This window comes from Ensifer sp. VA4 (genome assembly GCF_055710065.1).
The window spans coordinates 1-45,300 of record NZ_JBVQPO010000026.1; the positions used below are offsets into that span (position 1 = coordinate 1).

Below are 45,300 nucleotides of genomic sequence, written 5' to 3' on the forward strand. Positions count from 1 at the left end.
GACGGAATTCGACACGTTGAGCGAGGCGGTGCGCACCGTACCATCCTCGATCGTCAGAATGGTAAGTCTGTCGCGCAGACCAGCCCCCGCAGGTGCGAGCCGGCCCATCGCGTAGGTTTGGGCAACGAACTCGCCATCCGAGATCACCGCGATCGTGCCGGCGGAAAGCTCTGGTAGGAAACCCGGTAGGTCTGTTGTCGCAGATACCCCGGTGGTGCTGCTTATCAACGCCGCAACACAGGCGGCTCCAAGGATAATTCGCATTTCTGATCCCTTCGGCTATTCATCGTGCTGTCGACGTGCTTGTCAGGGGCGATCATCGCTGCGATCTTCATAAGAATCCAATCGGAATATCACCACCTGTGATAAGGGTTTTGCATCAATAATGGACATTCGATCGCTCGCCTGCTTCGTCTCCATCGCCGAGACCCTAAGCTTCCGTCGCTCCGCCGAGCGGCTTAACATCACGCAGCCAGCCCTCAGCCAGCGCATCCGTGCGCTCGAAGCGGAGATCGCCGTTCGCCTTCTCGAACGTGATCGCCGGCATGTGGGCCTCACGCCGTCGGGCGCCGCCTTCCTGGAGCCGGCGCGCGCTGCCGTCGCGAACGCGAATCTCGCGAAGCTTCAGGCAAAGCGGGCGGCAGACGGTGAAGTCGGAGTCCTACGGCTCGGCTTCACAGTGATTGCATTCTACAGCGTGCTGCCCGAGGCGGTGCGCGCCTACAGGGCTCGCTACCCTCAGGTGGCCGTAGAGCTCACGGAAATGGTCTCACCGCTGCTCGAGAGAGCGCTGGAGGAAGGCAGCCTCGATTTGGGCGTGCTTCATCCGCCACTGGAGGCGAGAAATCTCGGCAAGTGTGCCTTGCCGGATCAGCAACTCGTCCTTGCATTGCCGCAGGCGCATCCCCTCGCTTCATGCGAGCGCATCTCGGCTAAGGATCTGGCGGGGCAGCCCTTCCTCCTCCCGCCGCGGTCTGTCGGGCCACGCATCTACGATCGTTTGATCGCCTATTTTCAGAAACAGGGGATCAACCCGAGGGTGGTCCAGGAGGTGACGCCAATGACAACGCTTACGGCCTTCGTGTCGGCCGGCGAAGGCCTGGGCTTCGTCACCGAAGGAATAGCCGCGGTTCCACGGCCCGGTGTTGTCTTCCGTCCCCTCTCGCCCGCGCCTCCCTCGCTCCCGATGGCCGTCGCCTGGCGCGGGAAAATGCTCCCCTCAGTCGGCCGCCGCTTCCTGGATGTTTTCGAGGACGTCCTGGGCGCATCGGCCGCGAAGCCGCTCGAGGCCTGATATCCGGCGATCGGCGTTTGCCGAACGGCGCACTGGCGACCGACGATGTCACCTTGGTCGCTACCAGGCCTCTGCCGATGGAGGAGGTGCCGACACATGGGGTTCGAGCACCTGGCTTGTGGCCATCGTGTGTGCCGGCCGTCGGCGAAATCTATAGACGGCCGCGGGCGGAACGTTCGCCCACGTGCCACCAATCTGGGTCGCTTTAAGCCCGAGCCGATCCAAGAGCGGCCTCGACACCGGGCATCTTGGGCCATAGGTGAACTGGTAGAACGCGCCGTTGGGCCGAAGGTGACCGAACGCTCCTTCCAAAATTCTGATGACCTCGCGTGCTGACATCGAAAGGAGCGGCAAGCCGCTAACGACCGCGCCGGCACCGCGCTGGCCGAACAGCTCGATATGGCGGAGCTGAGTCGCATTCATGCGGAGCGTATAAGCCTGGGGAAAGCGGAGTTGGAGAAGTTGGGCGAAATCGAAACTGGACTCGACGAGCGCAAGTTGATCCTCGGGAACACCGCGGGCGATAAGCGCGCGGGTAAATACGCCGGTCCCCGCGCCAAGCTCGATGACCGGCCCCGTCGCGGCTGAGATTTCCCTGGTCATCGCGTCCGCCAGGGCCATCCCTGAGGGTATGACCGCGGCGACGCGAAGCGGATCAGATAGCCAGGCGCGGAAGAACCTGACAAGATCGCTCAGGGGATCGGCGTCTGGCTTTTGGGCCTCACTGGTCACCGGCTGACATCCTCTCGATTGCTGCCCGTCCGGCGCGCCGCCGCCAGCGAGTCCAGATCACGAGTGCGACACCCTCTGAAACCAGCAGCAGCACCAACACACTCAGTGCCAGAGCAGAGGCATTGGCGGCATCAACCACGGTGGAGGTTGCAAAACCCAATCCGATGAACACGCTGTTCCAGAGTGCAACGCCGCAGGCGGAACCCGTCACAAAAACGGCTGTCTTCACACGCAGGAGCCCGGCCAGCCCGGGAGCAAGCAGCCTGACGGTCGGGACGAGTTGTGCGGCGAACGTAAACATTGTCCGGTTGTCGTGCAGAATCGCCGTCCAGCGCTCGATGCCTGCATTCGACACGCCGAAGAGACCGCCAGTCCGGCAGAGAAGCGCCCGTGATCGCGATTCTCCAAGTGCCTTCGCCAGCAGATAACAGACGACACAGCCCACAACGCCGCCGGTGATTGAGGTGGTAAGAGCAACAGGGAGCGACCAAGTGCCTTCCGCCGTGGCGATGCCCACGGCGACAAGAAGGCCGTACGAGGGCAGCACAGGTACGAAACGTTCAGCGAGGGCGATGCCGAATAGCCCCGCTACCCCGTACGTCGCGACCCAGGTCATGACGTCGCCGATCGGATCGATATCCATGGGTGTGCCCTCGCAGTCAGTTTGCCAACGTTTGCGTAGACGAGGGCTTTACCGGCAGATCGATCCTCGACACCGCCGAGCCAAACAGCGTTCCGATGAAAAGCTCCCCGTTCCAAAAGATCGCATTGGCTGGCGCGGCCGCTTCACCCGTTCCGCCGTGGAGTTCCTGCAGAACCTCGCCTGTCCGGTCGTCGATGACGGCGACAAATCCGTTCGGAGCATTGCGTGTGAAGAAGGAATTCGGCAGCCGCGACATGACGTGCCGCATGAACCAGCTTGGCAGGACGCTTTCATCGAGCACGGGGGTGCGGTGATAGGCGGCAAGCAGCATCCTGCCGTCGCCGAGCCCGGTCAGGCCGTCGGCCAAGCCTTGCAGATTGTCGATCAACGTTTCACGCTCGCCGGCACGAGGGGCGTCGAGCCAAATGCGCGACAGCCGGTACCGATTGGTCTCCGCCACGATGATCGACTGTCCGTCCCGGCTGATGGCGATGCCGTTGGGGAAATAGAGCCCCTCCGCGAGCACGGAAGCGGCCCCGCTGCGGGTATCGAAGCGGATTACTCTGCCGAATGGACGCCCCTCCAGAAGGTCGGGCACGCCGTAGGTGCCTTGAACGCCGATGGTGGAGACGTTGTAGCGGCTGCTCGCATCCGAAAAATAGATGATCCCGTCCGTATCGATGGCGAGGTCGTTGGCGAAGAGGATTGGCGTGCCATCGACCTCGGTCAGCAGGCTTGTGACCTCACCCCCGGGCGAAACCGCCTGCAGCCCGATGCCGTGATTGGCCACGTAGAGAACGTCATCGGCGCCGACCACCAATCCCAACGGGCGTCCGCCGACCTCGGCAAACCGCTCGAAGCGCGGCCTCTCGGCGTTGAGGTCTGCACGCCAGATCGTCCCATCGACGGTCCCGGCGAAGATGCGGCCCCGTCCGTCGATGGCGACGTCTTCCGGTCCGCACAGAGTCTCGCCACCGACCGGGCGCGCTTCGCGCAATGCGGTGTTGCGTGTGTTCTGCGACTGCGCGCCCGGTGTCCATGTTGCCGGTGTGAAATCCGACGACTGGACCATGATGGCGAACGCCAGGATGAGAAGAACGGCAGCCATCGCTGTTACTATGGCAGAGCGTCGAAGAATGACCTGTAGTTTCATGCCGAACGACCCGATTTGCACGACGATACAAACAAGGTATATCGTTCGGTTGTGCTCGATAATTCAGCCATTATTGCACAAGCTGATCACAGGAGCTTCACAATCACGGGTTGACGGACAACAGCCGGCGAGCGTGAGAAGGCAATGCGAAGGCCAGGTGATGCTGAGGCGAACGGAGACTGATGCAGTTGCGGCGTTCATAAGGGTGGCGGACCGCAGGAGTTTTCGCGCCGCCGCAGCCGATCTCGGCGTCTCACCCTCAGCCGTCAGCCAGATGATCAAGGCGCTTGAATCCAGTCTCGGTACCGCACTGCTATCCAGGACCACGCGGAGTGTCGGACTTACCGAGGCGGGGATGCTGTTTCTGGAGCAGGCGCGCCCGGCGCTCGAGAACCTCGAAGCCTGCTTCACGGCATTGAAGATCTACAGCGGTCGCCCATCAGGAACCCTGCGGCTCAATGCATCCCGGGGCGTCATTCCGTTCCTTCTCGATCCGATGCGCGAATTCTGTGAAGTCTTTCCGGACATCGAGGTTGAGCTCTTTGCCGAAGATGGGCTGTCGGACATCGTCGCCAACGGCTTCGACGCAGGTATCCGGCTCGGAGAACGACTACAGCCCGACATGGTGGCCGTGCGGCTGTCGCCGTCCTTCCCGTTCATTGTCGCCGGTTCGCCTGACTATTTCGCTGAGTTTCCGAAACCTGAACGACCGGAGGATCTTGCCTGCCATCGCTGCATCCGGTTCCGCCTCAGCAGTTCCGGAAAGATCGTCAACTGGACGTTTCGGGACGGAGAGCGGACCTACGAAGTCACAGTGAAAGGCCCGATGATCCTGAACGACACTCCGGTCATGGTGGCGGCCGCGCTCAAGGGACTTGGCCTGATCTACGTGCCGGAGCCGGTCGTTCACGAGCCTCTCGCCTCGGGGCGGCTGATTGGCGTCCTGAACGATCACGCGATGGAGTCACCCGGTCTCTTTCTCTACTATCCGAAGCGAAACTCGCTGCTGCCCAAGCTGCGAGCCTTGGTGGAGTTCGCTCGTGCCCGGGCGCAGGACCCCGAGCGCGAGGCCTTTATGTCGAGGATGCCCTAGGCGTCCACAAACTGCCGGTCACGGTTCGTGACGCGTAAGCGTTTCACTCACTTCAAGTAGCGTGCGCCGCATCCAGCCATGACCCGGGTCGCTGTCGTTCCGCCGGTGCCAGAGCATCGTCTCCTCATATCCGGAATAGTCGAACGGCACTGGGAAAGATCGTACCCCAGGCCAGCTGGCGAGATTAACCAGATTGGTCGACAAGGTGCAGATCATGTCGGTGCGCGCAATGATTGCTGGCACGGCCAGTGCATAGGGCAGACTCATCACGACGTTGCGCTTTAGGCCTCGATCGTCCAGCATGCGATCGACATAGCCCTTGAGGTCGCCGACATGGGTCACCAACAAGTGCGGATATTTCAGATAGAGATCCAGCGTCAGCTCATCGACAATCTCGGGGTGAGAAGCCGACACGAGCGAAACCCAGTCGACGTGAAAGAGGGAAACCCGCTTTATGCTGGTCGGAGCGTCCGGCAGTATCGTAATCGCGAGATCAACGGATCCCTTCTCGAGCTGGTCGATCACGTCCTGGCGATGAAGACTTCGGATAACGATAGACGTCCTTGGCGCAACCTGCCGTAGGGTAGCCATAAGGCGCGGAGCCAGGGTGGCCGCAACGTGATCCGTCGTCGCAATCCTGAATACGCGCTGCGAACGGTCAGGTGAAAACTGCCCAAGGCCACCCAACGCGTCCTCTATCTGGCGCAGCGCCGCGCGGATCGGATCGGCAAGGTCCAAAGCCTTTTCCGTTGGACGAACCCCATCTGCGCTGCGGACGAACAGATCGTCGGCAAAGAGTTGCCGCAGATGCGCCAGACGCTTGCTCATGGCGGGTTGGCTGAGGCCTATGCGCGCCGCCGCGGCGCTCACGCTACCCTCGCCGAGCAGGGCGTCGAAGGCGACGAGCAGGTTCAGATCGACTGCGGCGAGGTTCATTGTAGATTTTCCCAGCTTCAAGTCGCAACCCATGGCCTGGGCAGAGCAGATATTACCTTGGGAAATATCGGAATGTCCAATATCGATTGGACGATTAGCGGCGGCAATGAGAGGAAGGGAGGTCAAGAACAAACGGAGCTGGATTTCATGCGAACATGTTCACGCATCGCCGTACTGGCGATGGTACTGGTGCCGGTCCTTGCACTTGCGGAGACATCAGAGACTGGAGCCGAGACGATCGTCGTCCTCTCCGATACCGACATGGTCCCGACCGTCTATGAGACCGGTGAACTTGGGCCTCCAGATTCTCGCCACCGGGACACGCTGTCCATCATCAGATCACCATTGAGCGAGGCGTCGCTGGTGACGCAGCTGGAAATATCGAACTCTACCTACGGCCCACCGGGCGCTCTCGATCTTTCGCCAGATGGCCGCTTTGCGTTCGTGGCGGAGACCTTCGGCCAACGGCCCGCGGGCGCGACACGCCTCGATGAACTGCCGCAAGGCGACGCGATCCGCTCGGTGAGGCTTGACGGCGATAGCCCGACGGTCGTGGACAGCGTGCGAATCGGCACACAGCCACAGGCTATCGAGGTCAGTCCTTCCGGTGACCTGATCGTCGCGATCACGGTCGATGCTGACCGGGAACTTTCCTTCGTTTCAAACAATGACGGCCACTTCGGGCTGGTCACCAGCTTCGGCCTCGACCTCGAACCATCAACTGGCTTCATTCCTCTGAAGTCGACCTGGGTGCAGTGGCACCCGAGCGGTCGGTACATCGCGGTCAACCTCGTCGATCGCAACCAGGTTGCCTTCTACGAGGTCGTCCGCAATCAAGCCGGAGCGGTGTCCGATATCCGTCCCTGGGGCAACCGCGTGCAAACGAACAAGTTTCCCTTCGTCGGCCGGTTCTCGCCGGATGGTCGCTACTATGTCACCTCCGACCTGCAGTGGGGCACCGACACCGAGGGGTTCTACGGCGTGCGAGAGGGAATTCTGACGACCGTCCGGCTCGCCGATGTCGGCGCGTCCGGCGACAAAGCACGGCATACTGTGCCCCACATCATTGTCGGAGGATGGGGAGCCGAGACGATCGCCTTCAGCCCTGACGGCCGCTTCCTGGTCACGTGCAATCTGCGTGGAACCGGAAAGCCGGACGGATCGCGCGACTGGACCGAGCAGGCTTCACTCAGCCTCTACGAGCTGGAAAGCCAAACCGGCCGGCTGACACTTCATGGCGAATGGCCGGTCGCAGGGGTTCTTCCCCAAGGCCTGGCCTTCGATCGCGGCGGTCGCCACGTCTTCGTTGGCGTCAATCGGTATAGAAACCACAGCGCGTCGCCCGGCGGGGCGGTCGAAGTGTGGCGGATCATCTCCGAGGCCCGGCCGTCTCTCGCTGCGACGCAGGAACGCTTCAGGCTTCCGGCAGGTGTACATACGATAGTTGCGCAATGACCTTGACTGATCACTTTGCCACTTGTTGTCAGCTCTGTGCCGACCGAAAGCAGCGTGAGCTACGTCTGCGATCGTCCTTCCTGACTCGGTCTGGAAGAATCCGTGGCTGACGCGTGCGGTTTCTTCTTCGGCGCGGCGGCGCTGTTTCTTGGGATCAATGGCAGGCGCGCCATCACGGGCCGGCAAGTCGCCAAGCTGTCCCAAAAGGGCCGGTTGAAGATCTCGGTCGCAGTCTCGGTTCCTCTCATCGCCAAGGTCGAGGTCAGCTATCAGTGCGATTTTAATGCCAAAGCCGACAACGACAACGAGCCGAAGTGAGAAGCGCGCAAAAGGAACACGCACCATTCGTGATGAATGGTGTGTGTTCGGGCGTTTTCCAGCAGCGCCGGAAGCGGCCGTTCCTCAAGCAACGGAGCAGACGAAGGCAACCCGCGCCCGCCTTGTCCATGTCCGTGTCCATGTCCGGTTGTCCACGGCGCTGTGCTTCATCGAGCAAGGCTAGGTGCTTTTGTTCCAGTATCGTCATGCGGCGACGTCGCGGAAATCCCGAATTTGGTTCGAGTTATGCGCCTGACTTCTGCGACATCCATCGTCGTCAGAGCCGCAATCCCATGAGTGATCGTCTCTTCGATCACCGGGCAGAACCGTCGAGCCGCAGGGAAAGCTGCACGCCGCCGCGCTTCAGCCGCGGCAGAGGCGGCGTCATGTCGATGCGCCCAAAGGTGCGCTTGCGCCACTCGGCTTCGCGTTCCCGCTTCTTCCGGGCGGCTGCGACGGCAGCCATGGCGCGTTCGATCACTTCTTCGGTATGGGTCATGGTTTCTGTCCGGTTCATGGGAAACCTCCATTTGTTCACGTTATGTTCTTATTTTGACACTCCAATGTCAACTCCCTTCACGCAACCGGCCGAATCGCAATCGCCGGGGGTCGACGATTCACGCTCCCCTCAGCGGCCGGCAGACAATCAACCCTCCATCGCCAAGGCACCGACGACCAAAAGATATGCCTCTTCCAAGAGGTCGATTTCCCTTGTTTTTCAACGTCGGCGGGCTCGTCGCGGGACCTGCGTCATTAACCTTCGCATTGCCGAATTAACCATTTGTTAACCATTTCGTCGGTACACCGAAGCAACGGAAAATTTACCAAGATGAACGACGTGTTAACTGAATCCCGGCCGATCCGCCTCAAGGGGCGCTCCTTCCTTGCTCTAGCGCTAACCCCCGAGTTGCCTCTCGAGGACTGGCTCACCCGGCTCGACGATCTGGCATCCCGCTCCGCCGGGTTTTTCCTGCGGCGGCCGGTCGTGCTCGATGTCGAGGGACTCGACATCGATCGTTCACAGTTGCGCGAACTCGTCGATCAACTGGGCAAACGCAACGTCCGGATCATGGGCATCGAAGGCGCGCGCCAGTCGTTGCTCGGCGCCGATCTTCCGCCGGCGATGAATGACGGGCGTCCGGCAGCCGACTACGAAGCGAAGATGGCGGAGCAGGCCGAAAGGGCGGCCGAGGCCCCGGAGACGGCAACGCAGGCCGTCATCACGGCCGAGCCGCTTGCCGCCAAGGCAACGCCTTCGATCGTCGTCACCCAGCCGGTACGCTCCGGCCAATCGCTGTTCTTCCCCGAAGGCGACGTGACGATCGTCGGCTCGGTCGCCTCCGGCGCAGAGGTCGTGGCCGGCGGCTCGATCCACATCTACGGCGCGCTGCGCGGCCGGGCGATGGCCGGCACCACGGGCAATGCATCTGCGCGGATTTTCTGCCGCAAGCTCGAAGCGGAACTGATTGCGATCGACGGCTTTTACAAAACGGCCGACGAGATGGAGCCAAACCTGCGCGGCAAGGCTGTGCAGATCTGGCTCGACGGCGAAGCGCTCAAGGCGGGAACTCTCGGCTAGGGCGAGACGAGGACGAGTGCGGGCGGCCGCCGCCCGCATCCCGCTGATGATTTCGGTCGATCCGGCCCAAATCATAAGGACGCAGGCGAAGGCGAATTCTAGATACTTGGAGAGACGAATGGGCAAGGTAGTCGTGGTTACATCGGGCAAAGGCGGCGTCGGCAAGACGACGTCCAGCGCCGCATTGGGCGCCGCCCTCGCGCAGAATGGCGAGAAGGTTGTCGTCGTGGACTTTGACGTCGGTCTTCGCAATCTCGACCTGGTCATGGGCGCGGAACGGCGCGTCGTCTATGACCTGGTCAACGTGATCCAGGGCGAGGCCAAGCTGTCGCAGGCACTGATCCGCGACAAGCGCCTGGAGACGCTCTATCTGCTGCCGGCCTCCCAGACCCGCGACAAGGACAATCTGACGCCGGAAGGTGTTGAGAAGGTCATCGCCGCCCTTCAGAGCGCCTTCGACTGGGTTATCTGCGACAGCCCCGCCGGCATCGAGCGTGGCGCGACGCTGGCCATGCGCCATGCGGATATCGCCATCGTCGTAACCAACCCGGAAGTCTCGTCGGTGCGCGATTCCGATCGCATCATCGGCCTGCTCGATTCCAAGACGCTCAAGGCCGAGAACGGCGAGCGCATGGAAAAGCACCTGCTGCTCACCCGCTACGACCCCACTCGCGCCGAGCGCGGCGACATGCTGAAGGTCGACGACGTCCTGGAAATCCTGTCTATCCCGCTGATGGGCATCATCCCGGAAAGCGCTGACGTGCTGCGCGCCTCCAACGTCGGCTCGCCGGTCACGCTCGCAGACAACCGCTCAGCCCCGGCGCTGGCCTATTTCGACGCTGCACGCCGGCTCAAGGGCGAAGCCCTGCCGATCACCATTCCCGGTGAAAAGCGCAGCTTCCTCGGCAAAATCTTCGGAAGGAAGGCGGCATGAACCCGTTCCGTTTCTTCTCCCGCTCCCAGTCAGCTCCAGCCGCCCGCGAACGGCTGCAGGTGCTGCTGGCCCACGAGCGCGCATCTGCCGGCGATTCCGATCTCGTCACCAAGCTGCGTGACGAAATCCTCCAGGCGATCTCCAAGCACATGCAGATCGACGACGAAAAGGTCCGCGTGACGATGGAGCGCGGCGCCCAGGTCTCGACGCTCGCAGTCGATATCGAGATCCCCTTCGACGCCAAGAAGGCGGCCTGACGGCCGCCTGCTGCGTTTCGCCGAGGACGGTCGCCCGTTTGCGACCGTCCTCGGTTTCGACGATTTCCGTGACCGTCTCACCGTAGAGCACGCCCGCTCAGGCCGCCTGTTGCGGCAGAGGCCCGACATAGACGGAGCGCGGCCGGATGAGCCGGCCTTCGAGTGCCTGCTCGCGCGCATGGGCGACCCAGCCGACGGTGCGGCCGATCGCAAAAACGCCGGTAAAAGCCTCGCGCGGGAAATTCAGCGCATCGAGCAGAAGCGCGGTATAGAACTCCACATTGACGTCGAGCGGACGGTTGGGCTTGCGCACCTTCAAGATCGCGAGCGCCGACTGTTCGACCGCTTCGGCCAGTTGAATACGATCGCGGTTCGCCGGGTCGGCGGCGATCAGTTGCCTCAAAGCGCCTTTCAGCGCGTCGGCACGGGGGTCGCGGACACGATAGACACGATGGCCAAAGCCCATCAGCCGCTCGCCGCGGTCGAGCGCACGGGTGAGCCAGGTTTCCGCATTCTCCGGTGTTCCGATCGCATCAAGCATGTCCAGCACCGGACCCGGCGCACCGCCGTGAAGCGGCCCCTTGAGAGCGCTGATTGCAGCGAGCACCGAAGATGTGAGACCGGCTTTCGTGGACGCGACCACACGCGAGGCAAAGGTGGAGGCGTTGAGGCCGTGGTCCGAAATCGTCACCAGATAGGCATCGAGCGCCGCCACTTCCTGCCTCATCGGCACCTTGGCGCCGAGCATCGCCAGGATATCGGCGGCATGGGAAAGCGCCGGCCGCGGCGCAACCGGGCTTTCACCTCTCTTCAGGCGCAGCGCAGCGGTCAGGAAAACGGCCGGAGCGGCAAGCAGGCGCAGCGCCGTATCGAGATCATCACCATCCGGAAGCCTGGCGATCAGCGCGCGCATGATGTCGACTGGCGGCAGTTCCAGCAGCGCGTCGTCGATTGCGCCGACATGGGCAAACACCTCTTGACGCTTCTGCCCGAGGCCCCGGGCAAGCTCGGTTCGATCCGGAGCAGCCCCCACCAAGCCGTCGACCAGCAGGGCCACGACATCTTCATAGCTTGCGTAACCGACCAGGTGATCGAGCGATACGCCGCGGATGATCAATTCGCCGGCCTCACCGTCGACATGGGAAAGCTGCGTCTCGGCGGCGACGACGTCTTCAAGTCCGTTCTTCATCATCAGTTTCTCCTTTACGCGAAGGATGATCCGACCTAGACCTATTGACGTCAATCTTGATGCAATTGATCAATATGAAGACACTCTGGTTCACCGCCGAAGAGGCGCTCGCCCGGCTCGGCAGCAAGCGGCAGACGCTTTATGCCAATGTCAGTCGCGGGCGCATTCGCGCCAAGCCCGACCCGACTGATCCGCGCCGCAGCCTCTACCAGGCAGACGACGTGCACCGGTTGGCCGAACGCCATGCCGGGCGGCGGCAGGCGGCGGTCGTCGCCGCCGAAGCGATCCGCTGGGGCGAACCGGTTCTGCAGACAACAATCTCCAGCATCGCTGGCGGACGGTTATTCTATCGCGGCCGCGATGCGGTCGAACTCTCCGGCGACGCTACATTGGAGGAAATTGCCACGCTGCTTTGGCAATCATCCGAGACAGTGACCGTTCCCGCCGGTGGCCATGGTGGCAGCCAATCGCGCCTGGCCGCAACATTCGGACGCCTGGCTGCACGGATCGAGAGCGACCTGCCGGCACTCGGGAGACGGCCGGCGATACTGAAGGCCGAAGCCGCCGAGGTGCTTGCGACCGCCGCGGCTGGGCTGGCGCCGTCACGAGAACCAGTGCCGCTGCACCAGCGGCTGGCACTGGGCTGGGGGCGGCCGGAGGTGACGGAGCCGATCCGCAAATGCCTGGTGCTGACCGCGGAGCACGAGCTCAATGTTTCGGCCTTCGCGGCCCGGGTCACGGCCTCCTCGGGTGCTGCGCTTTCCGCCGCCACTCTATCGGGGCTTGCCACGCTGACCGGGCCGAGACATGGCGGCGCCTGGCTCAGCGTCACGCGCCTGGCCGAACAGGCGGCGGCGAGCGGCGTCCGCGAGGCGATCCGGGGAATGCTCTCCACGGAGGGCGTGGTCAGAGCCTTCGGCCATCGGCTCTATCCCGATGGCGATCCGCGCGCCAAGGCGATCATGGCGAGCTTCGAGGTGCCGGCGCTCTACAGCGCGTTAGCCGAAGCCGGTGAAGAACTGCTCGGAGAGCCCGCCAATCTCGACTTTTCGCTGGCGGCGCTGGCGGCGACATACGACCTTCCGCTAGACGCGCCCCTCGTTATTTTCGCGCTTGCGCGCACCGTCGGCTGGCTCGCCCACGCGATGGAACAAGTGGAGAGCGGTGAATTGATCCGCCCGCGCGCGCACTACGCCGGCCAGGATCGCTGAAAGCAAGCATACAAGTCCGGCATGGAGTAAGTCGCACGCCATTCGCATAAAGGAATTCGTAATACAGGCGCAGATCGACTTTCATTACATAAAGTTAATGGACACCAACCCCGGATAAACTTCGAGGTAATATTACACGATATTAACGTGACGACGCCCCACGACAGCATTACCTTCGAGCCGAGGCTGAATATTGCCGGCGGCCGCTTCGGCCGTGACGCGACAATAGGAGACGGCCTCGCAGGGAAGCTCCTCCCGCTTCCCGAGTTGAAGGAGAAGCAGATATGCGCTCGCCTCTCAAGACTACCGCCATTGCAACCCTTTCCCTCGTCGTTTTCGCCGGTGGAGCCTTTGCGGCCGATCACCACGACTTCGGTCGCGACAACGACAAGGGCGCCTATACCGGTGATTATTATCAGGGCATTTTCGGCCAGGACGACATGACGGCCCCGGCCATGCCGGCCCACCGCGTACCCGCTCACATGGCGTCGTCGCGGCTCGACCGCGTCCTGCACGAACTCAAGGTCGACAATCATCGGATCCATGCCGATCGCGAACAGGGCAAGCTGACCGCGGCAAATTACAGGAAGCTCGAGCGCGAAGACGGTACAGTTCGCGCCCAGGCGATCAGGACCGCCGCCGCCCATCACGGCATGCTGCCGACGCAATCCTATGCGCGGCTACAGAACGAAGTTCGGCACCTCGACCGCGACATTGCCCGAATGGCCTGATCGGCCGGCAGACCCGGCTCACCCGGCTTGCGGGTGAGCGCATGTACGGCGCCGGGTTCGCTCCTCGAGCCCGGTCCCTCAGCAATCAACACAAGTCTTGAACGAAGCCGATCGAAGCAATGAGCCGTGTTCAGGTCCATTATAGGCACCCGGTGGGGATCGCTCGGCTTTGGCAGCGAAAGGAACAAGATCATGTCAAACATTGTGAGAAGATATCGTGCTGCCGCCCTCCTCGGCGCAGCCGTCATCATCGCGCCCTTGTCCGTGGCAACCTTCGCGGGCCGTGACGTGGCTGCGGCCACCGCGCCCGGCTCCGCGGTTGCCGTACCGGTGACATCCGGTGGCTCCTTCGCCCCGATCGTTTCGGCGGACAAGCCGGCGGTCGTCACCATCACGACCGTGATCAGGGCCGACAACGACGAAACGTCACAACTCGGCGGAGACTTGCCCTTCGACGATCAGTTTCGCCAATTCTTCCGCGACCAGGGCATTCCGCTGCCGGACCAGGCGCCTGAGCGGCGCCCGACTCAACGGGCCGAAGCGCTCGGCTCTGGTTTTATCGTAACGTCCGATGGCTACATCGTCACCAACAACCACGTCATCGACAAGGCGTCGAGCATCACGGTGACCCTCGACGACGGCACGCAGGTGCCTGCCAAGCTTGTCGGCGCCGATCCAAAAAACGATCTCGCTGTGTTGAAGATCAAACCGACGAAACCGCTCGCCACCGTCGCCTGGGGCGATTCCGACGCCTTACGGGTCGGCGACCAGGTGCTGGCGATCGGCAATCCGTTCGGTATCGGCACGACCGTGACGGCCGGCATCGTTTCGGCGCGTGGCCGCGATCTCAACAGCGGCCCCTATGACGACTTCATCCAGATCGACGCGCCGATCAACCGCGGCAATTCCGGCGGACCGCTGGTCGACGCCGAAGGCCGCGTGGTCGGCATCAACACCGCCATCTATTCGCCTAACGGCGGCAGCGTCGGCGTCGGCTTTGCCATCCCCTCCGATCAGGCCCAGAAGGTCGTCGCCGAACTGATGAAGGACGGCTGGATCCAGCACGGCTTCATCGGCGTCGAAATTCAACCGGTGACCACTGACATCGCCGATGCGATCGGCCTCCACCGGGCAGAAGGCGCGCTGGTCGCCGGCGTCAACGGCGGAACGCCTGCCGCCAAGGCGGGCCTCAGGGCCGGTGACATCATCACCGCCTTCGGCGGCAGCCCTGTCAAGTCACCGCGCGATCTCTCGCGCATGGTTGCCGACCTCACGCCCGGCGCGTCGAAGAGCATGAGCGTCTGGCGTGCCGGCAAGACCAAGGATCTCTCGATCACCGTCGGCCGCAACGCTGGAGACCGGCAGTAACCGCCTGCAGATCTCTGGCACACGTCAACGCAAGCTCCGTCGCCTTGTTCGCTCGGCCGCACCCGCGGCCGGGCCTATCGCTGGAGATTGTGAACGGCTGACGACAAGCCAGATTACCCCCGACGAGACACCGTCATTTTCCCTTCTTGCCGCTACAAGCGCTTACAAAAGTCCCATCTGCGCGACACACGGCGAATACACGCCTCCATAGAAATAAGCATGTTTCCAGCGCCCCGACGCAACCAACGCTCTGACGGAGGAATTCATGAAAACCACCCGCATCTTCGCCGCCGCATTACTGATCGCCGGTAGCGTGACGACGATTCGCCTGGCACAGGCCCAGCAGATGCAGGGCATTCAGCGCACGGATCTGATCAAGAACGAGATCAGCGTGCCCGGACATGAAGCCGTGCAGGTCCGCGTCGACATCGAGCCGGGCACAACCTCGATCAAGCATTCGCATCCAGGCGAAGAAATCGCCTATGTGCTCGAAGGTTCGCTGGAATACCAGCTCGAGGGCCGGGCACCGGTGACGCTTCAGGCGGGCCAGGCGTTGTTCATTCCAGCTGGCGTTGCCCATGTGGCGAAGAACGTCGGCACCACCAAGGCGTCTGAACTCGCGACCTACATCGTCACCAAGGACGCGCCGCTTCTTGTTCCCGTCAAGTAGGCGATGCGTTGATCGGCGTGGCGCCGTGCGAATGCGCCTTCAGGCGTGAAGGAATTCGAGCAGCGCCGCGTTGAACATGGACGCGGACTCGATGTTGACGATATGGCGGCCCGGCAGCGACAGGTGCCGGCCCCGCTGCACGCGCGTGGCGATATCTTCGAGGTCCGCCGGGGGGCATACCGGATCCCCCTCGCCGGAAATCGCCAGCAAGGGATTGGCGATATTTGCGATTTCTTCCTGCAAATCCGCAGCCGCCAGCGCGGTGCAGCCGCCGATGTAACCTTCCGTCGAGGTGGCGTCGAAGCTCTCGATGATGCGATCGACGACATCACCATGGCTGGCTGCGTATGTCGGACTGAACCAGCGCTCGGCCGTGGCGGCGGTCAAGCCCTCAAGGCCGCTCGCCCTGACGGCGTCGATGCGCGCGGCCCAGCCCTCGGGCGTGCCGATGCGGGCCGCCGTCGCACAGAGTACGATCTTGTTCAGCCGCTTACCCGCGTGCGCGCCGAGCCATTGTCCTGTCATCCCGCCGATCGACAGGCCGCAGAAATGCGCCTTTTCGATCTCCAAGGCGTCCAGAAGGGCCAGCACGTCATGGCCGAGATCGGCGAGCCCATAGGGTGGCGGCGGCGCCGAGGAACGACCATGGCCCCGGCGATCGTAACGCAGCACACGGAAATGCGGTGAAAGCGCCTCGATCTGGGCGTCCCACATCGAAAGGTCGGTGCCGAGCGAGTTGCAGAAGAGCAGCCATGGGGCGCTGCTCTTCTGATCACCGTCGATGCGGTAATGAAGGCGATGGCTGGGTAACTCGAGATAGGCCATGAGACAGGAACTCCGATCGGGAAAGCCGCCAGCGATGGCGGCTCGATGTTGCTGGCGACACCACGGCTCGGGTGCCTTATGCGCGCTGCACACGTAGATAGCGACATAACGCACTCAAGGGGTGGCGGCCGGACCCTTCGTGATCCGGCTACCATTGCTGCCGGCTATGCGGTCGCCAGTTGGCCGACCTCGACGCGGCGGGCATTGCTGATCGCAAACACCAGCATGGCGAGCGCCGAGATCGCCGCCGGGACGGCAAAGATCAGGAAGTTCTGCTGCAGCGGAAACTCCTGCGCCAACAGTACGCCGCCGAGCGTCGGCCCAACGATCGCGCCGATACGACCGACACCGGACGCCCAGCCCAGCCCCGTCGAGCGTATCGAGAGATTGTAGAGTTGCGCCACGCTGGCATAGAGCAGGATCTGCGTGCCGATCGTGGTGGCGCCGGCGACGAACACCATCAGGAACAGGAACACCACCGGCGGGTTGAAGCCGATTAGCGCGATCGACAGCGCTGCCGCGACGAAGAAGCCGACCACCACCTTCGGCAGGCCGAAGCGGTCGCCGAGCCAGCCGCCGGCAATGGCTCCTATCATGCCGCCGAAATTGAGCGAGAACAGACTGAGCAAGCTCGCCTTCTCGGCATAGCCGGCTTCCTGCAGCACCTTCGGCAGCCAGGAGGAGAGCAGGTAGACGAGCAGCAGGCAGCAGAAGAACGCGATCCAGAGCATGAGGGTGCGCAGTGTCCGCTGGTGGCGAAAGAGTTCCAGAACCGATGCCGAAGCACCCTTCGTTTCCGAGAAGACCAGCCTGTCGGCGGCACCAAGACGCGCGTTCGGGTCGATCTTGGCATAGATGCGCTTCGCCTCCTCCTGCTTGCCCTGCCGGATGAGGAAGCCGAGTGATTCCGGCAGCTTCCAGAGAATGACAGGCAAGAGCAGCAGCGGCACCGCCGCGATGAAGAACATCGGCTTCCAGCCATAGGACGGGATGAGACCGATACCAAGGCCGGCTGCCACCATGCCGCCGACCGAATAGCCGGAGAACATCAGCGCCACCAGGGTGCCGCGAAGGCGCTTCGGCGCATATTCGTTCATCAGCGCCACCGCGTTGGGCATCAACCCGCCGCAGCCGAGACCGGCAAAAAAGCGGAAGATCTTGAATTGCTCCGGCGAATTGGCAAAGCCGGTCAGAAGCGTCGAGACCGTAAACAGCAGGAAGCTGATGGCGATCCCCTTCCTGCGGCCAATCCGGTCGGCAAGTGGGCCGAAGATCAGGGCGCCGAACATCATGCCGAAGAGCGCCCAGGCCTGCAGCGCGCCGGCCTGTGGCTTGCTTAAGTCCCATTCCGCAATCAGCGTCGGCAGCACGGTGCCGGCGACGAAGACGTCGTAACCGTCGACGATCAAGAGCAGCGCCGAGAGCGCCACCACCATCCACTGGAAGCCCCCGAGAGGGCTCCCGTCTATTGCCTCATTCACATCGATCGTGCGCATCGTCTCCTCCCCAGGTGTTTGCGCGTTTAAACAAGGAACCGTCAGCCGAGATCGCCGCCGGCGACCGGCAGCACATTGCCGGTGATGTAGGAGGCCTCGTCCGAGGCCAGGAACAGAATGGGCGCCGCTTGCTCCTCGATGCTGCCGTAGCGCTTCATGAAGCTCGACTGCTTTACCTGGGCAAAGACGTCCCCCATCCAGGACTTCTCGGCTTCGCTGTCACCCTCCGCATTGCGCGGGATGCGGCGCGGCGGCGCCTCTGTCCCACCCGGCGCTGTTGCGACGACCCGGATGTTGCGCTCCGCAAGCTCCATCGCCAGCGACTGGGTGATGGCATTGACGCCGCCCTTCGCCGCCGAATAGGGCACACGATGAATGCCGCGCGTGGCGTTTGAGGACACATTGACAATGGTGCCGCCGCCACGAGCGAAGAGATGCGGCAGCACGGCATGGCAGCAATAAAGCGTGGGCATCAGCGAGCGGCGAATCTCCGCGTCGATCTGCGCCGGCTCGAATTCCTCGAAGGGACGCATACGGATCGCACCGCCGACATTGTTGATCAGGATGTCGATGCCGCCGAACCTTTCGGCAGCAAAGCGCATCGCCGCTGCCGCCCCCTCATGGGTTTCGAGATCGGCTTCGAAGGCGGTCGCCCGCTCACTGTCCGCCTCCGCCGCCACCTCGGCGACGAAATCGGCGCGGTCGACGAACAGCACCTTGCCGCCTTCCGCCGCGGCCCGCAGCGCCACGGCACGGCCGATGCCCTGGGCGGCACCGGTCACCACGATTACTTTGCCGGCGAAACGGTCGGCAAAGAGGACCGTTTTCATGCTGCCTCCTTCGCCACGACATTCGGCGTGAACTTCTCGTAGTGGAAGCTGTTGGGCGTAATGCCACTCTCGTCGAAGTGCTTGCGCACCGCGTCGACCATCGGCGGCGGACCGCAGAGATAGACGTCGACATGACCACCGTTGAGCAGCTCTTCCGGCATATGCTGGGTGACCCACCCCTTGCGCGGATGGCTGGAGGCGGCGTCCGCGACGACGGTCGCGTAAGTGAAGTTGGGAAGAAGTTTGGCGTAGGCCTCGATCTCGTCGACCAGCACCAGGTCCAGATCGCGGGTGACGCCGTAGATGAGATGGACCTTCTGCTCGGCGTTTGTGCGGGCGAGTTGTTCAAGCATCGACAGGAACGGCGCAAGGCCGGTGCCGCCAGCCAGAAACAGGAGGGGGCGATGGACCTCGCGCAGATAGAAGCTGCCGAGCGGGCCGGTCAGGTTGAGTTTCGCGCCGACTTCGGCACGCTCCAGCCACGTGCTCATCACCCCGCCCGGGATCTTCTTGATCAGGAAGCAGATGCGCTGTTCACCGGGCGCCGACGAGAAGGAATAGGAACGGCTTTGGCCGCTGCCGGGCACGTCGATATTGACATACTGCCCGGGCAGAAAGGCCGGCGCCGCAGCACCTTCGATATCCAGTTCGAGCACGATCGCCGCATCATTGTGTGGCGTGACACGCGCGACTGTTGCCGCGAACTTCTGCTGTCCGGTCTTGCAGGCGGCCGACGTCGTCGGCACCGCGATTACGCAATCGCTCGACGGCTTCATCTGACAGGTGAGCACCAATCCGCTCTGAGCCTCGTCCGCCGTCAGCGCATCGTCGATAAAGTCGTCGCCGAGGTCATAAGCGCCGCTTTCGGCGCGGCACTTGCAGGTGCCGCATACACCGTCGGAACAGTCCATCGGCAGGTTGATCTTGTTGCGGAAGGCGGCGTCGAGCACCTTCTCATCGTCCCTGCATTCGACGAAGCGAGTGACGCCGTCCTCAAAATTCAAAGCGATCCTGTAGCTGGCCATGGTTGCTCCTCCCATTCCTGTCTTGTCAGGCGCCGACCGTCAGATGTGGTAGACGTCGATGACCTGGCGGATGTAGTCGTTCTTCAGCACGATTTTCTTCCGCGAAATCACGAGCTCACCGCCGCTCTTGCGCAGCGTGACGAACATGGTCCCGAAGAAATGGTCGGTGACCTTGTAGCGGTGGTTGAGCGTGTGGAAGTTGTAGCGGAAGTCCGCCTCCTCACCGCGATCAGCCACCCGTTCGACATTGGTGACGTTGTGACTGGTGCGCGGCTCCGGCGTGGATGCACCGGAACGTTCGGTCTTGATGCGGAAGACGCGATCTTCCAGGCCGTCGCGGCTCGGATAATAGATCAGCGAGATCTCTGACTGCGGATCCTCGGTCAGTTGATCGTCGTCGTCCCAGGCGGGCATCCAGTAGCTGACGTCGGGCGCATAGCAGGTCAGCCATTCGTCCCATTGGCGATCGTCGAGCAGGCGCGCTTCGCGGTAGAGAAAGGCGCAAGCGGCTTCAAAGGAGATGCTCATGCGACCGCTCCCTTCCTTTCAGAGGCAAGCGCTGCGCGCATCACCTTCACCCAATACTCGTGCTGGCGGACAAAGAGGCCTTCGTCCTCGCTGCGCTCGCCCGAAAGCAGCGGCTCGATACCCATGCGCCTGGCATTCTCGTCCGGGCCATCGATCCAGAGCGGGGCACCGCGCGACAGGTCGTTCCAGAGCGCGGTGATGCCGGCATAGCCTTGCTGGCAGGCGCGGAACTCTTCGAGATCGTCCGCTGTGCCCATGCCGGAGACGTTGAAGAAATCCTCATATTGGCGGATGCGCAGTGTGCGATCGGCAGTGCTTTCGCCCTTCGGCGCGAAGCAGAAGATGCTGATCTCGGTCTTGTCGACACTGATCGGGCGGGTCACGCGGATCTGCGTGCTGAACTGATCCATCAGGAACACATTCGGATAGAGGCAGAGGTTGCGTGTCTGGTTGACGATGAAATCCGCCTGGACCTCGCCGACCCGCGCCTTGATCTCCTCGCGATGGCTGAAGATCGGCCGAACCTCCGGGTTCATAGTGTTGGTCCAGAGCAGGATGTGGCCATTGTCGAAGCCATAGACGCCGGCGATCGAGCGGCTCCAGCTGCTGGCGTCGACCGCCTTGGTGCCCTCTTCGTTGCGACGGCCCATCGTGGCGGCATAGTTCCAGTGCACGGAGCTGACGTGATAACCGTCGCAGCCGTTCTCCATCTGCAGCTTCCAGTTCCCGTCGTAGATGTAGGAGGAATTGCCGCGCAGCACTTCGAGCCCGTCGGGCGCCTGGTCGACGATCTGGTCGATGATGACCTTGGTTTCGCCGAGATAGTCTTCGAGCGACGAGACGTCCGGGTTCAGGCTGCCGAACAGGAAGCCGCGGTAGCTCTCGAAACGGGCGACGCGCTTCAGGTCGTGCGAGCCGTCTTTCGCGAATTGCGGCGGATATTGCGTCGTCTTCTCGTCCTTCACCTTCAAGAGCTTACCGGTGTTGGAGAAGGTCCAGCCGTGGAAGGGACAGGTGAAGCTGCCCTTGTTGCCGTGCTTGCGCCGACAGAGCATCGCGCCGCGGTGGGCACAGGCATTGATGACCGCGTGTAGCTCGCCTGTCTTGTCACGGGTGACGACGACAGGCTGCCGGCCGATATAGGTGGTGTAATAGTCGTTGTTCTCGGGGATCTGGCTCTCGTGGGCGAGGTAGACCCAGTTGCTTTCGAAGATGTGCTTCATCTCCAGTTCGAAGAGATCTTCGTTGGTGAAGATGTCGCGACGGCAGCGGAACGTGCCGGCCTCATGATCATCCTCGACCGCGGTCGCGAGCAGGTTGTCGAGGGCCTCAGCTTTATCGATAATCGCAGACATGGTTCTTCTCCCGCAAACGGCTGACCCGTGTTCGGCTCGGCGATTGCAACAATGTCGGTGTCGGGGGCGGCGGCTCATTTGGCCGCCGCTGGAAAGGATCAGGCGGCAGCGCGCTTGCGCTGCTCGTTGATCTGGTTGTCGACGCCATTCACCAAGGCGGTGAGATGGATGTCGAATTCGATCTCGGCAAACGGGCCGGAGAGATTGTTGGCCTTGATGCTCGCCTCGTCGGTCCGCTCGGTAACATCAGGCACCAGGCCGTCACGCGTCGCATAGGCGAAATCGTCATTGACCAGCGGGTCGCCGGCGATGTTGATCTGGGTCGTGAGCTTCCGGTGGCCGTCGGCGCTGATGAAGAAGTGGATATGGGCCGGGCGCTGGCCATGGCGTCCAAGCGCCGAGAGCAACTGTTCGGTCGGGCTTCCTGGAGGGACGCCGTAACCATGGGGCACGATGCTCTGGAATTTGTAACAGCCCTTGGTATCGGTCACGATCGTGCGGCGCATGTTGAACGGTGATTGCAGGCCGGTCGGGTCGAAGTGGGAATAGAAGCCGCGGGTGTCGCAGTGCCAGACTTCGACGGTCGCTCCCTGGAGAGGCTTGCCGTCAGGACCATAGACGGTGCCGTGCATGATCAGCGTCTTGCCATTGGTGTCGCGGCCATCATCAAGGCGGGCGAAACCTTCCGAAGCCGGTGCGCCGGCGACATAAAGCGGCCCTTCGATGGTGCGTGGCGTCGGGTTCTTGATGCCGAGCTCCTCGTCGATCGCGTCGAGACGTTCGTCGAGGAAGTGGTCGACGCCGAGGCCGGGCGAAATCAGGCCGGCCTGACCGGCAGCACCGATCTCGTTCAACCAGGCAATGCCAGTCCAATATTCGTCCGGAGTGATGTCGAGATCGTCGATCGCCTTGAACAGGTCGGACATCAGCCGGTGCACGATCTCTTTGACGCGCGGGTTGCCGCCGTCCTTGTCGAGGCCGCTCAAGACCTTCAGGAAGTCCTGGGTCTCCGGCTTGTCGAAAATCTTCACGCTCATATCAATTCCTCCACTTGGATCAGTTTGAAAGCGGGTGCCGTCTGCCAACCTCCCGGCGACGGCTGAACGAATTCTAGGTATCGTCCTCGCGGATCGATGAAGGATGCCGAAGAAGCGGCGTCACCGCGATCTCCATGAATTTGAAGAGCGGCAGGCCGGAGAGGACCTCGTGCAGCTCGGCATTGTCCTTGACGTCGAAAACACTATAGTTCGCGTACTCACCGGCGATCCGCCAGATGTGCCGCCACTTGCCGTTCCGCTGCAGCTCCTGCGAATAGGCCTTTTCCCGGGCGATAATTTCGGCCGCCTGTTCGGCGGGGAAATCATGGGGAATGCAGACGTCCATTCTGACGTGAAACAGCATGACCTGCTCCTCACTTTGCAACGCTGATCGTCTTGCGCAGTCCGTCGCGCGCAAAGAACTTCAGGCGGTCTTCGTCGAGTTCGATCCCGAGACCCGGTCCATCCGGCACCGTCAGTTCGAAATCGCTGTAATCGAGCGGCGTCGCCAAAATTTCCTCGGTCAAGAGCAGCGGGCCGAAAAGCTCCGTGCCCCATTGCAGATTGGCGAAGGTGGAAAACACATGGGCTGACGCCGCCGTGCCGACGCCACCTTCCAGCATCGTGCCGCCATAGAGCTCGATGCCGGCGGCATCGGCGATCGCCGCGACACGCTGGGCATTGAAGAGGCCACCGCTCTGCTCGATCTTGACGGCAAAAACGTCGGCGCCTTTGCTCTTCGCTATCTCGAAGGCAGATTCCGGACCGGTGAGCGACTCGTCCGCCATCAGCGCCACCGGGAAACGACGGACCAGGCGCTTGAGCGCCGCCGTCGAAGCGACCGGCTGTTCGATCAGTTCACAGCCGGCCTCCGCCAGCGCCGCCATGCCGTAGGCCGCCTCGAATTCGCTCCAGGCCATGTTGACGTCGACACGCACGGCGCCGCGGTCACCCAGCGACTGCTTGATCGCTGCCACATGGGCGATATCGTCCTTCAAAGGCCTGGCGCCGATCTTCAATTTGAAGATCCGATGGCGGCGAAGGTCGAGCATCGTCTCGGCCTCGGCAATGTCTTTCGCGGTATCGCCGGAGGCAAGCGTCCAGGCGACCGGCAGCCGCTTGCGCAATGCCCCACCAAGCAGTTCGCTGATCGGCAGGCCAAGACGCTTGCCATGGGCGTCGAGCAGGGCGGTTTCCACCGCGCTCTTGGCGAAGCGATTTTCCTTCACCGCCTTGCCAATCCGCACCATCAGAGCGCGGACATGGCTCGCGTCCTCGCCGATCATGACAGGCGCGAAATAGGTATCGATGGCAAGCTTCATCGTTTCCGGGCTCTCGCCCCCATAGGCAAGACCGCCGATCGTCGTGCCCTCGCCGATGCCAACCGTGCCGTCGCTGCAGTGCACCTTCACCAGCATCAGCGTCTGGCCGGTCATGGTCGCAACGGAGAGCTTGTGCGGCCGGATGGTCGGCAGGTCGACCAGCATCGTTTCGACCCGTTCGACAACGGGGGAAAGGGCTGCGGTCGGAGCAATGGGGGCAAGGATCTTGTTCATGGCGTGACTGTGCGCCGCGGACCCGGCGGCGTCCAACACCAATTAGGTTCGCTATGATACCTTTATGATATAGTATGGCAAAGATTGCGGGTATTCAGGCAGTTGCCGCATTGCAACATACCGCAATAGTAGGAAAGTATCGGGAGCTAGACCATGGATCTGCGCCAGCTTCGCTATTTCGTCGCCGTCGCCCGTGAGCGCAATTTCACGCGCGCCGCCGAGCAGTTGCACATCGCCCAGCCCCCGCTCAGCCGGCAAATCCAGCTTTTGGAAGAAGAGCTGGGTGTCCCGCTGATCATCCGCAAGAGCCGCCCGGTGCGGCTGACTGAGGCCGGCCGGTTGTTCTACGAACAGTCGCTGCAGGTTCTGGGGCGAGTCGAGCAGATGGTTGAGGCCACGCGCCGCGTTGGCCTCAACCAGAACCGCGTCCTGTCCATCGGCTTCGTCGCCTCCACGCTCTATGGCGGATTGCCGACGCTCGTGCGCAAGCTGCGCCAGAACGCGCCCGAGCTCGACATACGGTTGCTCGAGATGGTGTCGGTGCAGCAGATCGCGGCGTTAAAGGAAGGACGGATCGATGTCGGCTTCGGCCGGCTTCACCACAACGATCCCAACGTCGTCGGCATCCTCATGCGTGAGGAACGCCTCGCCTTGGCGATACCCCAGGGCACGCCGCTGGCTGAGGAAACGTCGCCCCTGCCCTTAAGTGCGCTTGGTGGCCAGACGCTGATCGTCTATCCGAAGGAGCCGCGCCCGAGCTATGCCGACCACGTGCTAAGCCTGCTTCACGCCCACGATGTGCGCCCGGCGGAGGTGCATGAAGTGCGCGAGATCCAGAGCGCCCTTGGTCTTGTCGCCTCGGAAGCGGGTCTTTGCATTGTCCCCTCCTCGGCGCGCCAGGTGCGCTCGGATCTCCACTACCGCATGATCGAGGGGGAACGCGCGACCTCGCCTGTCATCCTCAACCACCGGGTCGGCGACAATTCGCGCCACATCGAGCTGATCAAGCAGCTGATCGAGGAAATGTATGCGGAAAACCCGCCCTGGCTCGGCCTTGAGCACAATCTCCCCTTCCGGCCTTCGTTCGTTACGTGATGAGGGCCGGCATTCGCACGTCGGGCATCCTGTTGCCCGAGGCGTCTGTGCTCTCACCCCATAGCTGCCGTACCATTTGCCGAAGCGCGAGCGCTTCGGCCCACCGGTCCGTGGAGTCTTCGCCGTCCGCCCTGGTGATCGCATAGGGCCTGGGACCAAGCTCGCAGGTCATGACCAGTTCGGCATCGGCAGAAGCACGGGTTCGCCAATTGGCGAAACCATAGCTCCACCAGCCGCAGAAGAGATCGACCCAGGGGCGATGGTGCGGAAAGGAAATCTCGACCTGAATCTGTTGGCACGAACCGATACGGCCGTGAAAGGCCTCGGCGTTGTCGAGGATGCGCCGGATCTGCGCGTGGCTTTCCTCTTCGACCGGGAAGGCAAATTCGCGACCAACCAGATAGTGCGAGAGGTCGGCGAGAAGCGGCAGATCGGGTCGATGCTCGAGGAGATCGAGCGTGAACAACAGGTCGCTGGTGATCCGGTGGCGGTGGGTCTCGATATAGACGGGAACGCCTGTCTCCTCTGCGAGCCGCATCCATCCGTCGAGAAGCGGCAGACAGTCCTCGATCCGGCGCGGACGGACATCCGCCTGCAGATCGATGTGGCTGACGGGAAAATCCGTCGCCAGTTCGAGCGTCAGCCGCAGGTCCTCGACAGTCCGTGGAAAGCAGACGCCCTCGATCTTCAGGCCGGTGCCCCGGATCGCTTCGTTAAGGCGAACGACGTCGCGACGGCTGGTGTAGTGCGCGCTGATGCCGTCGAACCCGGCCGCGACGATATCAGCGATGTTTTCTTCGAGGCTGCGCTCGTAGCCGTCGGCATGCCGACGTTCCATCGCCCAGAGTGATTGAAAGACAAGCAGCGTCTGCATCAGGCCGCCCGCGCGCTCTTGAGCAGTGCCTTGAGGTTCACGCTCGTGTCGGCGAGTGCAGCGGGGTCAGGGCTGACGCCGGCGGCAATCAGCATCTCCGCCAGCTTGATATCCTTGGCGAGACTATTGCCGAGACCGAGGCCTGCGGCCGCGACGAGACGCCCGCCATCCAGGTAGAATTCGAGTTCGCCGCCGTCGAGCCGGCGCGTAACGCTCTGATGGTCTGGATGCGGCAAGCCCGCTACCTGGAGGCCGAGATCGTACTGATCGGACCAGAACCAGGGGATGGCCATGAGTGTTTCTTTGCCGCCGGCTAAGTTCCGAGCCGCCGTCTCCGCCTGGCTGCGCGCATTGCGCCAGCTTTCAAATCGCACATGCCCTCCACCCGGCTGAGCAACGGCCGCGCAGTCGCCAGCCGCATAAATATTCGGGTCGCTGGTCCGCAGATGACCGTCCGTCAGAATGCCGTTTCCTGTCGCAAGCCCCGCCGCCTCGGCGAGCGCGATATCCGGCTGAACGCCAATGGCTGCGACAACGATATCGGCCGGCACCGCAATGCCATCGGCGAGAACAATCGCATCGTCAGTGATTTCGGCGATACTCTGCCCGAGATGAAAAACAACGCCTTCATCCTGATGGCGGGCGTGGAGTCTTGTGGCGAAGCGCGGAGGAACGGCGCGGCCGAGCGGCTTCGGCGCCATTTCGATGACGCTGACGGCGATCCCTTTGCCGCGCAGCACGGCCGCAAGCTCCAAGCCGATCAGACCGCCGCCAATGATCGCAACCATTTTGCCGGCTTCGGCACGGGCGAAGATCGCCGCCGCATCGGCATAGGTGCGAAAATCGAGCGCGCGCTCGGCCCCCGGGCAATTGAGCCGTCGCGGGCGGGCGCCGGTGGCGAGCAGCAACTTGTCATAGGCGAGCGTCCGTCCATCGCTCAAAGCGACGGACCGGGCATCCGCGTCGATCCTCAAGGCGGATACGCCCTGAAGATAGTCGATCCCGACGGACTCCAGCGCGTCGCCCCTGCAGATCGGCTTCATCTGCACCGCACCATCCAATGGCTTCGAGAGCGGCGGGCGCTCATAGGGCAGATGCGGTTCCGCGCCGACCAGCGTGACGCTGCCGGAAAACCCTGTTTCCCGCAGCGCAAAGGCCGCACGGGTGCCGGACTCCCCGGCGCCAATGATAACGATGCCGTCCATAACTTGCTCCGTAGATCGTAAGTTGGAGCGGGATGCGGGCGGAAAACCGCGCGCACGTTTCCTCATCCCGCTCAGGAAAAAGTGGCCGGCGCAGGCAGGAGAAATGCGCCGGCGCGCAGCAGGGTCTGGAAATTGTTGTCGAAGCTCTGCATCGAGACGCCGATCGTCTCCGCCGAGGCAGCACTTCCCAGCAAGGCGGCAAGCGCTGCCGCCAGGTACATGGATTTCATCATATCCTCCCAATGGGTGCCGGATCACCCGATCGCATTCCGGAAGGCCCGGCGGGCCCGATCAATCGCGGCGCACGGCAGCGCCGAAGGCGGCTCTAGCCGAGCGCCACGCGGACCTCTCCGTCGACGATTTCGGCGGGGTAGGTCTTGAGGTTTTCGCAGGCGGGAAGCCTGAGAGCCTCGCCGGTGCGGTAGTCGAAGGCGCCGGAATGCTTGGGACATTCCACCTCGAAGTCCATAACCAGCCCATCGGCGAGATGGATCGCCTCATGGGTGCAGAGACCGGCAGTGCAATAGACGCTGTCGTCCGGGCCGCGGTAGACCGCATAGGTGCGGCCCGCATGGTCGAAGCGGATCGCGCCTTCCTGTTCGATGTCCTCAAGCTTGCAGGCTGGTACCCAGGTGATCATGTTGCTCATTTGGCTGCCTCCCCGATCGTGTTGCGTGCCTTGCGGGCTGCGAGTTTTTCCTTGCGTTTGCGGTAGCGTTCCTGCATCCGCGCCTCGCCCTCGGCCGAGCCGTCGTGCCAGGTGCCGAACCAGCGATCGAGCGGTATGAGCGCGTCGCCGTAGTTCACCTCGAAATACTTGTGGTGCAGGTAATGGGCATAGGCGTGGCTATCGACGAGGGTCTTTTCGCCGACCTCGACCTTGTCGAAGCCGACGTGGCCGGGAATGGCGCCGAAGCCCGCATAGTGAAGCTGATAGAGCATCAGGATCGGGTTGGACGGCAGGATCAGATGATACAAGGCCGTTGCGAAGTAGAGCAGGTGCTCGACCGGATGCATCGACAGCGACGACCACGGCGACGGATTCACCGAATTGTGGTGGACCGAATGCACCCACTTGTAGAGGAACGGCGTGTGGATGAGCCGGTGGATGCAGAAGAAGTGGAACTCGTGGATCACGGGCACGACGAGCGCGACCGCGGCGAGCGCCCAGGGATTTTCCGCGAAGCTCAGCCATGGCGCATAACCATTGGCATAGGCCCAGAGCATGGCGACCTCGACGGCAGTCCAGATGGTCACGCCCGAAAGGAAGGTGCGCAGGATGTTGTCGAGGTTCTGGCTCTCGAACCAGAAGGCCTTGCTCTTCTGCTCGGCCGGGAATTTGCCATTGTACTTGAAGCGGTTTTCCTGCCGCTTCAGCACATACAGATGCAGTTCGAAAGCGCCATAAAACAGGAACACGCAGACGGCGTTCACCGCGTAAAGCCAGGCGATCCAGCCGATGCCAAGCGTCTGCATCGCTCCCATCGGCGGAATCACCCAGGCCCAATAGGCGACCGCCGAAACGGCGAAGATGGCATTCCACGGAAAGAAATAGTGCGGCAGCCACTTGATCAGGGCCACGAGCCTGGGTGGAAAGGCAAACAGCGGCGCCGTCTCGATCGGCTGGTTCGGCGCCCAGTCGCCGCGCTTGTTGCGCGTTCCATACTTCAGATCATCCATGACGCTCTCCTCCCGGCGGATCGCCTGCGCTCCGCACAATTTCACTGATGGAAGGGGCGCCTTCAGCGCTTTTGCCGGTTCCGGTTCGCCGCTGGAGCCCGGCCTCCTTCTTGACAAAAATCTAGCAGGAGGCGGCCTGAACGACGAAGCCTTCTTTGATCAAATCAGATCAAAGGCTTTCGGCCGTGACAGTGATGAAGCGAATGGGCGCCCTGTCGGGTTCCATTTCGGTAAGGCCGATTCGGCGGAGGACAATATCAAGGGCGCGACGGGCCTGAGCTTCAGGTGCCTGGTCGAGCACGACGTCCATGACGCCGTCGCTAAGAGCGTTGCGCGTATAGTCGGTGAGCTCGTGGCCGACGAAAAAGATCTCCCTGCCGCGCGGATGCCGGCGAAGCACATCGATCAGGGCCGCGTTGGCCCCGCCCGCATTATAGAGCCCGGCCATATCAGGATAGATCTCGAGCGCCGATCGCAGCGCTTCGGCGCCGTAGAGTTCTTCGTCGCGGGTGAAGCCCAGCCACTCGAACCGACGTTCGCCTGGGTGTTCGCGGAAATAATCCGAAAAGCCGCTGATACGATCGCGATGGACCTGATAGATCGGATGGCAGAGGGCAACGACCGGGCCGGCCCGACGCGCCATGCGGGCGATGAAGAGGGCCGCCGTTCTTCCGGCGGCGTGGTTGTCGATCCCGACGAACTCTCCGAGCGTCTCGGATGCCCGCGTGACGACATGGACCACCGGCACACCGCGCGCGACGACCGCTTCGACCGCGGCGCTGATCAGCGGGCTGTTGGGCACTGCAAGGATCAGGCCGGCACGCGGCACCTCGCTCGACAGAATTCGCCCAGCAATCTCCTCCGGTTTCATTTCCTCGGCGAAGCTGCGCTGGACGACGACGAGCGGATCGAGCGTCTCGGCAATTCGCTGGAACGCCTGGGACAGCCGCCGATAGAACGTGGTTTCGGGCCGCACCATTAGCACATCTATGCGCAGCAGCCCGCGATGGGTATCGGGAAGCGTGCGCGGGTAATTCAGCGTGCGGGCGGCGACGACGACCTTTTCGACCAGATCCGGGCGAACGCCGCCGCGCCCGTTCAGGACCCGCTCGACCGTCGCGGTTCCGACGCCTGCCAACTTGGCGATATCGCGATAGTTCGGTTTGCTCACCCCAACATCCCTCGCCTGGATTTCCGATGCATCTCCACAGCGCCATAGCATGCGGCACGGCCCGTTCGACAGCGTGCGCGCCGCAATTGCTGCGTCAGCCTCGCCGCTTACCGCCGATGGCCTATATCAACTGGATGCCCAAGAACCACAGAGGCTTCCATGACTTATGAATTGTACTACTGGAACGGCATTCAGGGCCGTGGCGAATTCGTACGACTGGCGCTCGAAGATGCCGACGCGGCTTACGTCGATGTCACACGCGTCGCTGACCGCGGCACCGGCGAGATGATGAAGCTCATGGGAAGTACCACCGCAGCACACATCCCTTTCGCGCCGCCGTTCCTAAGAGACGGCGACCAGATCATTTCCCATGTGGCGAACATCCTCCTCTACCTCGGTCCCAAGCTCGGCCTTGCACCAAAGGAGGAGGCGCTGCGCTGGTACGCCAACGGCCTGCAGCTCACCATCACCGATTTCGTCGCCGAAGTGCATGACACACACCACCCGATTGCAACGTCGAAATACTACGAAGACCAGAAGGAAGAGGCGAAGGCCCGCGCATCCGAATTCGTCACGAACCGCATCCCGAAGTTTCTCGGCTATTTCGAGCGCGTTCTTGCGCAGAACCCTGAGGGCGGCGGTCACGCCGTTGGCAGCGCCGTTAGCTATGTCGATCTCTCGCTGTTCCAGGTGATCGAAGGACTGCGCTATGCTTTTCCCAGGGCGATGCGGCACTATGAGCACCTGTACCCCAACCTCTTGAAGCTGCATGCCTCGGTCAAGGCAAGACCAAGGCTTGGCGCCTATCTCGCTTCGCCGCGACGGCTGGCCTTCAACGAGGACGGCATCTTCCGTCGCTATCGCGAGCTGGATATCGAGCCCTAAGCGAACCGGCCGCCCTCCGCCGTTGCGCCGCGTGAGGGAAGTCGGTCGTTTCGAGGTGATCTCGTCGCCTCAGGCAGCGGCAAGAGCGCGCGCTACTCGATGTAATTCCAGGGAATGAAGCGATAGAGCGTTTCATCCCTGGCCACGTGGCCGATGCCGGGAAACGGCAGGTGCGCGCCGGCGACGAGGTAACGGCCATCCGCCGCATCTGCAAGTGCCATGGCACGGGTCGCGACCGCCGCAGCGCCGTCGACGTCGAAGGTAACGAAGACGTCGGGTGCATCGAACTGGATGTGGTCGCCGTGGATCACGTCACCCCAAAAGACGAGGCGTTGACCGTCATCGGATTTCAACACGATCGATGAATGTCCGGGCGTATGCCCGGCCCTGAGGATCGAACCGATGTTCGGCAAAACGTCGGCGTTGTCGGCGAAACGCTTCACCTTTCCGGCGGCGATATAGGGGGCGAGAGCATCGTGGGCACGCTGGAAGTCGGTCTTCTGTGCCTCGGTCATCGACGTCACGCCTTCGCGCTCGATCCAGAACCGATATTCGCGATCGGCGAGATGGATCTCGGCATTCGGATATTGCGGCTTGCCATCGACGGTGAGGCCGCCCGAATGATCGGCGTGCACATGCGTCAGGATCACGGCGTCGACCTGCTCGGCTGCGTAGCCGGAGGCCGTCATGTGGCGAAGGAGCTTGCCGGCAGCGGCGCCGAGCAGCGCGCCCGACCCCGCGTCGATCAGCACCAGGCGTTCGCCGTCGTTCACCAGATAGGCATTGATCGACAGATGCGGCTCCTTGCCGAGAAAGTTGTCGTCGAGCTTGCGCTGCAGGTCGTCCACCGGTTCGTTCTGATAGATCGTCGCCATAGGCAGCGCCAGCGTGCCGTCCGACAGCGCAGTGACTTCATATTTTCCGAAGCGGAAGCGGTAGAAACCGGCATTGGCAACGGTCGAGAACGGCGCGGCGGAAAAGGCCAGGCGCGGCGCGAGCGGCAACAGGGCGGTGGCGGCGAGAAAACCCAAAGCTTGTCTGCGGGTGGTCATGATCGGCTCCTTCGATTGAATGCGATGAAGCTATCAATTCAACCCTTCGTCGATTATCCTTCGATCATGGAAGTGATTGTTCCGGAAACGCATGAAATCCCCCCAGTCTCCCGATCTCAATAGCCTCAGGATCTTCCTGGAGGTCGCCCGCACCGAGAGTTTTTCCGCCGCCGCGCTTCGCCTGCACCTTCCACCGAGCACGGTCAGCCGACGCCTGCTGGAGCTAGAGACCGTGCTCGGCGTCGCATTGTTGTTGCGCTCGACGCGCCGCGTCTCCTTGACCGAAGCCGGCAAACAGCTGCTGGAGTCGATTGGTGGAGCAGTGGAATTGATCGATCGTGGCATTGCCAGTTTCCGCCCCGCCGACGGAACGGCCCGCGGGCGGCTGCGGGTCGCAACATCGGTGGCTTTCGCGCGCACTTACCTGCCACCGATCCTCAAGCTCTACGCAGATCTCTGCCCCGAAGTTCAGGTCGACCTGCAGACGACCCATCACAATGTCGACCTGATTGGCGAAAGCGTCGACGTGGCGCTGAGAATGGGCGAGCCGGTCGACAGCGAGATGATCTACCGAAAGATCGGAACGATCGAGCAGCGCCTCTATGCCGCCCCGACCTACTGCACCGGGGTGACCCTGTCGTCACCCGAGGATCTGATGGGGGTCGCCCTGGTGGCGCATCGGACGCGCATGCGGCGCGAACTCGCCCACTGGCTGCTGTCGGATGGCAACCGGCACTTCACATTGGAGCGGCCACCATCCATCGTGGTCGACGATCCGGCCATTGGAGAGCGCCTGATCGCCGAGGGCCTCGGCATCGGTCTGCTCAGTGATGCGCTCGCCGCAGACGGGGTCGCCACGGGGCGGCTGGTTCCGGTTCTTGCCGAATGGTCGGGACCGCCCACGACCCTTTACTACCTCTATCATCAGCAACTGGGCGATCTGCCGAAAGTGGCGCAGTTCCTGAAGGCAGTGCGCGAGACGTTCCGTGTTCGGGCTGATTAAGGGCCGCCGGGCCTCAAGAACGACGAGCGTGCCACGACACCTCGGCAACCCATGAGACGGACGGGCAAGGTGACTACAATTCCCCGATCCTATCCACCCGATCGGGATCGAAGGCCAGGCGGCCCTTGATTTCGGCCACCGCCGCATGCGGGTTTTCGTAGGTCCAGACGGCATTTCTCGACCGCTCGCCACCGATCGGGATGCTGGTAATAGGAGGCGTCGCCTTTGTAAGGGCAATGCGACGCATGATCCGTGCGCTGAAGCAAGGACATATCGACATCCTCACGCGGAATGTATTGAACCGGCGGGTAGGACGCCTAGCGCAACGTCAATGCGTCGCGGGTGTCGGCAACGACGCGTCCATCGAGCTTGACGACGACGCGCGCCGTGTTTCGATCAATACTGATCGGATGATCTGGGCCGGGAATCTTGATCGGTTTGTCGGACATAGTCGCCGCCTTTGAAACATTGGTAATCTCTAGATGGTTGCCTTGCCCGCGAATTCCAACCAATCGGGCCAAAAGTACCTGCCGAGCCTGGTCAAGGACAGCGGAACATACCGGATTCCTAGGCCCTCACCGCGGTTCGTCCTCAGCTATCCGCCGCCGTAGAACTGATCGCCGTGGTCGGCTGTGCCGCGCCGGCGGGTGGATTGCTCTTGTCGAGCAGCTTGCGCACCTCCATCACGCCCTTGGCCGTATCCGACCAGCTATGTCTCCAGACGAGAAGTCCTACCGAGCCGACGATGGCGACGAGAAACGCGATCGGACCCAGGAACCAGAGAGCCGCGGCAACTGTGAAGTAGTACGAGCGAACGCCCTGGCTGAAGGAGCGAAGCGCCGGATTGATCATCAGCGACAGGGCCTGGGTCCAGGCAGTGATGTCTCGGACTTCATCGCGCGACGGGCTGGCTCCGATCGCCGCGAGACAATAGTTGATCTGCCGCACGGCCCAGATGAACTCGGAAAGCCCTCGCAGCAATGTCGCCATGACGAGCAGCACCTTGGATTGAAACAGCCACAGCGGCTCGATTGGGGCGAAGATCGCGATGATCCCCGCCTGAAGGCCGATCGTCGGCTGGATGAAAAGCGCACTGCTCATGGCGACGATGACGATAAGGTTGGCCGAACCGAAGAACGAGGCCGAGTTGATCGTGTGGCCGAGGATGGCCGCATCGCCGATGAAATTGGTGTCTCGTGTCAGAACCTCGCGCATCCAGGCCTGCCTCACACGCACCATGTCCAGCATCAGGCTGTCAGTCCGGCGCGGCCAGCCAAGAGCCATCATCGGCTCCAATCCCACCCAGGTCGCGAGAAACAGAATAATCGCAATCCAATCAAGCATCTGCACGGCCCAGCCTCCCATCACAGCTATTCCTAATAGAAGCCGCGACGCGTGACTCGTCAACGCGTCGGCGTAATCGGGATTTGCCGGAGCCGAGGTCGTGGCCTCGGGGATTGAGCATCCTGGCGACTTACATTTCATCAACGGATTGACACGACCTGTATCCTGGATACAATTTGCTTCGACTGTGGGAGGGATCGATGAACCAATCCTTCGAATGGCGAAGCCAATCGCGCCTACTCGACGAAGTGGCGCAAGCGCTTCGCGAACGCATCTATGCCGGCGTCTACGCCCCCGGAGCGACGCTCCGCCAGGAGCGGATCGCTGCCGAATTCGGCATCAGCCGAACGCCGCTGCGCGAAGCCCTGCGGGTGCTGGAGCGCGACGGGCTCGTGGTCAACAAGCCGGGCAGCGGCGTCAGGGTCGCGACTGCCGACCTGCCGAAACTTCTCGACGCCTATGCTGTGCGCGAGGCAATGGACGGTGTCGCGGCACGCAACGCCGCCGAGCGCGCGACACCGGCCGAAATCAAGGATCTCGCAAAGCAGGTTGAGCGACAGCGCAAGATCGTCGAGAACTGGGATCCCGGTGCCTACACCCAATCCAACGTCCTTTTTCACGAGGCAATCGTCGCCGCCTCACGCAATGCATCGCTGGCACCGCTCGGCCCGCTTCTGCGCATGACCTCGCAGGTCTTTGCGCCGGCCTTTTCGCTTTCGAGCGAACGCGCCAGCGCGGCCGTCGCCGAACACGAGCTGATCGTCGAGGCGATCGCGGCACGGAACCTCGACGAGGCCGAGAAGCTGGCGCGCGCGCATATCCACGCGACCGCAACGAGATTGAAAGCGCTCCTCGACGAGCGCGAGACTGACAACGAGGCATGATCGTGAAGACCTACGGCAATTTCATCGCGAACAAATGGCAGGATGCATCGGGTGGAGAGTTCATCGCCGTCAGAGACCCTTCCAACGGCCAGGAATTCGCGCGCATTGCCCGGGGCACCCGGGACGACATCGATCTCGCCGTGCGGTCTGCACGCGCGGCGCTCTCCGGCGACTGGGGGCGCATGACGCCCACGGAGCGCGGGCGGGTGCTGAGCCGGATTTCGGCAGCAGTGCTGCGCAACATTGATCTGCTGACGGAGCTCGAGGCGCGCGATGTCGGCAAGCCGCTGACGCAGGCGCGCGCCGACGTCGTGGCGCTCGCCCGTTATCTCGAATTCTATGGCGGCGCCGCCGACAAGGTGCATGGCGACACGATCCCCTACCAGAACGGCTTCACCGTCTTGACGGTCTATGAACCGCACGGGGTTACCGGCCATATCATCCCCTGGAACTACCCGATGCAGATCCTCGGCCGTAGCTTGGGTGCCGCGCTTGCGATGGGCAATGCGGCGGTGGTCAAGCCGGCGGAAGAAGCCTGCCTCACCATTCTGGAATTTGCCCGCATCGCCGAAGAAGAAGGCCTGCCCGCGGGCGCGCTGAACATCGTCACCGGCTTCGGCGCGGAGGCCGGTGCGGCCCTTTCCGAACATCCTGACGTCAACCACATATCGTTCACCGGTTCTGTCCGCACCGGCGAGATGGTGCAGGCGGCAGCCGCGAAGAATGCGGTGCCGGTGACACTGGAACTCGGTGGCAAGTCGGCGCAGATCGTCTTTGCCGATGCCGATCTCGATCGCGCCATTCCCTTCCTCGTCAATGCCGGCATTCAGAACGCCGGCCAGACCTGCTCGGCCTCGTCGCGCATTCTCGTTGAGCGGTCGGTCTACGAGGAGGTGGTCGCGCGCATGAGCGAGAGATATCGTGCGCTCAAGGTCGGCCCGGCCGGCGCCGATTTCTCGGTCGGTCCGGTCGTCTCGCAGCGGCAGAAGGCGATCATCGAGAGCTTCCTTGCCGACGCTGCAAAGGATGGCCTGAAGATCGCAGCTCAAGGCGAGATCGTCGCTGACGCACCCGCCGAGGGCGCCTATGTCGCCCCCACGCTTCTGCGCGACGTGCCGCACGAACACCGCACGGTGCAGGAAGAGATCTTCGGACCGGTGCAGGTGATCATGCCCTTCGACGGCGAAGAGGAGGCAATCCGCCTTGCCAACGGCACCGCCTACGGCCTCGTCTGCGGCGTCTGGACCAATGACGGCGGACGGCAGTTGCGCATGGCGCGCGCCGTGCACGCCGGCCAGGTGTTCATCAACAATTATGGCGCGGGCGGCGGCGTCGAGCTGCCCTTCGGCGGCGTGAAGAAATCGGGCCATGGCCGCGAAAAGGGTTTTGAGGCCCTCTACGGCTTTGCCAGCATGAAAACCATTTCCGTCTACCACGGCTAGAGCCAGGAACCGTGGGCGTTTTCCGCCCACATCCCGCTCTAATTTCTGATCCAAGTTTGCCCCGGGAGGAACACGTGTCACTAGAAGGTAAAGTCGCTCTCATCACCGGCGCGGGTTCGGGCTTCGGTGAGGGCATTGCGAAACGCTTCGTCGCAGGCGGCGCCAAGGTCATTGTCGTCGACCGCGATGCCGTCGGCGCTGAGCGCGTTGCCAAGGAACTCGGCGACAACGTCATTGCCGTCGTTGCCGATATCGCCAAGCAGACCGATGTCGAAGCCGCCGTCGCGGCCGGTATCGAGTCGTTCGGCCGCGTCGATATCCTGATCAACAATGCCGGCATCGGCCACAAGCCGCAAAACGCCGAACTGGTCGAGCCTGATGAGTTCGATCGCATCCTCGGCGTCAACGTGCGCGGCGTTTACCTGATGACCCGGGCGCTGCTGCCGCACATGAAGGAAAATAAGGCCGGCGTCATCGTCAACATCGCGTCCACCGGCGCCAACCGGCCGCGACCGAATCTGGCCTGGTACAATGCGACCAAGGGCTGGGTGGTCTCCGCCACCAAGGCACTGGCGATCGAACTTGCGCCGTTCAACATCCGCGTGGTGGCGCTCAATCCGGTCGCCGGCGAGACGCCGCTGCTTTCGACCTTCATGGGAGAAGACACCGAGGAAATCCGCAAGAAGTTCCGCGATTCCATTCCGCTCGGACGCCTGCTGAAGCCCGAGGATCTCGCCGAGGCCGCCGCCTTCGTCGCCTCGCCGCAGGCCTCGATGATCACCGGCGTCGCACTGGATGTGGACGGCGGACGCTCGATCTAAGTAACTGGGACCATAAACAACGAAACCGCAAAGCGGGGGAACCATGATGAACTTGACGAAATGGGCACTTGCCTCGTGCTTCATCGCCGCGTCGCTGACGACGGCGATGGCCAAGGACACAATCACCGTCGGCCAGGTGCTGGAGCCGCCGGGCCTCGACCCGACCGCCGGTGCCGCAGCACCGATCCGCTACATCACCTACGGCAACCTCTTCGAGGGCTTGGTGCGCGTGGTGGAAGACGGCACGGTGAAGCCGCTGCTCGCCGAAAGCTGGACCGTCTCCGGGGACCAGAAGACCTACAGCTTCAAGCTTCGCCAGGGCGTCAAGTTCCACGACGGCACGCCGTTCGACTGCTCGGTCGTCAAGTTCTCCTATGAACGCGCGGTTGCGGCGGACTCCACCAATGCGCAGAAGGGCCTGTTCGAGCCGATCGAAAAGACCGAATGCCCGGATCCAGCCACCGCCGTCGTGACGCTGAAGCGCCCGGCGTCGAATTTCCTCTTCAACATGGCCTGGGGCGACGCGGTGATGATCGCGCCTTCATCCGCCGCCGACAACAAGACCAAGCCTGTCGGCACCGGTCCGTTCAAGTTCAAGGAATGGGCAAAGGGCGACAAGGTCGTACTCGAAAAGAACGCCGACTACTGGGGCGAACCGGCCAAGCTCAGCGAAGTGACCTTCAAGTTCATCAGCGATCCTTCGGCCGCTGCCGCCGCCGTTCTCGCTGGCAATGTCGATGCCTTCCCAATGTTCCAGGCAGCGGAACTCGTGAGCCAGTTCCAGAGCGATCCGAACCTCCAGGTCGAGGTCGGCAGTACCTCGGGCAAGGTGGTCCTCGCTCTCAACAATGCAAGGAAGCCGTTCGACGACGTGCGTGTCCGTCAGGCGCTCGCTTATGCAATCGACCGCAAGGCGCTGGTCGAAGGCACCTATTCCGGCTTCGGCACGACGATCGGCTCGCACTATTCGCCGGTCGAACCCGGTTACGTCGATCTGAACGAGACCTACCCCTACGACCCCGGCAAGGCGCAGCAATTGCTGCAGGAAGCGGGCGTCCAAGGTCTCGAGATCACCATCATGCTGCCGCCGCCGGCCTATGCCCGCCGCGGCGGCGAGATCATCGCGGCCATGCTCAGCGAAGTCGGCGTCAAGGTGAACCTCGTCCCGATCGAGTTCGCGCAGTGGCTGGACCAGGTGTTCAAGAACTCGGACTTCGACGCGACGATCATCGCCCATGCCGAGGCCCGCGACCTCGATATCTATGCCCGCGACAAATACTACTTCAACTACCAGAACCCGGAATACAAGGCGCTCTACAAGTCCTACACGCTCGCCTCGACCGAAACCGAACAGATGGACCTCAGCGGCCAGCTCCAGCGCAAGCTGGCAGCCGACGAACCGAACGTCTTCCTCTATGCGCTGCCGAAGATCGGCGTCTGGAACAAGAAGGTAAAGGGGCTTTGGAAGAACATGCCGGTGCCAGCCGACGATCAGACCCAGACCCATTGGGAAAACTGATCGACTTTCAATGAGCGGGATGCGGGCAGAAACCCGCACCCCGCCCCGGCATCCCGCCCTTCCCGTCGGGAAGGGTGGCTGCAGATATGCCGTTGACCGCCGCACCCGGCGCCGGTCAACGCTCGCTCTTTCCGGGAGGTTGATGTGATTTCCTTCATTGGCGGTCGCCTCGTGTCGCTGGTTTTGACGACATTGGTCGCCTCAGTCATCGTCTTTCTGCTGATGCAGGTATTGCCCGGCGACCCGGCGGTGCTGATGCTCGGCATGAACGCGGACCCGGACGCGATTGCGGCGCTGCACAGACAACTGGGCCTCGATCAGCCGATCTGGATCCGCTACCTCCACTGGATCGGCGGCTTCGTTGTCGGCGATTTCGGCATGAGCCTCACCTATTCCGTGCCGATCCGCGACTTGCTCGGTCCGCGCATCCTGGTAACGCTGCCGCTGGCTTTGCTCTCGATGGCGATCTCCGTGGTCGTCGCCATCGCCATCGGCGTCTATGCCGCCGCCAATCGCGGCAAGGCCGGAGACACGGTGGTCATGGGCATCGCCCAGGTTGGCGTCGCCATTCCGAATTTCTGGCTGGCGCTGCTCTTCATCCTGCTCTTCGCGCTGAAGCTTGCCTGGTTTCCGGCCTCCGGCTTTGCCGGTTGGGATGGCGGCATCTGGAACGGCCTGCATTCGCTGATCCTGCCGGCCTTCGCGCTCGGCCTGCCGCTTGCTGCCATTCTCGGGCGCGTCACGCGCTCGGCCGTCATCGAGACGCTCGGCGAGGATTTCATCCGCACCGCCCGCGCCAAGGGGCTCAGCCGGTCCGGCGCGCTGTGGACGCATGCGGTTCCGAACGCGCTGATCCCGGTCGTCACGATCATCGGCCTGCAGTTTTCCTTCCTGCTTGCAGGCACCATCATCATCGAGAACGTCTTCAACCTGCCGGGTATCGGCCGCCTGGTCTTCCAGGCGATCGCTCAGCGCGACCTGGTGACGGTGCAGACGCTGGTGACGCTGCTCGCGGCTTCCGTCATCACCATCAATTTCCTCGTCGATCTGGTTTACGGCTATCTGGATCCGCGGCTGTCGCGAGGAGGCCACTGATGTCCAATCCCGCAGTCGCTTCTGAACAAGGCATCGTCTCCAAGCTCATCGGCAGCAGGAACCTGACGATCGGCGCCACCGTCACCGTCATCCTCCTGGCAATGGCGATCGTCTCCTATGTCTGGACGCCCTATTCGCCGACCGGGATGAACTTCCGCGACAAGCTGCAGGGGCCTAGTCTTGCCCATTGGTTCGGCACCGACAATTTCGGCCGCGACATCCTGTCGATGATCATGGTGGGCGCACGCAACTCGATCAGCGTTTCGATCGTCGCGGTTCTGGTCGGTGCCGGCATCGGCGTACCGCTCGGCGCCTGGGCTGCCGCGCGCGGCGGCTTTGTCGATGGCCTCGTCATGCGCATGAGCGACCTTGCCTTCGCCTTTCCGGCGCTTCTGACCGCCGTCATCATCACCGCCATCTTCGGCCCCGGTGCAACGAATGCGATGATCGCGATCGGCATCTTCAATATCCCGGTCTTTGCCCGCGTCACCCGTGGCGCCTCGATGGGGCTCTGGAAGCGCGAATATGTGCAGGCGGCGCGCTGCGCCGGCCGCGGCGACGTGGCGATCACCCTTTTGCACATCCTGCCCAACATCAACCACGTGCTGCTCGTCCAGGTGACGATCCAGTTCGCCTTGGCGATCGTCGCCGAGGCCGGTCTCTCCTATGTTGGGCTCGGCACGCAGCCGCCGATGCCGAGCTGGGGCAAGATGCTGAACGACGCCCAGACCTTCATCTACCAGGCGCCCTGGCTCGCGATCTTCCCGGGGCTGGCGATCACCTTTGCCGTGCTCGGCCTCAACCTGTTAGGCGATGGCCTGCGCGACATTCTCGACCCGCGCGTGAGGCGGCAACGATGACGAAACCCTTGCTTAGAATGACCGGCATGTCGGTCGAACTCACGGCGGGCACGAGCCAGGTCGATATCGTCTGCGACATCGATCTTGAGCTCAAACGTGGCGAGCGCCTCGGCATCGTCGGCGAATCGGGCAGCGGCAAGTCTATGACCGCACTCGCCGTGATGGGTCTGCTGCCGCAGCGCATGCGAGTGCGGGGCGAACTTTCTTTCGACGGCCGCAATCTCGCCGGCCTGTCGGAAGCCGACTATTGCGACTATCGCGGCCGGCGCATGGCGATGATCTTCCAGGAGCCGATGACAGCGCTCAACCCGGTGAAATCGATCGGCGCGCAGATTGCCGAGGGACGGCGGCTTCACCTCGGCGAAACCAGGGCCGATGCTGAAAAGCGGGCCCGTGCGCTTCTCGACCGGGTCGGCCTGCCGGCGCCGCGCTTCGATCTGGACCTCTACCCGCATCAGCTCTCCGGTGGCCAGCGGCAGCGCGTGATGATCGCCATGGCGATCGCCTGCGAACCGGACCTCTTGATTGCCGACGAGCCGACGACCGCGCTCGACGTCACCGTGCAGGCGCAGATCCTCGACCTGCTGGACGAACTGGTTGAAGACACCGGCACCGCGCTGATGCTGATCACCCACGATCTCGGCGTCGTCTCCGAGATGACCGACCGCATCGCGGTCATGTATGCCGGGCGCATCATCGAAACCGGGCGGACCGACGATGTCTTCGCCCGCATGGCACATCCCTATGCCCGCGGCCTCTTTGCCGCCTCACCACATGGCGCGGCGCTTGCGCCACGCCAAGCGGGCGAAGGACGTCCGCGACTGAACGCTATCCCCGGCATCGTTCCCGATCCTTTCGGTCGGCCGCCTCACTGTTCCTTTGCCGAGCGCTGCGCTTACGTTCAGCCGGATTGCCGGCGGGCGATCCCGGCGCTGGATCTGATCAACACCGATGAAAATGTCGAGCATCGCGCCGCCTGCTTTCATCCGCGCGAAAGGATGGTGGCACCGTGAGCGAGGTTATTCTCAAAACCACTGATCTCGTGCGTGAATACGATCTGCCGCGCCCTTCGATCTTCTCGAAACAAAGCCGCCTGCGGGTGCTGCATAGCGTGAGCATCGAACTCCAAGCCGGCCGGAGCCTCGGCATCGTCGGCGAAAGCGGCTCCGGCAAATCGACGCTGGCACGCGCGGTTATGGGACTGGAGCGGCCGCAATCGGGTGAGGTGAATATTGCCGGCAAGGACATCTATGCGCTCGACCGCGCCGGACTGCGCGAAGCGCGCAAGGGCTTTCAGGCGATTTTCCAGGATCCGTACGGTTCGCTTGATCCGCGCCATACGGTCCGCACGATCATCTCCGAGCCGATCGTTTCGTTGGAACGCGGCACCAGCACGGCGGAGCGCAACAAGCGCATCGCCGAGGTGCTGGAAGCTGTCGGCCTGCCGCTTGCATCCGCCGACAAGTTCCCGCACGAGTTTTCCGGCGGCCAGCGCCAGCGCATCGCCATAGCCCGCGCGCTCATTACCCGGCCGGCGCTGATCGTCGCCGACGAGCCCGTTTCGGCGCTCGACGTCTCGATCCAGGCGCAGGTCCTGAACCTGATGATGGACCTGCAGGAGAAGCTCGGCCTCTCCTATCTCTTCATCAGCCACGATCTCGGCGTGGTGCGCGCCATCACCGATCGGGTCGCGGTCATGCATCTCGGCCGGATCGTCGAGGAGGGACCGACGGCTGAGGTCTTCGACAATCCGCGCCATCCTTACACCCAGGCGCTGGTCGCCGCCGTGCCGAAACCGTTTTCCGGCCGTCGCAAGCGGATTCGCTCTGATGCACCGCCGCAAACGCCCGTCCATACCGCAACGACCGCAGCCGGCTGCGCCTATGCCGCCGTCTGTCCGATGAGGCAGGAGATCTGCCGGACCCGAACGCCTGAGGCCAAGCCGGTATCGCCGGCCTGGTCCGCCCGCTGCCATTTCGCCTAGGAATTGATCCCATGTCCGAACTTGCCGATTTCTCCGCCGTTGATCTTGTCGAGGCCTACCGCTCGAAGAAGCTCTCCCCTGTCGATGTCACCGAAGCCGTCATCGCCCGCATCGACGCCTCGGAACCTAAACTGAACGCGCTTTGGGCCTATGACCCGGCCGAAGCGCGCAAGGCCGCAAAGGCCTCGGAAGAACGCTGGGCGAAAGGCGCTCCTCTGGGCGCGATCGATGGCGTGCCCGTGACGATCAAGGAGAACATCGCAACCAAGGGGACAGCGGTCCCGCTCGGCTGCGCCGCCGTGACGCTCACACCGGCCGCCGCTGACGCGCCGCCGGCCGCACGCACCCGAGAGGCGGGCGGCATTCTGCTCGCCAAGACCACCATGCCCGACTACGGCATGCTTTCCTCCGGCCTTTCCAGCTTCCACAAACTTGCCCGCAACCCGTGGAATCTTTCGGCCAATCCCGGTGGCTCCAGCGCTGGCGCCGCAGCGGCAGCCGCCGCGGGCTATGGCCCCCTACATATCGGCACTGATATCGGCGGCTCGGTCCGCCTGCCGGCCGGCTGGTGCGGCATCGTCGGCCTGAAACCTTCGGCCGGCCGGATCCCGATCAATCCACCCTTCATCGGCCGCGTCGCGGGGCCGATGACCCGGACGGTCGCCGACACCGCGCTCTACATGTCCGTGCTCTCAAAACCCGATGCCCGCGACACGATGGCTCTGCCCTATGCGGAACTCCCGTGGCTCGACCTATATTGCGACGTGAGGGGCCTGAAGATCGGTCTCTGGCTCGACGCCGGCTTTGGCCAGTCGGTTACCGAGGAAACGGAACAGGCGATCAGCCAGGCGGCGAAGCTTTTCGCCGATGCCGGTGCGATCATTGAACCGGTCGGCCCGTTCCTCACCCGCGAGATGATCGACGGCCTCGACCGCTTCTGGCGGGCGCGCGGCTGGGAGGACGTGTCGCGCCTTTCGCCGGAAAAACAGGCGCAGATCCTGCCCTACATCTTCGACTGGATCAAAACGGCCGAGAATTTCTCCGGTCGCGAGGTCTATACCGGCTTCGCCCAGATCGAGGCCATGCGCAATGCGCTGCACGCAGCCCTTAACGGCTTCGATTTCATCCTGTCGCCGACCGCACCGACGGCGTCCTATCCGGCCGAATGGGCCTCGCCGATCAACGACCCGCAAAAACCGTTCGAGCATATCGCCTTCACCGTCGCCGCCAACATGGGCGGGCAACCGGCGATTTCGATCAATTGCGGCTATACTTCGGGCGGCCTGCCGATCGGTCTGCAGATCATCGGTCAGTCCTTCGACGACATCGGTGTGCTGCGTCTCGCACGCGCCTTTGAAACCATGCGCCCTGAGCAGCGGCCTTGGCCGAAGGTCGCATGATGAGCCACACGATGCGCTACACCATCGAGAGCGGCGACCTGGAAAACATCGTCTCCCGCCTGCTCGACATCGTTCGCCGGCTCGGCGTCAGCGTTTCCAAGCTTGCCATAGAGGTGGATGGAGGCAAGGCGAACCTCGAAATCGCCATGTCCTCGGCTTCGCACGCCGTAGCCAACACCCTCAGGGAGCGCATCGCGCAAATCGAGGGCGCTCGACCGCTGCCGGGCGTCGAGCATGGCGCCGCCACCTCGTAACCAGGCGCAGCTTTCAACCAACCCCTGCGGCAACGCCGCTCACAATCAGACGAAAACGACAGGAGTGCCGAAATGGCTCGCAAACTTTTCATCCTTCCCGGCGACGGCATCGGCCCGGAAACCATGGCGGAAGTCCGCAAAATCATCGCCTACATGAATGCCGAGCTTGGCGCCGGCTTCGTGACGGACGAGGGCCTGGTCGGCGGTTCGGCCTATGACGCCCATGGCCAGGCGATCTCGGAGGCGGACATGAAGAAGGCGCTTTCCGCCGATGCGGTGCTGTTCGGCGCCGTCGGCGGCCCGAAGTGGGATGCGGTGCCCTACGAGGTCCGCCCGGAAGCCGGCCTGCTGCGCCTGCGCAAGGACCTCGAGCTCTTCGCCAACCTGCGGCCGGCGATCTGCTATCCGGCGCTCGCCAGCGCCTCGTCGCTGAAGCCCGAGCTCGTCGAAGGCCTCGACATCCTGATCGTGCGCGAGCTCACCGGCGGCGTCTATTTCGGCGAGCCGAAGGAGATCA

45 protein-coding genes and 5 pseudogenes are annotated in these 45,300 nt (G+C 62.9%); 25 read left to right on the forward strand and 25 right to left on the reverse strand.

The genetic code is table 11. The features are described from left to right. Positions 1 to 264 (reverse strand): annotated as a pseudogene (locus tag AC0C6X_RS28805) (lactonase family protein); the annotation flags it as partial. A gap of 121 nt (positions 265 to 385) precedes the next feature. Between AC0C6X_RS28805 and AC0C6X_RS28810 the strand changes: the two are divergent. Then, complete coding sequence (locus AC0C6X_RS28810; protein ID WP_173519493.1) at positions 386 to 1,294, forward strand: LysR substrate-binding domain-containing protein; 909 nt, start codon at positions 386 to 388, stop codon at positions 1,292 to 1,294. 60 nt (positions 1,295 to 1,354) lie between these two features. Here AC0C6X_RS28810 and AC0C6X_RS28815 read toward each other — a convergent pair whose 3' ends face one another. From AC0C6X_RS28815 to AC0C6X_RS28825, 3 genes are read right to left on the reverse strand one after another with little or no spacing between them, the layout of a single operon-like run. Continuing rightward, positions 1,355 to 2,026, reverse strand: a complete 672-nt coding sequence (locus tag AC0C6X_RS28815; protein ID WP_472956439.1) for a class I SAM-dependent methyltransferase — start codon at positions 2,024 to 2,026, stop codon at positions 1,355 to 1,357. After that, positions 2,016 to 2,669 (reverse strand): DedA family protein, encoded by a 654-nt coding sequence (locus AC0C6X_RS28820; RefSeq protein WP_173519491.1) that lies wholly within the window; start codon positions 2,667 to 2,669, stop codon positions 2,016 to 2,018. Before AC0C6X_RS28820 ends, AC0C6X_RS28815 begins: the two co-directional genes overlap by 11 nt. Before the next feature lie 16 nt (positions 2,670 to 2,685). Then, positions 2,686 to 3,777 carry an SMP-30/gluconolactonase/LRE family protein gene (locus AC0C6X_RS28825; RefSeq protein WP_173519490.1) on the reverse strand — a complete coding sequence of 364 codons (1,092 nt, stop codon included), beginning with the start codon at positions 3,775 to 3,777 and terminating at the stop codon, positions 2,686 to 2,688. A 43-nt stretch (positions 3,778 to 3,820) separates the two neighbouring features. Here AC0C6X_RS28825 and AC0C6X_RS28830 point away from each other — a divergent pair, with 43 nt between their 5' ends. Beyond that, positions 3,821 to 4,915 (forward strand): LysR family transcriptional regulator, encoded by a 1,095-nt coding sequence (locus AC0C6X_RS28830; protein WP_472956440.1) that lies wholly within the window; start codon positions 3,821 to 3,823, stop codon positions 4,913 to 4,915. Between the two features lie 18 nt (positions 4,916 to 4,933). Here the strand turns inward: AC0C6X_RS28830 and AC0C6X_RS28835 are convergent, their stop codons facing one another. Continuing rightward, positions 4,934 to 5,851, reverse strand: coding sequence for a LysR family transcriptional regulator (locus AC0C6X_RS28835; RefSeq protein ID WP_472956441.1), 918 nt, complete (start codon positions 5,849 to 5,851; stop codon positions 4,934 to 4,936). A gap of 72 nt (positions 5,852 to 5,923) precedes the next feature. Between AC0C6X_RS28835 and AC0C6X_RS28840 the strand changes: the two genes are divergently transcribed. Continuing rightward, positions 5,924 to 7,306 (forward strand): lactonase family protein, encoded by a 1,383-nt coding sequence (locus tag AC0C6X_RS28840; RefSeq protein WP_247959227.1) that lies wholly within the window; start codon positions 5,924 to 5,926, stop codon positions 7,304 to 7,306. A gap of 102 nt (positions 7,307 to 7,408) precedes the next feature. After that, positions 7,409 to 7,624: a hypothetical protein gene (locus AC0C6X_RS28845; protein ID WP_173519487.1), complete on the forward strand. Its 216-nt coding sequence runs from the start codon at positions 7,409 to 7,411 to the stop codon at positions 7,622 to 7,624. 313 nt (positions 7,625 to 7,937) lie between these two features. On the opposite strand, the gene AC0C6X_RS28850 is transcribed toward AC0C6X_RS28845, so the two are convergent. Beyond that, positions 7,938 to 8,123 carry a hypothetical protein gene (locus AC0C6X_RS28850; protein WP_057252114.1) on the reverse strand — a complete coding sequence of 62 codons (186 nt, stop codon included), beginning with the start codon at positions 8,121 to 8,123 and terminating at the stop codon, positions 7,938 to 7,940. A gap of 330 nt (positions 8,124 to 8,453) precedes the next feature. Here AC0C6X_RS28850 and minC point away from each other — a divergent pair, with 330 nt between their 5' ends. The 3 genes from minC (at position 8,454) to minE (ending at position 10,394) form a co-directional block, all read left to right on the forward strand. Further along, the gene (gene minC, locus AC0C6X_RS28855; RefSeq protein ID WP_173519486.1) at positions 8,454 to 9,203 is read left to right on the forward strand and encodes a septum site-determining protein MinC; all 750 of its coding nucleotides are present in this window, start codon (positions 8,454 to 8,456) and stop codon (positions 9,201 to 9,203) included. 118 nt (positions 9,204 to 9,321) lie between these two features. Next, a complete protein-coding gene (gene minD / locus AC0C6X_RS28860; protein ID WP_247959228.1) occupies positions 9,322 to 10,137 on the forward strand; it encodes a septum site-determining protein MinD in 816 nt (271 codons plus the stop codon). Further along, on the forward strand, positions 10,134 to 10,394 hold the full coding sequence (gene minE / locus AC0C6X_RS28865; protein WP_173519484.1) for a cell division topological specificity factor MinE: 261 nt from the start codon (positions 10,134 to 10,136) through the stop codon (positions 10,392 to 10,394). The genes minD and minE overlap by 4 nt, the downstream gene beginning before the upstream one ends. 97 nt (positions 10,395 to 10,491) lie before the next feature. Here the strand turns inward: minE and AC0C6X_RS28870 are convergent, their stop codons facing one another. Further along, positions 10,492 to 11,583 carry a citrate synthase/methylcitrate synthase gene (locus tag AC0C6X_RS28870; protein ID WP_472956458.1) on the reverse strand — a complete coding sequence of 364 codons (1,092 nt, stop codon included), beginning with the start codon at positions 11,581 to 11,583 and terminating at the stop codon, positions 10,492 to 10,494. A 59-nt stretch (positions 11,584 to 11,642) separates the two neighbouring features. Here AC0C6X_RS28870 and AC0C6X_RS28875 point away from each other — a divergent pair, with 59 nt between their 5' ends. The 4 genes and pseudogenes from AC0C6X_RS28875 to AC0C6X_RS28890 all read left to right on the forward strand — a co-directional run bounded on the left by AC0C6X_RS28875 (position 11,643) and on the right by AC0C6X_RS28890 (position 15,563). Continuing rightward, positions 11,643 to 12,794, forward strand: coding sequence for a citrate synthase (locus tag AC0C6X_RS28875; RefSeq protein ID WP_472956443.1), 1,152 nt, complete (start codon positions 11,643 to 11,645; stop codon positions 12,792 to 12,794). Between the two features lie 284 nt (positions 12,795 to 13,078). Beyond that, positions 13,079 to 13,525, forward strand: coding sequence for a hypothetical protein (locus AC0C6X_RS28880; RefSeq protein ID WP_173519483.1), 447 nt, complete (start codon positions 13,079 to 13,081; stop codon positions 13,523 to 13,525). Positions 13,526 to 13,717: 192 nt separating this feature from the next. Continuing rightward, positions 13,718 to 14,875, forward strand: a pseudogene (locus tag AC0C6X_RS28885) (Do family serine endopeptidase); the annotation flags it as partial. Between the two features lie 283 nt (positions 14,876 to 15,158). After that, positions 15,159 to 15,563 carry a cupin domain-containing protein gene (locus tag AC0C6X_RS28890; RefSeq protein ID WP_247959230.1) on the forward strand — a complete coding sequence of 135 codons (405 nt, stop codon included), beginning with the start codon at positions 15,159 to 15,161 and terminating at the stop codon, positions 15,561 to 15,563. A 39-nt stretch (positions 15,564 to 15,602) separates the two neighbouring features. On the opposite strand, the gene pcaD is transcribed toward AC0C6X_RS28890, so the two are convergent. The 9 genes from pcaD to AC0C6X_RS28935 all read right to left on the reverse strand — a co-directional run bounded on the left by pcaD (position 15,603) and on the right by AC0C6X_RS28935 (position 24,215). After that, positions 15,603 to 16,388, reverse strand: a complete 786-nt coding sequence (gene pcaD / locus AC0C6X_RS28895; RefSeq protein ID WP_173519480.1) for a 3-oxoadipate enol-lactonase — start codon at positions 16,386 to 16,388, stop codon at positions 15,603 to 15,605. 164 nt (positions 16,389 to 16,552) lie between these two features. Continuing rightward, on the reverse strand, positions 16,553 to 17,884 hold the full coding sequence (locus AC0C6X_RS28900; protein ID WP_247959231.1) for an MFS transporter: 1,332 nt from the start codon (positions 17,882 to 17,884) through the stop codon (positions 16,553 to 16,555). Between the two features lie 41 nt (positions 17,885 to 17,925). Continuing rightward, a complete protein-coding gene (gene benD, locus AC0C6X_RS28905; protein WP_173519478.1) occupies positions 17,926 to 18,714 on the reverse strand; it encodes a benzoate diol dehydrogenase BenD in 789 nt (262 codons plus the stop codon). Continuing rightward, complete coding sequence (gene benC, locus AC0C6X_RS28910; protein WP_173519477.1) at positions 18,711 to 19,739, reverse strand: benzoate 1,2-dioxygenase electron transfer component BenC; 1,029 nt, start codon at positions 19,737 to 19,739, stop codon at positions 18,711 to 18,713. The genes benD and benC overlap by 4 nt, the downstream gene beginning before the upstream one ends. A gap of 39 nt (positions 19,740 to 19,778) precedes the next feature. Continuing rightward, a complete protein-coding gene (gene benB, locus AC0C6X_RS28915; protein ID WP_173519476.1) occupies positions 19,779 to 20,267 on the reverse strand; it encodes a benzoate 1,2-dioxygenase small subunit in 489 nt (162 codons plus the stop codon). Further along, positions 20,264 to 21,622, reverse strand: coding sequence for a Rieske 2Fe-2S domain-containing protein (locus AC0C6X_RS28920; protein ID WP_247959232.1), 1,359 nt, complete (start codon positions 21,620 to 21,622; stop codon positions 20,264 to 20,266). Before AC0C6X_RS28920 ends, benB begins: the two co-directional genes overlap by 4 nt. 98 nt (positions 21,623 to 21,720) lie before the next feature. Continuing rightward, positions 21,721 to 22,659: a catechol 1,2-dioxygenase gene (catA, locus tag AC0C6X_RS28925; protein ID WP_472956448.1), complete on the reverse strand. Its 939-nt coding sequence runs from the start codon at positions 22,657 to 22,659 to the stop codon at positions 21,721 to 21,723. 73 nt (positions 22,660 to 22,732) lie between these two features. Further along, a complete protein-coding gene (gene catC / locus AC0C6X_RS28930; protein ID WP_247959234.1) occupies positions 22,733 to 23,023 on the reverse strand; it encodes a muconolactone Delta-isomerase in 291 nt (96 codons plus the stop codon). A 10-nt stretch (positions 23,024 to 23,033) separates the two neighbouring features. Continuing rightward, the gene (locus AC0C6X_RS28935; protein ID WP_472956450.1) at positions 23,034 to 24,215 is read right to left on the reverse strand and encodes a muconate/chloromuconate family cycloisomerase; all 1,182 of its coding nucleotides are present in this window, start codon (positions 24,213 to 24,215) and stop codon (positions 23,034 to 23,036) included. A gap of 153 nt (positions 24,216 to 24,368) precedes the next feature. On the opposite strand from AC0C6X_RS28935, the gene AC0C6X_RS28940 reads away from it, so the two are divergent. Beyond that, a complete protein-coding gene (locus AC0C6X_RS28940; RefSeq protein ID WP_173519471.1) occupies positions 24,369 to 25,310 on the forward strand; it encodes a LysR family transcriptional regulator in 942 nt (313 codons plus the stop codon). Here AC0C6X_RS28940 and AC0C6X_RS28945 read toward each other — a convergent pair. From AC0C6X_RS28945 to AC0C6X_RS28970, 6 genes and pseudogenes are all read right to left on the reverse strand, one after another. Then, a complete protein-coding gene (locus tag AC0C6X_RS28945; RefSeq protein WP_173519470.1) occupies positions 25,303 to 26,184 on the reverse strand; it encodes a sugar phosphate isomerase/epimerase family protein in 882 nt (293 codons plus the stop codon). The two genes, AC0C6X_RS28940 and AC0C6X_RS28945, sit on opposite strands and share 8 nt — an antisense overlap. Beyond that, complete coding sequence (locus tag AC0C6X_RS28950; protein ID WP_173519469.1) at positions 26,184 to 27,389, reverse strand: NAD(P)/FAD-dependent oxidoreductase; 1,206 nt, start codon at positions 27,387 to 27,389, stop codon at positions 26,184 to 26,186. Before AC0C6X_RS28950 ends, AC0C6X_RS28945 begins: the two co-directional genes overlap by 1 nt. 107 nt (positions 27,390 to 27,496) lie before the next feature. Beyond that, positions 27,497 to 27,619: pseudogene (locus AC0C6X_RS28955) on the reverse strand (rhizopine-binding protein); the annotation flags it as partial. Positions 27,620 to 27,714: 95 nt separating this feature from the next. Beyond that, positions 27,715 to 28,026 carry a MocE family 2Fe-2S type ferredoxin gene (locus AC0C6X_RS28960; RefSeq protein WP_173520183.1) on the reverse strand — a complete coding sequence of 104 codons (312 nt, stop codon included), beginning with the start codon at positions 28,024 to 28,026 and terminating at the stop codon, positions 27,715 to 27,717. A gap of 8 nt (positions 28,027 to 28,034) precedes the next feature. After that, complete coding sequence (locus AC0C6X_RS28965) at positions 28,035 to 29,069, reverse strand: sterol desaturase family protein (RefSeq protein WP_173519468.1); 1,035 nt, start codon at positions 29,067 to 29,069, stop codon at positions 28,035 to 28,037. 169 nt (positions 29,070 to 29,238) lie between these two features. Beyond that, positions 29,239 to 30,240, reverse strand: coding sequence for a LacI family DNA-binding transcriptional regulator (locus AC0C6X_RS28970; protein WP_173519467.1), 1,002 nt, complete (start codon positions 30,238 to 30,240; stop codon positions 29,239 to 29,241). Between the two features lie 159 nt (positions 30,241 to 30,399). On the opposite strand from AC0C6X_RS28970, the gene AC0C6X_RS28975 reads away from it, so the two are divergent. Beyond that, positions 30,400 to 31,125: a glutathione S-transferase gene (locus AC0C6X_RS28975; protein WP_472956451.1), complete on the forward strand. Its 726-nt coding sequence runs from the start codon at positions 30,400 to 30,402 to the stop codon at positions 31,123 to 31,125. Positions 31,126 to 31,217: 92 nt separating this feature from the next. Here the strand turns inward: AC0C6X_RS28975 and AC0C6X_RS28980 are convergent, their stop codons facing one another. Further along, complete coding sequence (locus AC0C6X_RS28980) at positions 31,218 to 32,177, reverse strand: MBL fold metallo-hydrolase (protein WP_173519465.1); 960 nt, start codon at positions 32,175 to 32,177, stop codon at positions 31,218 to 31,220. 91 nt (positions 32,178 to 32,268) lie between these two features. On the opposite strand from AC0C6X_RS28980, the gene AC0C6X_RS28985 reads away from it, so the two are divergent. Next, on the forward strand, positions 32,269 to 33,180 hold the full coding sequence (locus AC0C6X_RS28985; RefSeq protein WP_173519464.1) for a LysR family transcriptional regulator: 912 nt from the start codon (positions 32,269 to 32,271) through the stop codon (positions 33,178 to 33,180). Positions 33,181 to 33,253: 73 nt separating this feature from the next. Here the strand turns inward: AC0C6X_RS28985 and AC0C6X_RS28990 are convergent. Then, positions 33,254 to 33,629: pseudogene (locus AC0C6X_RS28990) on the reverse strand (DUF427 domain-containing protein). A 211-nt stretch (positions 33,630 to 33,840) separates the two neighbouring features. Beyond that, positions 33,841 to 34,524 (reverse strand): annotated as a pseudogene (locus AC0C6X_RS28995) (DUF599 domain-containing protein); the annotation flags it as partial. 200 nt (positions 34,525 to 34,724) lie between these two features. Here AC0C6X_RS28995 and AC0C6X_RS29000 point away from each other — a divergent pair. From AC0C6X_RS29000 to AC0C6X_RS29050, 11 genes are all read left to right on the forward strand, one after another. Continuing rightward, complete coding sequence (locus AC0C6X_RS29000) at positions 34,725 to 35,408, forward strand: GntR family transcriptional regulator (protein ID WP_173519462.1); 684 nt, start codon at positions 34,725 to 34,727, stop codon at positions 35,406 to 35,408. Then, on the forward strand, positions 35,405 to 36,850 hold the full coding sequence (locus AC0C6X_RS29005; protein WP_173519461.1) for an aldehyde dehydrogenase family protein: 1,446 nt from the start codon (positions 35,405 to 35,407) through the stop codon (positions 36,848 to 36,850). The genes AC0C6X_RS29000 and AC0C6X_RS29005 overlap by 4 nt, the downstream gene beginning before the upstream one ends. A 74-nt stretch (positions 36,851 to 36,924) precedes the next feature. After that, entirely contained in the window at positions 36,925 to 37,671 is a 747-nt protein-coding gene (locus AC0C6X_RS29010) for a glucose 1-dehydrogenase (RefSeq protein ID WP_173519460.1), read from the forward strand. Positions 37,672 to 37,714: 43 nt separating this feature from the next. Beyond that, positions 37,715 to 39,190 carry an ABC transporter substrate-binding protein gene (locus AC0C6X_RS29015; protein WP_173519459.1) on the forward strand — a complete coding sequence of 492 codons (1,476 nt, stop codon included), beginning with the start codon at positions 37,715 to 37,717 and terminating at the stop codon, positions 39,188 to 39,190. 144 nt (positions 39,191 to 39,334) lie between these two features. Further along, positions 39,335 to 40,285 (forward strand): ABC transporter permease, encoded by a 951-nt coding sequence (locus AC0C6X_RS29020; RefSeq protein WP_173519458.1) that lies wholly within the window; start codon positions 39,335 to 39,337, stop codon positions 40,283 to 40,285. Further along, on the forward strand, positions 40,285 to 41,145 hold the full coding sequence (locus tag AC0C6X_RS29025; protein ID WP_173519457.1) for an ABC transporter permease: 861 nt from the start codon (positions 40,285 to 40,287) through the stop codon (positions 41,143 to 41,145). The genes AC0C6X_RS29020 and AC0C6X_RS29025 overlap by 1 nt, the downstream gene beginning before the upstream one ends. Then, a complete protein-coding gene (locus AC0C6X_RS29030) occupies positions 41,142 to 42,158 on the forward strand; it encodes an ABC transporter ATP-binding protein (protein ID WP_173519456.1) in 1,017 nt (338 codons plus the stop codon). The genes AC0C6X_RS29025 and AC0C6X_RS29030 overlap by 4 nt, the downstream gene beginning before the upstream one ends. Next, positions 42,155 to 43,129 carry an ABC transporter ATP-binding protein gene (locus AC0C6X_RS29035; RefSeq protein WP_173519455.1) on the forward strand — a complete coding sequence of 325 codons (975 nt, stop codon included), beginning with the start codon at positions 42,155 to 42,157 and terminating at the stop codon, positions 43,127 to 43,129. The genes AC0C6X_RS29030 and AC0C6X_RS29035 overlap by 4 nt, the downstream gene beginning before the upstream one ends. An 11-nt stretch (positions 43,130 to 43,140) precedes the next feature. Further along, entirely contained in the window at positions 43,141 to 44,529 is a 1,389-nt protein-coding gene (locus AC0C6X_RS29040) for an amidase (protein WP_472956453.1), read from the forward strand. Further along, entirely contained in the window at positions 44,526 to 44,783 is a 258-nt protein-coding gene (locus AC0C6X_RS29045; protein ID WP_472956455.1) for a hypothetical protein, read from the forward strand. Before AC0C6X_RS29040 ends, AC0C6X_RS29045 begins: the two co-directional genes overlap by 4 nt. A 72-nt stretch (positions 44,784 to 44,855) precedes the next feature. After that, positions 44,856 to 45,300 (forward strand): isocitrate/isopropylmalate family dehydrogenase (locus AC0C6X_RS29050; protein WP_472956456.1); only part of this gene is annotated, 445 nt, incomplete at its 3' end.

What these genes read in the sequence shown, in the direction of transcription:
- AC0C6X_RS28890 (WP_247959230.1), top strand. Translation starts at nt 15,159, where the DNA reads ATGAAAACCACCCGCATCTTCGCCGCCGCATTACTGATCGCCGGTAGC.
- AC0C6X_RS28850 (WP_057252114.1), bottom strand. Translation starts at nt 8,123, where the DNA reads ATGACCCATACCGAAGAAGTGATCGAACGCGCCATGGCTGCCGTCGCA.
- benD (WP_173519478.1), bottom strand. Translation starts at nt 18,714, where the DNA reads ATGAAAACGGTCCTCTTTGCCGACCGTTTCGCCGGCAAAGTAATCGTG.
- catC (WP_247959234.1), bottom strand. Translation starts at nt 23,023, where the DNA reads ATGCTGTTTCACGTCAGAATGGACGTCTGCATTCCCCATGATTTCCCC.
- AC0C6X_RS28830 (WP_472956440.1), top strand. Translation starts at nt 3,821, where the DNA reads ATGCCGAACGACCCGATTTGCACGACGATACAAACAAGGTATATCGTT.
- AC0C6X_RS29025 (WP_173519457.1), top strand. Translation starts at nt 40,285, where the DNA reads ATGTCCAATCCCGCAGTCGCTTCTGAACAAGGCATCGTCTCCAAGCTC.
- AC0C6X_RS28820 (WP_173519491.1), bottom strand. Translation starts at nt 2,669, where the DNA reads ATGGATATCGATCCGATCGGCGACGTCATGACCTGGGTCGCGACGTAC.
- pcaD (WP_173519480.1), bottom strand. Translation starts at nt 16,388, where the DNA reads ATGGCCTATCTCGAGTTACCCAGCCATCGCCTTCATTACCGCATCGAC.
- AC0C6X_RS28920 (WP_247959232.1), bottom strand. Translation starts at nt 21,622, where the DNA reads ATGTCTGCGATTATCGATAAAGCTGAGGCCCTCGACAACCTGCTCGCG.
- AC0C6X_RS28975 (WP_472956451.1), top strand. Translation starts at nt 30,400, where the DNA reads ATGACTTATGAATTGTACTACTGGAACGGCATTCAGGGCCGTGGCGAA.
- AC0C6X_RS28980 (WP_173519465.1), bottom strand. Translation starts at nt 32,177, where the DNA reads ATGACCACCCGCAGACAAGCTTTGGGTTTTCTCGCCGCCACCGCCCTG.
- minD (WP_247959228.1), top strand. Translation starts at nt 9,322, where the DNA reads ATGGGCAAGGTAGTCGTGGTTACATCGGGCAAAGGCGGCGTCGGCAAG.
- AC0C6X_RS29000 (WP_173519462.1), top strand. Translation starts at nt 34,725, where the DNA reads ATGAACCAATCCTTCGAATGGCGAAGCCAATCGCGCCTACTCGACGAA.
- AC0C6X_RS28950 (WP_173519469.1), bottom strand. Translation starts at nt 27,389, where the DNA reads ATGGACGGCATCGTTATCATTGGCGCCGGGGAGTCCGGCACCCGTGCG.
- AC0C6X_RS28840 (WP_247959227.1), top strand. Translation starts at nt 5,924, where the DNA reads ATGTCCAATATCGATTGGACGATTAGCGGCGGCAATGAGAGGAAGGGA.
- AC0C6X_RS28940 (WP_173519471.1), top strand. Translation starts at nt 24,369, where the DNA reads ATGGATCTGCGCCAGCTTCGCTATTTCGTCGCCGTCGCCCGTGAGCGC.
- AC0C6X_RS28825 (WP_173519490.1), bottom strand. Translation starts at nt 3,777, where the DNA reads ATGGCTGCCGTTCTTCTCATCCTGGCGTTCGCCATCATGGTCCAGTCG.
- AC0C6X_RS29030 (WP_173519456.1), top strand. Translation starts at nt 41,142, where the DNA reads ATGACGAAACCCTTGCTTAGAATGACCGGCATGTCGGTCGAACTCACG.
- AC0C6X_RS28810 (WP_173519493.1), top strand. Translation starts at nt 386, where the DNA reads ATGGACATTCGATCGCTCGCCTGCTTCGTCTCCATCGCCGAGACCCTA.
- AC0C6X_RS28935 (WP_472956450.1), bottom strand. Translation starts at nt 24,215, where the DNA reads ATGAACAAGATCCTTGCCCCCATTGCTCCGACCGCAGCCCTTTCCCCC.
- AC0C6X_RS28945 (WP_173519470.1), bottom strand. Translation starts at nt 26,184, where the DNA reads ATGCAGACGCTGCTTGTCTTTCAATCACTCTGGGCGATGGAACGTCGG.
- AC0C6X_RS28875 (WP_472956443.1), top strand. Translation starts at nt 11,643, where the DNA reads ATGCAATTGATCAATATGAAGACACTCTGGTTCACCGCCGAAGAGGCG.
- AC0C6X_RS29045 (WP_472956455.1), top strand. Translation starts at nt 44,526, where the DNA reads ATGATGAGCCACACGATGCGCTACACCATCGAGAGCGGCGACCTGGAA.
- AC0C6X_RS28870 (WP_472956458.1), bottom strand. Translation starts at nt 11,583, where the DNA reads ATGAAGAACGGACTTGAAGACGTCGTCGCCGCCGAGACGCAGCTTTCC.
- catA (WP_472956448.1), bottom strand. Translation starts at nt 22,659, where the DNA reads ATGAGCGTGAAGATTTTCGACAAGCCGGAGACCCAGGACTTCCTGAAG.
- AC0C6X_RS29005 (WP_173519461.1), top strand. Translation starts at nt 35,405, where the DNA reads ATGATCGTGAAGACCTACGGCAATTTCATCGCGAACAAATGGCAGGAT.
- minC (WP_173519486.1), top strand. Translation starts at nt 8,454, where the DNA reads ATGAACGACGTGTTAACTGAATCCCGGCCGATCCGCCTCAAGGGGCGC.
- AC0C6X_RS28985 (WP_173519464.1), top strand. Translation starts at nt 32,269, where the DNA reads ATGAAATCCCCCCAGTCTCCCGATCTCAATAGCCTCAGGATCTTCCTG.
- AC0C6X_RS29040 (WP_472956453.1), top strand. Translation starts at nt 43,141, where the DNA reads ATGTCCGAACTTGCCGATTTCTCCGCCGTTGATCTTGTCGAGGCCTAC.
- minE (WP_173519484.1), top strand. Translation starts at nt 10,134, where the DNA reads ATGAACCCGTTCCGTTTCTTCTCCCGCTCCCAGTCAGCTCCAGCCGCC.
- benC (WP_173519477.1), bottom strand. Translation starts at nt 19,739, where the DNA reads ATGGCCAGCTACAGGATCGCTTTGAATTTTGAGGACGGCGTCACTCGC.
- AC0C6X_RS28880 (WP_173519483.1), top strand. Translation starts at nt 13,079, where the DNA reads ATGCGCTCGCCTCTCAAGACTACCGCCATTGCAACCCTTTCCCTCGTC.
- AC0C6X_RS28900 (WP_247959231.1), bottom strand. Translation starts at nt 17,884, where the DNA reads ATGCGCACGATCGATGTGAATGAGGCAATAGACGGGAGCCCTCTCGGG.
- AC0C6X_RS28835 (WP_472956441.1), bottom strand. Translation starts at nt 5,851, where the DNA reads ATGAACCTCGCCGCAGTCGATCTGAACCTGCTCGTCGCCTTCGACGCC.
- AC0C6X_RS28965 (WP_173519468.1), bottom strand. Translation starts at nt 29,069, where the DNA reads ATGGATGATCTGAAGTATGGAACGCGCAACAAGCGCGGCGACTGGGCG.
- benB (WP_173519476.1), bottom strand. Translation starts at nt 20,267, where the DNA reads ATGAGCATCTCCTTTGAAGCCGCTTGCGCCTTTCTCTACCGCGAAGCG.
- AC0C6X_RS29015 (WP_173519459.1), top strand. Translation starts at nt 37,715, where the DNA reads ATGATGAACTTGACGAAATGGGCACTTGCCTCGTGCTTCATCGCCGCG.